The organism is Bradyrhizobium sp. LVM 105 (assembly GCF_003957705.1).
Classification (GTDB): Bacteria; Pseudomonadota; Alphaproteobacteria; order Rhizobiales; family Xanthobacteraceae; genus Bradyrhizobium; species Bradyrhizobium frederickii.
In genome coordinates this window covers 1-55586 of record NZ_QZMV01000008.1, presented here as the reverse complement: position 1 = coordinate 55586, position 55586 = coordinate 1, and the positions used below count along the sequence as shown (strand labels likewise).

55 protein-coding genes and 1 riboswitch (1 of these 56 running past the window's edge) are annotated in these 55586 nt (G+C 65.2%); of the genes, 35 read left to right on the top strand and 20 right to left on the bottom strand.

Going from position 1 to position 55586, the window contains the following annotated elements; all coding sequences use genetic code 11:
• The 3 genes from pgeF to D6B98_RS22315 all read left to right on the top strand — a co-directional run.
• Positions 1 to 286, top strand: partial view of a peptidoglycan editing factor PgeF gene (gene pgeF, locus D6B98_RS22325; RefSeq protein WP_126259073.1) — the 3' portion only. 482 nt of this gene lie to the left of the window's left edge; 286 of the gene's 768 nt are visible here — the last part of the coding sequence; its start codon lies off the left edge, out of view; the stop codon is at positions 284 to 286.
• A 185-nt stretch (positions 287 to 471) separates the two neighbouring features.
• The gene (locus D6B98_RS22320) at positions 472 to 1089 is read left to right on the top strand and encodes a hypothetical protein (RefSeq protein ID WP_126259072.1); all 618 of its coding nucleotides are present in this window, start codon (positions 472 to 474) and stop codon (positions 1087 to 1089) included.
• 192 nt (positions 1090 to 1281) lie between these two features.
• Entirely contained in the window at positions 1282 to 2235 is a 954-nt protein-coding gene (locus D6B98_RS22315; RefSeq protein ID WP_164718785.1) for a ribose-phosphate pyrophosphokinase, read from the top strand.
• Between the two features lie 155 nt (positions 2236 to 2390).
• Here D6B98_RS22315 and D6B98_RS22310 read toward each other — a convergent pair whose 3' ends face one another.
• On the bottom strand, positions 2391 to 2978 hold the full coding sequence (locus D6B98_RS22310; protein ID WP_126259070.1) for a 6,7-dimethyl-8-ribityllumazine synthase: 588 nt from the start codon (positions 2976 to 2978) through the stop codon (positions 2391 to 2393).
• Between the two features lie 77 nt (positions 2979 to 3055).
• Positions 3056 to 3214, bottom strand: a riboswitch (FMN riboswitch).
• A gap of 432 nt (positions 3215 to 3646) precedes the next feature.
• Between D6B98_RS22310 and D6B98_RS22305 the strand changes: the two genes are divergently transcribed.
• Together D6B98_RS22305 and proC are read left to right on the top strand one after the other, a co-directional pair.
• Positions 3647 to 4147 (top strand): type III secretion system chaperone family protein, encoded by a 501-nt coding sequence (locus D6B98_RS22305; RefSeq protein ID WP_028134393.1) that lies wholly within the window; start codon positions 3647 to 3649, stop codon positions 4145 to 4147.
• A 173-nt stretch (positions 4148 to 4320) separates the two neighbouring features.
• Positions 4321 to 5145, top strand: a complete 825-nt coding sequence (proC, locus tag D6B98_RS22300; protein ID WP_126259069.1) for a pyrroline-5-carboxylate reductase — start codon at positions 4321 to 4323, stop codon at positions 5143 to 5145.
• 124 nt (positions 5146 to 5269) lie between these two features.
• Here proC and D6B98_RS22295 read toward each other — a convergent pair whose 3' ends face one another.
• From D6B98_RS22295 to D6B98_RS22275, 5 genes are all read right to left on the bottom strand, one after another.
• Positions 5270 to 5662 (bottom strand): thioesterase family protein, encoded by a 393-nt coding sequence (locus tag D6B98_RS22295; RefSeq protein WP_126259068.1) that lies wholly within the window; start codon positions 5660 to 5662, stop codon positions 5270 to 5272.
• Between the two features lie 113 nt (positions 5663 to 5775).
• Positions 5776 to 6024: a tautomerase family protein gene (locus D6B98_RS22290; protein ID WP_257176504.1), complete on the bottom strand. Its 249-nt coding sequence runs from the start codon at positions 6022 to 6024 to the stop codon at positions 5776 to 5778.
• 55 nt (positions 6025 to 6079) lie between these two features.
• The gene (gene hisS / locus D6B98_RS22285; RefSeq protein WP_126259067.1) at positions 6080 to 7600 is read right to left on the bottom strand and encodes a histidine--tRNA ligase; all 1521 of its coding nucleotides are present in this window, start codon (positions 7598 to 7600) and stop codon (positions 6080 to 6082) included.
• A 40-nt stretch (positions 7601 to 7640) separates the two neighbouring features.
• On the bottom strand, positions 7641 to 8165 hold the full coding sequence (locus D6B98_RS22280; protein ID WP_126259066.1) for a YegJ family protein: 525 nt from the start codon (positions 8163 to 8165) through the stop codon (positions 7641 to 7643).
• A 250-nt stretch (positions 8166 to 8415) separates the two neighbouring features.
• Positions 8416 to 9498: a branched-chain amino acid aminotransferase gene (locus D6B98_RS22275; protein WP_126259065.1), complete on the bottom strand. Its 1083-nt coding sequence runs from the start codon at positions 9496 to 9498 to the stop codon at positions 8416 to 8418.
• Positions 9499 to 9836: 338 nt separating this feature from the next.
• Between D6B98_RS22275 and D6B98_RS22270 the strand changes: the two genes are divergently transcribed.
• The 3 genes from D6B98_RS22270 to D6B98_RS22260 are packed head-to-tail and all read left to right on the top strand — an operon-like array spanning position 9837 to position 12515.
• Positions 9837 to 10379 (top strand): MarR family winged helix-turn-helix transcriptional regulator, encoded by a 543-nt coding sequence (locus D6B98_RS22270; protein ID WP_205680515.1) that lies wholly within the window; start codon positions 9837 to 9839, stop codon positions 10377 to 10379.
• On the top strand, positions 10376 to 11107 hold the full coding sequence (locus D6B98_RS22265; protein WP_126259063.1) for a response regulator: 732 nt from the start codon (positions 10376 to 10378) through the stop codon (positions 11105 to 11107). The genes D6B98_RS22270 and D6B98_RS22265 overlap by 4 nt, the downstream gene beginning before the upstream one ends.
• A 19-nt stretch (positions 11108 to 11126) precedes the next feature.
• Positions 11127 to 12515 carry an ATP-binding protein gene (locus D6B98_RS22260; protein WP_126259062.1) on the top strand — a complete coding sequence of 463 codons (1389 nt, stop codon included), beginning with the start codon at positions 11127 to 11129 and terminating at the stop codon, positions 12513 to 12515.
• Positions 12516 to 12550: 35 nt separating this feature from the next.
• On the opposite strand, the gene D6B98_RS22255 is transcribed toward D6B98_RS22260, so the two are convergent.
• Together D6B98_RS22255 and D6B98_RS22250 are read right to left on the bottom strand one after the other, a co-directional pair.
• Positions 12551 to 13081 (bottom strand): DUF3617 domain-containing protein, encoded by a 531-nt coding sequence (locus D6B98_RS22255; protein WP_126259061.1) that lies wholly within the window; start codon positions 13079 to 13081, stop codon positions 12551 to 12553.
• Positions 13082 to 13125: 44 nt separating this feature from the next.
• Positions 13126 to 13425, bottom strand: coding sequence for a hypothetical protein (locus D6B98_RS22250; protein WP_028134381.1), 300 nt, complete (start codon positions 13423 to 13425; stop codon positions 13126 to 13128).
• Positions 13426 to 13609: 184 nt separating this feature from the next.
• On the opposite strand from D6B98_RS22250, the gene D6B98_RS22245 reads away from it, so the two are divergent.
• The 4 genes from D6B98_RS22245 (at position 13610) to D6B98_RS22230 (ending at position 16393) form a co-directional block, all read left to right on the top strand.
• On the top strand, positions 13610 to 14071 hold the full coding sequence (locus D6B98_RS22245; RefSeq protein ID WP_126259060.1) for a hypothetical protein: 462 nt from the start codon (positions 13610 to 13612) through the stop codon (positions 14069 to 14071).
• A 121-nt stretch (positions 14072 to 14192) separates the two neighbouring features.
• Positions 14193 to 14897, top strand: coding sequence for a ribonuclease T2 family protein (locus D6B98_RS22240; RefSeq protein WP_126259059.1), 705 nt, complete (start codon positions 14193 to 14195; stop codon positions 14895 to 14897).
• A gap of 155 nt (positions 14898 to 15052) precedes the next feature.
• On the top strand, positions 15053 to 15913 hold the full coding sequence (locus tag D6B98_RS22235) for a 23S rRNA (adenine(2030)-N(6))-methyltransferase RlmJ (protein WP_126259058.1): 861 nt from the start codon (positions 15053 to 15055) through the stop codon (positions 15911 to 15913).
• Positions 15914 to 16177: 264 nt separating this feature from the next.
• The gene (locus D6B98_RS22230) at positions 16178 to 16393 is read left to right on the top strand and encodes a cold-shock protein (RefSeq protein ID WP_008544396.1); all 216 of its coding nucleotides are present in this window, start codon (positions 16178 to 16180) and stop codon (positions 16391 to 16393) included.
• Between the two features lie 168 nt (positions 16394 to 16561).
• On the opposite strand, the gene D6B98_RS22225 is transcribed toward D6B98_RS22230, so the two are convergent.
• Entirely contained in the window at positions 16562 to 17185 is a 624-nt protein-coding gene (locus tag D6B98_RS22225; RefSeq protein WP_164718784.1) for an outer membrane protein, read from the bottom strand.
• Positions 17186 to 17434: 249 nt separating this feature from the next.
• Here D6B98_RS22225 and uvrC point away from each other — a divergent pair, with 249 nt between their 5' ends.
• The 7 genes from uvrC (at position 17435) to D6B98_RS22190 (ending at position 23710) form a co-directional block, all read left to right on the top strand.
• Complete coding sequence (gene uvrC / locus D6B98_RS22220) at positions 17435 to 19495, top strand: excinuclease ABC subunit UvrC (RefSeq protein WP_126259056.1); 2061 nt, start codon at positions 17435 to 17437, stop codon at positions 19493 to 19495.
• A gap of 95 nt (positions 19496 to 19590) precedes the next feature.
• Complete coding sequence (pgsA, locus tag D6B98_RS22215; RefSeq protein ID WP_126259055.1) at positions 19591 to 20208, top strand: CDP-diacylglycerol--glycerol-3-phosphate 3-phosphatidyltransferase; 618 nt, start codon at positions 19591 to 19593, stop codon at positions 20206 to 20208.
• Positions 20205 to 20456, top strand: a complete 252-nt coding sequence (gene moaD, locus D6B98_RS22210; RefSeq protein WP_007596861.1) for a molybdopterin converting factor subunit 1 — start codon at positions 20205 to 20207, stop codon at positions 20454 to 20456. Before pgsA ends, moaD begins: the two co-directional genes overlap by 4 nt.
• A gap of 3 nt (positions 20457 to 20459) precedes the next feature.
• A complete protein-coding gene (locus D6B98_RS22205; protein ID WP_126259054.1) occupies positions 20460 to 20942 on the top strand; it encodes a molybdenum cofactor biosynthesis protein MoaE in 483 nt (160 codons plus the stop codon).
• Positions 20942 to 21901: a 50S ribosomal protein L3 N(5)-glutamine methyltransferase gene (gene prmB / locus D6B98_RS22200; RefSeq protein WP_126259053.1), complete on the top strand. Its 960-nt coding sequence runs from the start codon at positions 20942 to 20944 to the stop codon at positions 21899 to 21901. Before D6B98_RS22205 ends, prmB begins: the two co-directional genes overlap by 1 nt.
• 91 nt (positions 21902 to 21992) lie before the next feature.
• A complete protein-coding gene (locus D6B98_RS22195) occupies positions 21993 to 22580 on the top strand; it encodes a phage holin family protein (protein WP_126259052.1) in 588 nt (195 codons plus the stop codon).
• Positions 22580 to 23710, top strand: a complete 1131-nt coding sequence (locus D6B98_RS22190; RefSeq protein WP_126259051.1) for a YihY/virulence factor BrkB family protein — start codon at positions 22580 to 22582, stop codon at positions 23708 to 23710. The genes D6B98_RS22195 and D6B98_RS22190 overlap by 1 nt, the downstream gene beginning before the upstream one ends.
• Positions 23711 to 23760: 50 nt before the next feature.
• Here D6B98_RS22190 and D6B98_RS22185 read toward each other — a convergent pair whose 3' ends face one another.
• Complete coding sequence (locus D6B98_RS22185; RefSeq protein ID WP_126259050.1) at positions 23761 to 24600, bottom strand: class I SAM-dependent methyltransferase; 840 nt, start codon at positions 24598 to 24600, stop codon at positions 23761 to 23763.
• Positions 24601 to 24719: 119 nt separating this feature from the next.
• Between D6B98_RS22185 and D6B98_RS22180 the strand changes: the two genes are divergently transcribed.
• From D6B98_RS22180 to D6B98_RS22170, 3 genes are all read left to right on the top strand, one after another.
• A complete protein-coding gene (locus D6B98_RS22180; protein WP_164718783.1) occupies positions 24720 to 26276 on the top strand; it encodes a winged helix-turn-helix domain-containing protein in 1557 nt (518 codons plus the stop codon).
• Between the two features lie 141 nt (positions 26277 to 26417).
• Positions 26418 to 27923 (top strand): EAL domain-containing protein, encoded by a 1506-nt coding sequence (locus tag D6B98_RS22175; RefSeq protein WP_126259049.1) that lies wholly within the window; start codon positions 26418 to 26420, stop codon positions 27921 to 27923.
• Between the two features lie 15 nt (positions 27924 to 27938).
• Positions 27939 to 28793, top strand: coding sequence for a TIGR01459 family HAD-type hydrolase (locus tag D6B98_RS22170; RefSeq protein WP_126259048.1), 855 nt, complete (start codon positions 27939 to 27941; stop codon positions 28791 to 28793).
• A 179-nt stretch (positions 28794 to 28972) separates the two neighbouring features.
• Here the strand turns inward: D6B98_RS22170 and D6B98_RS22165 are convergent, their stop codons facing one another.
• Positions 28973 to 29368, bottom strand: coding sequence for a response regulator (locus tag D6B98_RS22165; protein WP_008567674.1), 396 nt, complete (start codon positions 29366 to 29368; stop codon positions 28973 to 28975).
• A gap of 229 nt (positions 29369 to 29597) precedes the next feature.
• On the opposite strand from D6B98_RS22165, the gene D6B98_RS22160 reads away from it, so the two are divergent.
• The 7 genes from D6B98_RS22160 to arfB all read left to right on the top strand — a co-directional run bounded on the left by D6B98_RS22160 (position 29598) and on the right by arfB (position 38630).
• Positions 29598 to 30569: a bifunctional riboflavin kinase/FAD synthetase gene (locus tag D6B98_RS22160; protein ID WP_126259047.1), complete on the top strand. Its 972-nt coding sequence runs from the start codon at positions 29598 to 29600 to the stop codon at positions 30567 to 30569.
• Between the two features lie 204 nt (positions 30570 to 30773).
• The gene (gene ileS, locus D6B98_RS22155) at positions 30774 to 33782 is read left to right on the top strand and encodes an isoleucine--tRNA ligase (RefSeq protein WP_126259046.1); all 3009 of its coding nucleotides are present in this window, start codon (positions 30774 to 30776) and stop codon (positions 33780 to 33782) included.
• 8 nt (positions 33783 to 33790) lie between these two features.
• Positions 33791 to 34285 (top strand): signal peptidase II, encoded by a 495-nt coding sequence (gene lspA / locus D6B98_RS22150; RefSeq protein ID WP_126259045.1) that lies wholly within the window; start codon positions 33791 to 33793, stop codon positions 34283 to 34285.
• A gap of 96 nt (positions 34286 to 34381) precedes the next feature.
• Positions 34382 to 35110, top strand: coding sequence for a hypothetical protein (locus D6B98_RS22145; protein WP_126259044.1), 729 nt, complete (start codon positions 34382 to 34384; stop codon positions 35108 to 35110).
• A gap of 184 nt (positions 35111 to 35294) precedes the next feature.
• Complete coding sequence (locus D6B98_RS22140; protein ID WP_205680514.1) at positions 35295 to 36689, top strand: M16 family metallopeptidase; 1395 nt, start codon at positions 35295 to 35297, stop codon at positions 36687 to 36689.
• A complete protein-coding gene (locus D6B98_RS22135) occupies positions 36686 to 38053 on the top strand; it encodes a M16 family metallopeptidase (protein WP_164718782.1) in 1368 nt (455 codons plus the stop codon). The genes D6B98_RS22140 and D6B98_RS22135 overlap by 4 nt, the downstream gene beginning before the upstream one ends.
• 160 nt (positions 38054 to 38213) lie before the next feature.
• On the top strand, positions 38214 to 38630 hold the full coding sequence (gene arfB, locus D6B98_RS22130; RefSeq protein ID WP_126259041.1) for an alternative ribosome rescue aminoacyl-tRNA hydrolase ArfB: 417 nt from the start codon (positions 38214 to 38216) through the stop codon (positions 38628 to 38630).
• 56 nt (positions 38631 to 38686) lie between these two features.
• Here the strand turns inward: arfB and D6B98_RS22125 are convergent, their stop codons facing one another.
• Complete coding sequence (locus D6B98_RS22125) at positions 38687 to 39109, bottom strand: hypothetical protein (RefSeq protein WP_245481441.1); 423 nt, start codon at positions 39107 to 39109, stop codon at positions 38687 to 38689.
• Positions 39110 to 39305: 196 nt separating this feature from the next.
• Between D6B98_RS22125 and mutL the strand changes: the two genes are divergently transcribed.
• Positions 39306 to 41120 carry a DNA mismatch repair endonuclease MutL gene (gene mutL, locus D6B98_RS22120; RefSeq protein ID WP_126259040.1) on the top strand — a complete coding sequence of 605 codons (1815 nt, stop codon included), beginning with the start codon at positions 39306 to 39308 and terminating at the stop codon, positions 41118 to 41120.
• Positions 41121 to 41210: 90 nt separating this feature from the next.
• On the opposite strand, the gene rsmD is transcribed toward mutL, so the two are convergent.
• Together rsmD and D6B98_RS22105 are read right to left on the bottom strand one after the other, a co-directional pair.
• Positions 41211 to 41765 carry a 16S rRNA (guanine(966)-N(2))-methyltransferase RsmD gene (gene rsmD / locus D6B98_RS22115; protein ID WP_126259039.1) on the bottom strand — a complete coding sequence of 185 codons (555 nt, stop codon included), beginning with the start codon at positions 41763 to 41765 and terminating at the stop codon, positions 41211 to 41213.
• 140 nt (positions 41766 to 41905) lie between these two features.
• Entirely contained in the window at positions 41906 to 43993 is a 2088-nt protein-coding gene (locus tag D6B98_RS22105) for a pseudouridine synthase (protein ID WP_164718781.1), read from the bottom strand.
• Positions 43994 to 44114: 121 nt separating this feature from the next.
• On the opposite strand from D6B98_RS22105, the gene D6B98_RS22100 reads away from it, so the two are divergent.
• Positions 44115 to 44573 (top strand): nucleoside deaminase, encoded by a 459-nt coding sequence (locus tag D6B98_RS22100; RefSeq protein WP_126259036.1) that lies wholly within the window; start codon positions 44115 to 44117, stop codon positions 44571 to 44573.
• Between the two features lie 150 nt (positions 44574 to 44723).
• On the opposite strand, the gene D6B98_RS22095 is transcribed toward D6B98_RS22100, so the two are convergent.
• Positions 44724 to 45629, bottom strand: a complete 906-nt coding sequence (locus D6B98_RS22095) for an alpha/beta fold hydrolase (protein WP_126259035.1) — start codon at positions 45627 to 45629, stop codon at positions 44724 to 44726.
• 234 nt (positions 45630 to 45863) lie between these two features.
• Complete coding sequence (gene purD / locus D6B98_RS22090; protein ID WP_126259034.1) at positions 45864 to 47147, bottom strand: phosphoribosylamine--glycine ligase; 1284 nt, start codon at positions 47145 to 47147, stop codon at positions 45864 to 45866.
• A 330-nt stretch (positions 47148 to 47477) separates the two neighbouring features.
• Here purD and D6B98_RS22085 point away from each other — a divergent pair, with 330 nt between their 5' ends.
• The 3 genes from D6B98_RS22085 to D6B98_RS22075 all read left to right on the top strand — a co-directional run bounded on the left by D6B98_RS22085 (position 47478) and on the right by D6B98_RS22075 (position 50565).
• Complete coding sequence (locus tag D6B98_RS22085; protein WP_205680513.1) at positions 47478 to 48332, top strand: HNH endonuclease; 855 nt, start codon at positions 47478 to 47480, stop codon at positions 48330 to 48332.
• Positions 48333 to 48559: 227 nt separating this feature from the next.
• Positions 48560 to 49900, top strand: a complete 1341-nt coding sequence (mauJ, locus tag D6B98_RS22080) for a methylamine utilization protein MauJ (protein ID WP_126259033.1) — start codon at positions 48560 to 48562, stop codon at positions 49898 to 49900.
• A 131-nt stretch (positions 49901 to 50031) separates the two neighbouring features.
• Positions 50032 to 50565, top strand: coding sequence for an REP-associated tyrosine transposase (locus D6B98_RS22075; RefSeq protein WP_126259032.1), 534 nt, complete (start codon positions 50032 to 50034; stop codon positions 50563 to 50565).
• A gap of 307 nt (positions 50566 to 50872) precedes the next feature.
• On the opposite strand, the gene D6B98_RS22070 is transcribed toward D6B98_RS22075, so the two are convergent.
• From D6B98_RS22070 to D6B98_RS22055, 4 genes are all read right to left on the bottom strand, one after another.
• Positions 50873 to 51061, bottom strand: coding sequence for a hypothetical protein (locus tag D6B98_RS22070; protein WP_126259031.1), 189 nt, complete (start codon positions 51059 to 51061; stop codon positions 50873 to 50875).
• A 422-nt stretch (positions 51062 to 51483) separates the two neighbouring features.
• The gene (locus tag D6B98_RS22065) at positions 51484 to 51783 is read right to left on the bottom strand and encodes a winged helix-turn-helix domain-containing protein (protein ID WP_126259030.1); all 300 of its coding nucleotides are present in this window, start codon (positions 51781 to 51783) and stop codon (positions 51484 to 51486) included.
• A gap of 3 nt (positions 51784 to 51786) precedes the next feature.
• Complete coding sequence (locus tag D6B98_RS22060; protein WP_164718780.1) at positions 51787 to 52341, bottom strand: hypothetical protein; 555 nt, start codon at positions 52339 to 52341, stop codon at positions 51787 to 51789.
• A gap of 289 nt (positions 52342 to 52630) precedes the next feature.
• Positions 52631 to 53641 (bottom strand): alpha/beta hydrolase, encoded by a 1011-nt coding sequence (locus D6B98_RS22055; protein ID WP_164718779.1) that lies wholly within the window; start codon positions 53639 to 53641, stop codon positions 52631 to 52633.
• Positions 53642 to 53778: 137 nt separating this feature from the next.
• Between D6B98_RS22055 and xseA the strand changes: the two genes are divergently transcribed.
• Positions 53779 to 55395 carry an exodeoxyribonuclease VII large subunit gene (xseA, locus tag D6B98_RS22050; RefSeq protein WP_164718804.1) on the top strand — a complete coding sequence of 539 codons (1617 nt, stop codon included), beginning with the start codon at positions 53779 to 53781 and terminating at the stop codon, positions 55393 to 55395.
• The last annotated feature ends 191 nt before the right edge of the window (positions 55396 to 55586 follow it).

Sequence of the window (55586 nt, the reverse complement as noted above, 5' to 3'; positions counted from 1 at the left end):
GATCCGCCAGGACAGCTACGAGGTCGGCAACGAGTTCGTGGCGCGCTTCATCGAGGCCGATGCGGACAATGCAATGTTCTTCATCCCGTCGGTGCGCGAGGGACATGCGATGTTCGATCTCGCCGGCTTCATCCGCCAGCGGCTCGAGGCCGCCGGCATCCTGATGATCGACGATCTCGGTCTCGACACCTATGCCGACGAGCGCTTCTTCAGCTATCGCCGCTCGGTGCATCGCAAGGAGCCGGATTACGGCCGCCACGTCCACGCGATTGCGCTCGAAGCGTGAACACAAGGGCAACATCCCGTCATTCCGGGGCGCGCGAAGCGAGAACCCGGAATCCATCGTGCAGCAATATACGGGGAGAAATGGAGTCCGGGCTCGCGCCAGGTGGCGCGCCCCGGAATGACGGCAGCTTGTGTCGCCGCCGCCCTAGACCTTAACCGATTTTAACGATATCGCTGCCCTCCATAATGAGGGACGCGTCATTCATCCTGGGCCGCGCGGGTTCGCGCGTGCTGGCGGTCATGCTGCTGGCGGCTGCGACCGCGCTTGGCGGCTGCGCCGGCGGTGGTGGCAGCGCCGCCAATTCCTATGCGATGGCGCCGAGCACCGGCTCGGGCGCGACGGTCGCCTTCGAATCGATCGACGGCCCGCCGCCGCAGGTGTTCGACCGCATGGTCGGCGTGCTCGACAGCGAATCCAAGCTGCGCAGCCTGTCCGTGGTCTCCCGCGAGGGCTCGGCCGCCTACCGCGTGCGCAGCTACCTCTCCGCCCAGATCGTCCGCGGCAAGACCGTGATCGCCTGGGTCTGGGACGTCTACGACGCCAACCAGCAGCGCGCGCTGCGCCTGTCCGGCGAGGAACCGACCTCGGCCAAGGCCGGTCGCGACGCGTGGGCGGCTGCCGACGATCTGGTGCTGCGGAAGATCGCCCAGGCCGGATTCGGCGGACTTTCCAACATGATCAACGGCACGCCGGATGCGCCGAGCACGGCTCCGGGCCTGCGGGGTCCGGCGGTGGCGAGCGTCGCTCCGGTCCCGCCCGCGCCGGAGATGCCGGCCTCGGCGCTCGGCTATGCCGAGCAATAACCCCCGCTAAACCACGGCCTCAAGTTGCGGCCAAACCGTTGGCCCGACTCAGGATTTTCGAAGGGAAAACGTAGCCTTCCGGGTTGCCATTGCAGCCTCCCGCCTGATATTTCCTCGCCCGTCGTAACCGTGCTTCCAGTGGGATCTGAGATGTTGAACGTCGTATCCAGCAAAGCGCGGGAGGAAGCGTCTATGTCGGCCAAAAACGGCTCCATCAAGCTCGTCGCCGGCAACTCCAATCCGGCCCTCGCGCAGGCGATCGCGCAAGGCCTCGACCTGCCGCTGACCAAGGCGGTGGTGCGGCGCTTCGCCGACATGGAGATCTTCGTCGAGATTCAGGAGAACGTCCGCGGCTCGGATGCCTTCGTCATCCAGTCGACCTCGTTTCCCGCGAACGACCATCTGATGGAGCTCCTGATCATCACCGACGCGCTGCGCCGCTCCTCGGCGCGCCGCATCACCGCGGTGCTGCCCTATTTCGGCTATGCCCGGCAGGACCGCAAATCGGGCTCGCGCACGCCGATCTCGGCCAAGCTCGTCGCCAATCTGATCACGCAGGCCGGTGTCGACCGCGTCATGACCCTCGACCTGCATGCCGGCCAGATCCAGGGCTTCTTCGACATTCCGACCGACAATCTCTACGCCGCGCCGCTGATGGTGCGCGACATCAAGGACAAGTTCGACCTCTCCAAGGTGATGGTGATCTCGCCCGACGTCGGCGGCGTGGCCCGCGCGCGCGGCCTTGCCAAGCGCATCAACACCCCGCTCGCGATCGTCGACAAGCGCCGCGAGCGCCCGGGTGAATCCGAGGTCATGAACGTGATCGGTGACGTCGCCGGCTACACCTGTATCCTCGTCGACGACATCGTCGATTCCGGCGGCACGCTGGTGAATGCGGCCGACGCGCTGATCGCCAAGGGCGCCAAGGACGTCTACGCCTACATCACCCATGGCGTGCTCTCCGGCGGCGCGGCCGCCCGCATCTCCGGCTCCAAGCTGAAGGAGCTGGTAATCACCGACTCGATCCTGCCGACGGAGGCAGTGACCAAGGCGCCGAACATCCGCACGCTGCCGATCGGCAGCCTGATCTCGGACGCGATCGCGCGCACGGCGGCCGAAGAGTCGGTGTCGAGCCTGTTCGACTGATTTTTCTTTTGCTGGTCTCGTAGGGTGGGCAAAGGCGCGACGCGCCGTGCCCACCTTTTTTCTTTTGCGAGAGAAGGTGGGCACGCTTGCGCTTTGCCCACCCTACGACTGATCTTCTTCGCCTCTCCCCGCTTGCGGGGAGAGGGAGAGACATCCTACCCCACGATGCCCGCCGCGACCTGGCCGCGCAGACGTTCCAGGCCGAGCAGGGTCTCCGCACAGGCGGCGGCGACCTCGACACCCTTGATGGCAAAGTGCCTACGGAAGAAATCGTAGTGCACCTCGGTCTCGTGGAATTGCTGTGGCGTCAGCACCGCTGAGAACACCGGCACCTCGGTGCGGAGCTGCACGTCCATCAAGGCCTTGATCACGGTGTCGGCGACGAATTCGTGGCGATAGATGCCGCCATCGACGACGAGGCCGGCGGCGACGATCGCGGTGTAACGACGCGTCTTGGCGAGAACCTGCGCATGCAGCGGGATCTCGAACGAGCCCGGCACCTCGAACACGTCGACATGCGTGAGGTGCCGCGCCGCGGCCTCCCTCATGAAGGCGATACGGGCCTCCGCGACCACGTCGCGGTGCCAGCAGGCCTGCACGAAGGCCACCCGCTGCGGTTTGGCGAAGCGTGGATGCTCGGTCGCGGGTCCTTGCGGAACCGGCGGTTGATGGATTTCAGTTTCGGCTTGAAGAGTTTCGGCTTGGGGAGCTTCGAATTGGGGATCTTGCAGCATCTGATTCATGGCTTTCCTCGGTTTAAGGACCAGAATCAGGGCACACGGAACGACAAACAGCCGCACCTCGCGATGCGTCTGCCACCGACCGTTCTCTTTCATCCGGACTTTAACCGTCGGCTTCGGAGTTGCACCGAATCTGCTGACCCTTCCCTTCGGGATACCCCTTAGGCAAGGCGCTCGCGGGCTTGGGCCTTTCGGCCCTTACCGCCGGTGGGGACTTTCACCCCGCCCTGAGAACATCGGCCGCTCGGGATGAACGGCCTGGGCGGAAATATGCCGCCGGCGCGCCGGCGCGGCAAGCGTGTTCCGCATGGGCAAATCGCATGGTCCCATGCCGGCGCGGCGGCCCGGGCCTCGCGGGACGGAATTAACGATTGGCGCCCTCCGCCGAATCCGATTCCGGTTTGTTCTCCTCCATCGGGATCCGGGACTTCCGACGTTAAGAATTGTGGCGGAGATGAGCTGTGGACGAACGAGTCCTGGCTTGTGGACGGACTCGGGACCCGGTTGCGCAGATTCCGCAAATCACATCACTTGATCCGCGACAGGCCCGCGCTGATCCGAGGGGATCGCAACAGTGACCCCGAGGGGATCGCAACAGCGACGTTGAGGGAGCGTGCTGGGCCGACCGCGTGCGTATCAAAGACAACAAGAAGGCAAGAGGTCGAGACGGCATGTCCCTGCTCGAAGGCACTATCGATTCCAGAAGCCATCCGCTCGCGGTGGTCGAGGATATCGCTGCCAGCAACAACTGGCCGTTCGAACGCTCCGGCGAAGACGAACTCACGATTGTCTCAAAGGGACAATGGACCGACTACCAGCTCTCCTTCACCTGGATGGGCGAGATCGAGGCGCTGCATCTGGCCTGCGCCTTCGACATGAAGATTCCGCTCGCGCGCCGCGGCGAGGTGCAGCGGCTCGTCGCTGCCGTCAACGAGCAGCTGTGGGTCGGTCATTTCGATTTGTGGACCAACACCGGCATGGTGATGCACCGCCAGGCCCTGGTGCTGCCGGGCGGGCTGACCGCCTCGACCGCGCAATGCGAGGCCATGCTCGCCGGCGCTATCCACGCCTGCGAGCGCTATTTCCCGGCGTTCCAGTTCGTGGTGTGGGCGGGCAAGACCACGACCGAGGCCATGGACGCAGCGATGTTCGATACGGTCGGAGAGGCGTAGGGGATCGCCTCTCTCCAGCGTCGTCCCGGACGAGCGAAGCGAAGATCCGGGACCCATACCGCGTGATGCCCGTTGTGGCACAACGCTTGTTGCCACCATCTTCATCTACTAGAACCGCCTGTGGTTATGGATCCCCGCATTCGCGGGGACGACACCGAGTGTGTGGCACAGCAATGGCGAACAACCCCCTCCAAGACATCACCGGCACCATCCTGCTCGCCGGCGCCGGCAAGATGGGCGGCGCGATGCTGACCGGATGGCTCTCGGGCGGGCTCGACCCGCGCCGCGTCGCCGTGATCGATCCGCATCTCTCGCCCGAGATCACCGCGCTCGCCGCAAGGGGTGTCGCGCTCAATCCCGACGCGACGACGCTCGGCCCCGTCGAGACATTGGTCGTTGCGGTGAAGCCGCAGATGTTCCGCGAGGCCGGCGCACGATTGAAAGCGTTCGTCTCGGACCGGACCTCGGTGGTCTCGATCATGGCGGGAACCACGATCGCCTCGCTCCAGGAGGTCTGCGGCGGCGCCGTCGTGCGCGCGATGCCGAACACGCCGGCCGCGATCGGCCGCGGCATCACCGTAGCCGTCGCGGCCAACAACGTCAGCACCACGCAGCGCGCGGTGGCCGACGCGCTGCTGCGCGCCACCGGCTCGGTCGAATGGGTCGAGGACGAAGGCCTGATGGACGCGGTGACCGCCGTCTCCGGCTCAGGGCCAGCCTATGTGTTCCTGCTCGCCGAGGAGCTGGCACGCGCCGGCGTCGAGGCCGGCCTGCCCGAAGCGCTCGCGACGAAGCTTGCGCGCGAGACCGTCGCCGGATCCGGCGAGCTGCTGCACCGGTCGGAGCTGCCCTCGAGCACGCTGCGCCAGAACGTCACCTCGCCCGGCGGCACCACCGCCGCAGCGCTCGGCGTCCTGATGGGCGAGCCCGGCCTGCGCGATCTCATGATCCGCGCCATTGCCGCCGCGACCAAGCGATCGAAGGAATTGGCGAAGTAAACAGGTGCCGTACCTTCGTAGGGTGGGTTAGCCGTCGGCTGCGCGAAGCGCAGTCCGAAGGCGTAACCCACCATGTTTCAGCGATCGTCAAACGAGTTGGTGGATTACGCTTCGCTAATCCACCCTACTTACCCAGCCGCTTGTTGAACGTCTCGACATTCACAAGCCCGCGCGCGTGGCGGCCCTCGCCGAGCTTGCGCGTGCCCTCGAAAGCTTCGACCTCGAAGCGGATGACGCGGCGCTCGACCGCGATCACCCTTGCGGTGGTCCGCACCGTCGCGCCGACGAGCGCGGCGGCGAGATGGCGGATATCGACCTCGGTGCCGACAGTGACCCAGCCCGGCTGCAGCGCGGCGCGGATCGCATCGCCCGAAGTCATCTCCATCTCCAGGATCATCATCGGCGTCGCATAAACAAAAGGCATGCCGGGCACGAAATGCCCGACCGTGCGCTCGGCCGGCACCACCAGCGTGCGCTCGGCGCTCATGCCGATCGTGATGAAGTCGCGTGCGTCCATGGTGCTCGCTCGTCATTCCGGGGCGGCGCGTAGCGCCGAACCCGGAATCCAGAAGTTTGCTGCACGAGATTCCGGGTTCGCGCTTCGCGCGCCCCCGGAATGACGCTAACGCGTCACTTCTTCGCTGCCGCCGCGCGTTCCACGAAGGTCTTGCCGCCCTTCATCTTGTGGCGGAGCGGGGCTTCGTTGATCTGGATGACGACGGCATCGGCATCGACGCCGAGATTCTTCACCAGCGCCTGCGTGATGTCGCGCATCATGCCGGCCTTCTGCTCGTCGGTGCGGCCTTCGGCCATGCTGATGGTGATCTCAGGCATTGTTCTCTCCCTTGCGGCCGGACGCCGGCCATTGACGGTCGCCATCAAACAAGACGTGGATGGCCGCGACAAGCCCGGGCATGACGGCCTCTCGGAATGGCTAGCCCCACTTTACGTCATGGCGGGCCAGGACCTCGCGCACTTTCGCGACGAGATCGGCTTCGCTGCACGAGAACTGCGCCGGCCGGCTCTCGCGCCATTCCTGGTTGGACGCGATCGCGGCGGCCGCCTTGGCGCCTTCGATCAGATCCTTGATCTGCACTTCGCCGCGCGCCTTCTCGTCGGAGCCCTGGATGATCACGCACGGTGAGTTGCGGCGATCGGCATATTTGAGCTGGTTGCCCATGTTCTTGGGGTTGCCGAGATAGAGCTCTGCACGGATGCCGGCGGTGCGCAAGCTTGCCACCATCTTCTGGTAGTCGGCGACGCGGTCGCGGTCGAACACGGTGACGACGACGGGACCGAAGTCCGGCTTGGTGTCGAGCTTGCCGAGCAGCGTCAGCGCGGCCTGCAAGCGCGACACGCCGATCGAGAAACCGGTCGCCGGCACCGGCTCGCCGCGGAAGCGCGAGACGAGGCCGTCATAGCGCCCGCCGCCGCCGACCGAGCCGAAGCGCACCGGGCGGCCCTTCTCGTCCTTGGTCTCGAGCAGCAGTTCGACCTCGTAGACCGGGCCGGTGTAATATTCGAGACCGCGCACGACGGAGGGATCGATCTTGATGCGGTCGGCACCGTAACCCGACGCCGTAACCAGCTTGGCAATCTCCTCCAGTTCGCTCACGCCGGCCTGACCGACCGGGCTCTTGGCGAGGTAGGTTTCTGCGGCGGCAACGGCCTCTTTCCAATCCTCGCGCGGCTTGGTGATGGCGAGAACGACGTCGGCTTCGGCTTCGCTCAGATTGGCGCCCTTGGTGAAGTCGCCCTTGCTTTCTTCGCCGCCGTCCCAGCGTCCGGGACCGAGCAGCTTGCGCACTTCGTCGGAGGAAAACTTGTCGAGCTTGTCGATCGCACGCAGCACCGTCAGCCGGCGCGCCGCGTTCTCGTCACCCGCGAGCCCAATGGCTTCCAGCACGCCGTCGAGCACCTTTCGGTTGTTCACCTTCACCACATACTGGCCGCGCGCAATGCCGAGCGCCTCCATCGTGTCCGCAGCCATCATGCAGATCTCGGCGTCCGCCGCCGGCGTCGCCGAGCCGACCGTGTCGGCATCGAACTGCATGAACTGGCGGAAGCGGCCGGGGCCGGGCTTCTCGTTGCGGAAGACATAGCCGACGCGGTAGCTGCGGTAGGGCAGGACCAAAGCGTCGGTGCCGTAGCGCTCGCCGACATAGCGCGCGAGCGGCGCGGTCAAATCGTAGCGCAGGCTGATCCACTGCTCGTCGTCGTCCTGGAACGAGAACACGCCCTCGTTCGGACGGTCCTGGTCGGGCAGGAACTTGCCGAGCGCGTCGGTGTATTCCATCGCCGGCGTCTCCACCGGCTCGAAGCCGTAGAGCTCGTAGACGGCGCGGATCTTCTCGACCATCTCGCGCGTCGCCCGGATCGCGGCGGGATCGCGATCCTCGAGCCCGCGCGGCAGACGCGCCTTCAGCTTCTGGGGTTTTTTGGGTTTCTCGGCCATGCGCGGCGTTTACCAGCCGGGGCGCAAGGCGGCAACTGCCCTACGGCTGCTCCATCCGCGCCCGCAGCGCATCCGCGTCCGCCTTCGGCAGCGACTTCAGCGTCGGCTTGATGGTTTCGCCGCCGACGATCTTGCCGTTGCGCATGAACATCCAGTCCGAGATGTCGGCTTCTGCGAACGAAACTTTATCGCCGGCGTGCTTGCCCGGCAGGTCGCGGGGCTGGTTGGCAAACAGGCCGGCAAAGGTCCCGTCGGGCTGCTTCTTCACCTCACCGATCCAGATGTGCTCGCCGCCCTTGCGGGTCGAAAAACGCACCTTCAAGGCGTGTCCGGTCTCGGACGGCTTCTGCGCCTCATAGGAGGCCCAGAAGGTCGGCAGCGTGCCGCGGGCCCGCGCGATCGCCGCATTCATCTCGGGATCGCTGGTGCGCACGTCGACGATCGGCGAGCGGTCTTGCGCGACGACCTCGTGCGTCGGGCCGACGGTCAGGATGCCGAAGACGGAGACGGCGGTGATTGCGGTGAGAACGACCCATTTCATGGGTTGGGAGAGTCTAGTTGCCATGATCGCGATGCCCAGGATGCCTTGATGTGTCCTGGCTTTGTCGCGAGATCGTGGCGGGGCGTTCAGTGCACGAAAAGCCACAAACGATGCGCGTTTCCCCCTCTCCCCTTGTGGGAGAGGGTGGCTCGCCGCCTTGGCGGCGAGACGGGTGAGGGGTTCTTTCCGCGACCGCGGATTTAACGATGCGGACAGAGACCCCTCATCCGGCGCTTCGCGCCACCTTCTCCCCAAGGGGAGAAGGAAGAAGCACTCAAAACACCTTGCGGATCCAGTTGTGCGGATCGTTGGTGCGGCCGTACTGGATGTCGACGAGCTGCTTGCGCAGGCCCATGGCGACGGGGCCGGCGGCGCCGCCCGAAATCTCGAAATCGCCGCTGACCGAACGCACCTTGCCGATCGGTGAGATCACGGCGGCGGTGCCGCAGGCAAAGGCTTCCTTCAACCTGCCGCTGGCCGCATCCTTGCGCCACTGGTCGAGCGAGTACGGCTCCTCGCGCACGGTCTTGCCGGCATCGCGGGCGAGCGTGATGATGGAATCGCGGGTGATGCCGGGCAGGATGGTGCCGAGCGGCGGCGTCGAGAGCGAGCCGTCGTCGAACACGAAGAAGACGTTCATGCCGCCGAGCTCCTCGATGTAGCGACGCTCGATCGCATCCAGGAAGACGACCTGATCGCAGCCGTGCTGGATGGCTTCGGCCTGGGCGCGCAGGCTCGCGGCGTAATTGCCGCCGCATTTGACGGCTCCGGTGCCGCCGACGGCGGCGCGCGTATAGTTCTCCGACACCCAGATCGAGACCGGCGCGGGTCCGCCCTTGAAATAGGAGCCGACCGGGGAGGCAATGACCGAGAAGATGTACTCCGACGACGGCTTGACGCCGAGGAAGGTCTCGCTCGCGATCATGAAAGGACGCAGGTAGAGGCTACCCTCGCCGCCCGGCATCCAGGCGCGGTCGATGCGCACGACCTGCTCGACCGCCTCGATGAAGACGTCCTCCGGCAGCTGCGCCATCGCCATGCGGTCGGCGGAGTCCCTGAAACGCCGCGCATTGGCGTCGGGCCGGAACAGATTCACGCCGCCATCGTCGCGCTTGTAGGCCTTCAGACCCTCGAAGATCTCCTGCGCGTAATGCAGAACGGCCCCGGCCGGATCCATCTGGAAGTTGGCGCGGGCCTCGATCTTCGCCTCGTACCAGCCGCCCTTGGCCTGGTTGTAGCGGACGATCGCCATGTGATCGGTGAAGATCCGCCCGAAGCCGGGGTCCACCAGCTTGGCCACGCGGTCCTTCTCGGGGGTCGGATTGGTTGCGGGCTGGATGTCGAATGTCATGCTCATGTCCTTGGCTCCCGCTGCCGGTAACGGCGCTGTTCTGGCGCCCGCCGGCCCCGTTTGGGGGCCGGCCGGCTTGATTGGTTTCTGGCCGGACCGTCGCCAGCCTTGTTACGGCCGGTTTCCCGTGGCCAGCATGTCGCTGAGGACATGCTTTTGCGGGAGGCGGAAGTCCAGTATGTTTTGCCGAAATGCCGCTCGACAATCGCACGGTAGATCTGATCCGGCCGTCGTCGCCTGTCCGGCTCTTTCCGCCGTCCTGCTTCGATGCCGCCCGCCACGAAACGATCTAAAATTTCGTGCGGATCGATCGTTTTGTAACATTGAACCCAAGATACGTCAATATGCCTGACATAAATTTCGCGAATCCTTCTGAAAGCGCCGCCGAGCCTCGGCCGGCCGCAGGCGATGGAAGCAATTTGCGCTGGGATATCATCGAGCTGCTGTTCTTCGCCTATCGCGATTTCGTCGGCGATCCCGACCAGGAGCTGGAGGCTTTCGGCTTCGGCCGAGCCCATCACCGGGTCATGCACTTCGTCTACCGTTATCCCGGCCTCAAGGTCGCCGATCTGCTCGACGTCCTGCGCATCACCAAACAATCGCTCGGCCGCGTGCTCAAGCAGCTTCTGGACGAGGGCTATATCGTGCAGAAGACCGGTGACAACGACCGCCGCCAGCGCCTGCTCTACGCGACGCCGAAGGGCGAGGCGCTGGTGCAGAAGCTCGCCGGGCTGCAGACCACGCGGATCACCAAGGCACTCGCCGAGATCGGTCCGCAGGACGCCGAGACGGTCAAGCGCTTCCTGCGCGCGATGATCGATCGGGACGATCCGGACAAGGTGCTCGAGACCATCTTCGCTTCCGTCAATCAAACCACCAAGGAGTGACCGTGCCGCTCGCTGCCACTCTCGCCCGCCCGCCGGCGCGCCCTGCCGACGACGCGCCGCATCTGCTGCTGGTCGACGACGACCGCCGCATCCGCGATCTGCTATCGCGCTTCCTTGCCAGCGAGGGCTACCGCGTCACCACCGCCGCAAGCGCCGGCGATGCACGATCGAAATTGCTGGGTCTGCATTTCGACCTCTTGATCCTCGACGTGATGATGCCCGGCGAGACCGGCTTCGATCTCGCCCGCTTCATCCGCACATCCTCCTCCGTGCCGATCGTGATGCTCACCGCACGCCATGAAGCCGAGGCCCGCATCGAGGGCCTGCAGATCGGCGCCGACGATTACGTGGCAAAACCGTTCGAGCCGCGCGAGCTGGCGCTGCGCATCAACAACATTCTCAAGCGCGCCGCCCCGCCGCCGCAGGCCACGACGATCGAGAAGATCGCCTTCGGTCCCTACATCTACCACCTCGAGCGCGGCGAGCTGCGCCAGGGCGAGGAGGTCATCCACCTCACCGACCGCGAGCGCGAGATGCTGCGCATTCTCTCGGAGACGCCGGGCGAGACCGTGCCGCGCAGCGCGCTGACCGGCAATGGCAGCGTCAACGAGCGCGCCGTCGACGTGCAGATCAACCGCCTCCGGCGCAAGATCGAGACCGATCCCGCCAATCCGCTGTTCCTCCAGGCGGTGCGCGGCATCGGCTACCGGCTGGTGGCCTCGCCATAAATCAAGTGAAGCGCGCCAGATGAGCACGATCGATACCGGCCTGACGCTTCTGAAGAGCGCCGCCGGCCGCGTCTCCGCGGCCAATGGCTGGATGGGCCACGCGTTCAAGGGCTGGATGCCGACCGGCCTCTACGCCCGCGCGCTCCTCATCATGATCGTGCCGATGGTGGTGCTGCAATCGGTGGTCGCCTTCGTGTTCATGGAGCGGCACTGGAACACGGTGACGCGCCGCCTGTCGGCCGCGGTGGTGCAGGATATCGCCGCACTGATCGACGTCTACAAGGGCTATCCGCAGGACAAGGACCGTGACCAGATCCGCCGCATCGCGCAGCAGCGCCTCGGCCTCGTCGTCGATTTCCTGCCCGCCGGCGACATGCCGCCGCCGGGACCGAAGCCGTTCTTCTCGCTGCTCGACCAGACCCTGTCGGTGCAGCTCGGCCGCCAGATCGGGCGCTCGTTCTGGATCGACACGGTCGGCCGCTCCAACCTAGTCGAGATCCGCATCCAGCTCGACGATGCCGTGATGCGCGTGTTCGCGCAGCGCAGCGCCGCCTATGCCTCGAACTCGGAGATCTTCCTGTTCTGGATGGTCGGCACCTCCTCGATCCTGCTCATCGTCGCGGTGCTGTTCCTGCGCAACCAGATCAGGCCGATCCTGCGCCTTGCCGACGCTGCGGAAAGCTTCGGCAAGGGCCGCGAGGCGCCGAACTTCAGACCGCGCGGCGCGCGCGAGGTGCGTCGCGCGGCGGTCGCCTTCCTCGAGATGAAATCGCGCATCGAGCGCACGATGGAGCAGCGCACCGCGATGCTCGCCGGCGTCAGCCACGACCTGCGCACCATCCTGACCCGCTTCAAGCTCGAGCTGGCGCTGATCGGCGACAGCCCCGAGCTCGAGGGGATGCGCAAGGACGTCGACGAGATGTCGATGATGCTGGAGGATTACCTCGCCTTTGCGCGCGGCGATTCCGGCGAGCAGTCGCAGCCGACCGACATGGCGCAGGCGCTCGAGGAGCTGCGCGGCGACGCCGAGCGCCACGGCCATACCGCGACCGTCGCCTTCCACGGCCTGCCCGTCGTGACGGTGAAGCCGGCCTCGTTCAAGCGCTGCCTCGCCAACCTCGTCACCAACGCGGCGCGCTACGGCAAGAGCATCGCCATCACCGGCCAGCGCGATCACCGTTATTTGACCGTCACGATCGACGACGACGGGCCCGGCATTCCGACGCATTTGCGCGAAGAAGTGTTCAAGCCGTTCCTGCGGCTGGACAACGCCCGCAACCAGGACGAGGGCGGCACCGGCCTTGGCCTCGCCATCGCCCGCGACATCGCCCGCTCCCACGGCGGCGACATCACGCTGGGCGACAGCCCGATGGGGGGATTGCGGGCGAGCGTGAGGATTCCGGTGTAGGCTGCGACTACCTTCTCCCGCGAGGGAAAGACCGCCTACTTCGGCAGCAGCGCCTTCAGCTTGTCCATGTCGCGCACGTTCATCTTGAAGCCGCCGGGCATCACGATGTCGCCGGGCTTCTGGTCCGGCTTGCAGGCCCCGAGCCATTTGGCTTGCAGCGTCATGGTCGTATCGCGCCCCGCGGTGCCGGCGACGCCGCCTTGCGCGTGCGAGGAGGTCTTCACCGTGTAGGCCGAGTTGAAATCGCCCGTGATCTCGGCATGCGACGTCGTGTTCACGCCGGCAACGCTGCACTCGGAATCGCTGACATAGCCGGTCGCGGTCTTCTTGATGTCCTGCTTGGTGCAGATCTGCTTGGCCATCGGGGAGACGTTGTTGTTCATCTCCTTGTCGACGATCTCGTTGGTGCAGTGCTGCATGGTCATCTCGGGCATGGGTGAGCCTGATGTGACCAGCTTCATTTCCCAAAGACCCGCCTTGCGCACCGGCAGATCATCGGCACTGGCGCTGCCCGCCGACACCACGAGGCAAAGCGTCGAGCCGAGCAAAGCAAGTTTGCGCGTCATGCGAGAAGCTCCCGGCTGAGAGAGTGCGGCGCTACAATAGCGCCTTAGTAGAGCGTGCGGATCGGCTGCTCGGCGGCGCCATAGGGCACCCAACGGCAGGAGAATGAGATATAACCGCCTTCATAGGCCTGCACGCCGAGGAATTTGACCACTTTGCCGTAACGCGCGCAGTGATCGACCGCGACCTGACGTGCATCGACCTGGGTGGCCATCGAATAGGCGATGATGCCGCCGGTGTCATTGCCCTTGAACGGCGGCACATAGTCGGCACGCGCCGACTGGCTCGCCGTCATACCCGAGGCAACCAGGCTGGCGAGAAGACCCGCGGCCGCAATGATTCGCATTCCCGTCACTCCAATTGGCTGGCCGCCAGTCTACGGTGCCGGGATGGAAGTGGAAAGAACCGAAGCCGTGCCGACCGCATCGTTGGGGTCAAGTCCTGGCGAAGTGTTGCCGCGCTGCACTTGACCTCCCCTGCCCTTCGCGGCACCGTCCCCCTTCGCAAGACCTTAGCTGTCCGGATTGACCATGCGCGCCCCCTCCCTGAAATCGCTCCGCTTTGCCGCCATGCTCGGCCTCCTGTTCGGAGCGGTGTCGCTCGGCGAGGCCAGGGCCGCCAACCCGCTGGAGATGAATTTCTGGCTGAGCGGACCGCGCTATGACGGCGCCGTCGCCAGTTGCGATAGGGCGCTGCCGACAATCGCGACCCAGTTCTGGGAGAAGGAAAGCACGTTCTGGAATTCCTCGTTGAAGATCACCGGCTTTGCCGCCGTTCACGAGACCGCGTTCCGACCCTGGCAGTCCGACAACATTCCGCGCCGCTATTGCACCGCTGACGCCATGCTCACCGACGGCAAGGTGCGCAAAGTGCACTTCTCGCTCATCGAGGATGGCGGGTTCTCCGGCTACGGCAATGGCGTCGAATGGTGCGTGGTCGGGCTCGACCGCAACTGGGCCTACAATCCGGCCTGCCGCGCCGCCAGGCCTTAAGTCCGAGTCGCCCTGCTTGGGGGCCCGTCAGCGGCCAAACGGCGACCGCCGGAATTTTGTTCTTGAAATGTTCTTATCGCCTGCTAGGCTTTCTTTCACAGTCTAGTTGAGGGGCGTTGCCATGTTTCATTCCAGATTGCATTCCTTCTCTCGCCTGGTGATCTCGCTGACCCTTTCCCTGATCCTTGCGGCTAGCCTGGCCTCGTTCGCCGGTGACGCCAGGGCCCAGGACAAGCGGCAGAACGCCCCTGGCGAGTTCGATTTCTATGTGCTGTCGCTGTCATGGTCGCCCTCGTTCTGCGAGGAGGCGGCCGAGCGTGGCGGCCGCTCCCAGCTCCAGTGCAGCGGACGGCCCTACGCCTTCGTGGTGCATGGGCTGTGGCCGCAATACGAGAACGGCTTCCCGGAATATTGCCAGCGGCCCGCGCCACGGCTGAACCGCAGCATCGTCTCCTCGATGCTCGATCTGATGCCGGCGCCGGGGCTGATCTTCAACGAATGGGACAAGCACGGCACCTGCTCGGGCCTCGCCGATCGCAGCTATTTCGAGACGATCCGCAAAGCGCGCGCCGCGATCAAGATTCCGGCCGAATATCTCGATTTGTCGCAGTCCAGGACCGTGGCGCCGGCGGAGGTCGAGGAGGCCTTCATCAAGGCCAATCCGGGGCTGAGCAATGCCGCCGTCTCGGTCACCTGCAACCGCACCCGGCTCTCCGAGGTCCGCATCTGCCTCAGCAAGGACCTGCAATTCCGCGCCTGCGAGGAAACCGATCGCCGCGCCTGCCGGCGCGATCAGGTGACGATGCCGCCGATCAGGGGTGGGTAGGATCGGTTCGCCGTCATTCCGGGGCGCGCGGAGCGCGAACCCGGAATCCATCTCTCGGCGTTACCGGTAGCAAAATGGATTCCGGGTTCGGTGCTGGCGCACCGCCCCGGAATGACGGCCGTTACTTTCGGCGCGCGATGTCGTAACTCTCCGCCATGAACTACCGCCACGCCTTCCACGCCGGCAACTTCGCCGATGTCATCAAGCACATCGTGCTGGCCCGCATCATCACCTATCTGCAGGACAAGCCGGGGCCGTTCCGCGTCATCGATACCCACGCCGGAGCCGGCCTCTACGATCTCGACAGCGACGAGGCGCGCCGGAGCGGCGAATGGCTGACCGGCATCGCGCGGCTGATGCAGGCCCGCCTCTCGAACGAGAGCGCGGCGCTGACCAAGCCCTATCTCGACATCGTCCGCGCCTTCAACCCGAAGGGGGAGCTCAAGGCCTATCCGGGCTCGCCGCTGATCGCGCGCGGCCTGCTCCGGCCGCAGGACCGGCTCGTCGCCTGCGAGCTCGAGCCGAAGGCGCGGAAAGCGCTGATCGGCGTGCTGCGCCGCGACGAACAGGCCCGCGTGGTCGACCTCGACGGCTGGGTGGCGCTGCCGGCCTTCGTGCCGCCAAAGGAGCGGCGCGGCCTCGTGCTGATCGATCCGCCGTTCGAGGCCAAGGACGAGTTCGAGCGGCTGGGCGAAGCCTTCGCCACCGCCTTCGCGAAATGGCCGACCGGTATCTATGTCATCTGGTATCCGGCCAAGAACCGGCGCGCCACCGACACGCTGGCGCAAACGGTCGCGCGGCTCGCAGCTGCAGCAAAACCACCGGGAAAATGCCTGCGCCTCGAATTCAGCGTCGCGCCCCAGCTCGATGGCGGGGCGCTGGCCTCCGCCGGGCTGCTGATCGTCAATCCGCCCTACACGCTGCAGGGCGAGCTGAAGACCATCCTGCCCGAGCTGGAAATGCCGCTCGGCCAGGGCGGCGCTGCCAGATTCCGATTGGAGGTACCCAAGTCTTAAAGCAAGCCGTAACACTCCGGCATTCTTGGGAAAAATATGCAGGAGCGGTAGTCAATCCGCAGAGAACCGTATTATGCTGTTTCTGTGACTGGCTTTACGTTCCGCTTCCGCGAATGGTTGCGGCGGAGTGAAGGCCTAAGAAAGATCCGGCCGGACCGTTAGGTCCGCCCAAGGATGGCCAGCTCTCCCGGGCTTCGTAATGCCCGGTCATGTCGCGACGTGAGTCTGCGTCGCGACGGAGGAGCAATGAGGGGGAGTTTCCCGATGGCCATGACGGGAACAGTCAAGTTTTTCAACGGTGAACGCGGCTACGGTTTCATCAAGCCTGACGACGGCGGCCGCGACGTCTTCGTGCACATTACTGCTGTGGAGCGGGCCGGACTGAAGGACCTTGCGGAAGGACAGCGCATTACTTTCGAAGTCGAACCGGACAAGAAGGGGAAGGGACCGAAGGCGGTCAACCTGGTCATCCTCTCCTAGCGGGCCTGACGCAAGACACGCGGCGCAATATTGCGCCGCAAGACTCGGCGCCAGTACTTGGCGAAGTACTTGGCGATAGGAGTCCTTGGCAAAGAAATACTTAGCGCGAAAAAAATCCCGGCCGCGAGCGGCCGGGAAGGTGTTGTCCGGTATTTTCTTCTTCAGCTGTCAGAAGCGATAGTTCACGCCGGCGCGAACAACGCTGGCGCTGTAGCCGTTTGACACCCCCGTGATTGCGAACTGACTCGTCGACAGATCGATGTAGAGATATTCGAGCTTGGCGCTCCAGTTCGGAGCGAGGCCGACTTCCGCGCCGCCGCCAATGGTCCAGCCGGCGGTGGTATGCGATTCCGCCCAGCCGAAGGTCTGTCCACGCAGCTCGCCGAACGCAAGGCCCGCGGTGCCGTAGAACAGCACGTTGTTGAAGGCATAGCCGGCGCGGCCGCGCAGGGTGCCGAACCACGGATTGGAGAACTTCCACGGTGCGAAAGTATCGTCGGCACCGCTGACCTGGATATCGCCCTCGACGCCGAACACCCAAGGGCCGTTCTGGAAATTGTAGCCGGCCTGCACGCCGCCGACGAAGCCCGACGGCTTCGAGGGATTGTTGTCGACCGAGCCCCATTCGTAGCCGATGTTGCCGCCGAGATAGGGACCCGCCCAGCTATAGGCATTGAGCGGCTGGTTGACGGTATAGGGGGCGCGCTGCCCGTAATTGAGATCGGCGGCCTCTGCCGAAGCTGTCCAGCCGGCTGCAACCAACGCGGCCGCGCCCACAACGAGCCTCTTCATCACACACTCCAACGCAACTGCCGTCGCCACTGCGGCGCCTGCGCCGCCGCGCGAGGCACAACCGCATGGTTACGGAACCACCACTTTTTCGCGTAAGATTTATCGAGAGTTTTAGCTTAAAGGGCTGTTAAGCCGGGTTACCGCGCTGTTAACAGACTTAAGGAAGCGTTACCGGAACTGTGCCGCCGTCCTGTGCGTGCCGCACGGCCGGAACTTCAAATCGGCACCCCGAGCGCCTAAATTCGCCCCATGGTTCACGATTCCACCGACAATCCGGACGAACGCGCGCGCAAATTGCCGCGGGCCGCCGCGAGCGACGTGCCCCCCGAGACGTTGATAGCGCCGGACGTCGATCCCGCCGCCCCGGGCGGCGAGGACGAGGATGATTCGCGGCTGCCCGATATCCTGGAGGAGAGCGGCGCGGTCGGCGAGGAGCCGCTGGCGACCGGCCACGAGGCGATCGAGCGCGCCGTCCGCCTCGCCCCGACCTCGCCCGGCGTCTATCGCATGCTCAACGCGAATGCCGACGTGCTCTATGTCGGCAAGGCCAAGAACGTCAAAAAGCGCCTGTCGAACTATGCGCGCCAGAGCGCGCCGCAGCCGGCGCGCATCCTGCGCATGATCGCCGCCACCGTGACGGTGGAGATCGTCTCGACCAACACCGAGACCGAAGCGCTGCTGCTGGAAGCCAACCTCATCAAGCAGCTGCGGCCGCGTTTCAACGTGCAACTGCGCGACGACAAGTCGTTTCCCTACATTCTGATCACCGGCGACCATTGGGCGCCGCAGATCCTGAAACATCGCGGCGCGCAGAGCCGGCCCGGGCGCTATTTCGGCCCGTTCGCCTCGGCCGGCGCGGTCAACCGCACCATCACGGCGCTGCAGCGCGCGTTCCTGATCCGCTCCTGCACCGATTCCTTCTTCGAGAGCCGGACCCGGCCCTGCCTGCTCTACCAGATCCGCCGCTGCGCCGGCCCCTGCACCCGCGAGATCGACTTCGGCGGCTATACGACGCTGGTGCGCGAGGCGAGCGACTTCCTGTCCGGCAAGAGCCACGCGGTGAAGCAGGAGCTCGCCGGCGAGATGGAGAAGGCGGCGGGTGAGCTCGAGTTCGAGCGCGCGGCGCTCTACCGCGACCGCCTCGCCGCGCTCTCGGCGATCCAGTCGCAGCAGGGCATCAATCCGCGCACGGTCGAGGAAGCCGACGTGTTCGCCATCCACCAGGAGGGCGGGTTCTCCTGCGTCGAGGTGTTCTTCTTCCGCACCGGCCAGAACTGGGGCAACCGCGCCTATTTCCCGCGCGCGGAGAAGTCATTCACCCCGGAAGAGGTGCTCGGCTCCTTCCTCGCGCAGTTCTACGACGACAAGCCGCCGCCCAGAAACATCCTGCTCTCGCACGAGATCGAGGAGAGCGAGCTGCTCGCCAATGCGCTGGCGATCAAGGCCGGCCATAAGGTCGAGGTCACCGCTCCCAAGCGCGGCGAGAAGAAGGAGCTGGTCATCCACGCCCTGACCAATGCGCGCGAGGCGCTTGGCCGCAAGCTCGCCGACACCGCCACGCAAAGCCGGCTGCTGGAGGCCATGGCCGCGACGCTGAGCCTGCCGCATCCGCCCAAGCGCATCGAGGTCTACGACAACAGCCATATCCAGGGCACCAATGCGGTCGGCGCCATGATCGTCGCCGGCCCCGACGGCTTCGTGAAGAACCAATACCGCAAGTTCAACATCAAGTCGGAAGGGATCACGCCCGGCGACGACTTCGCCATGATGCGCGAGGTCCTCGAGCGGCGCTTCAAGCGCCTGATCAATCCGCCCGAGGACGCCGGCACCAAGGCCAAGGACGACGATTTTCCGCAATGGCCCGACCTTGTCATCATCGACGGCGGCCGCGGCCAGCTCAACGCCGTCCGCGAGATCTTCACCACTCTCGGCCTGAACCAGGTGTCGCTGATGTCGGTGGCCAAGGGGCCGGACCGGGATGCCGGGCGCGAGACTCTGTTCATGCCGGAGCGCGAGGCCATCAAGCTGGAGCCGCGCGACCCCGTGCTCTATTTCATCCAGCGCCTGCGCGACGAGGCCCACCGCTTCGTCATCGGCTCGCACCGCAAGCTGCGCAAGAAGGACATCCGCGAGGCCGGTTTGCAGGAGATTCCGGGCATCGGCCCGTCCCGCAAGCGTGCCTTGCTACATCATTTCGGGACCTTGAAGGAGATCGAACGCGCTTCGATCGCCGATCTCGGCAAGGTTCCAGGGGTGAGCGCCGAGAGCGCCCGCAGGATTTTCGACTATTTCCATCCCCAGCCGGGATGAACTAAAGGGGACGCGGTCATATGGTCGTCGCATCCCGCACCCATCTGGGAAGCGGAACGGTTGACCTTCAGGCCCGAGCGGTATTGGTAGGACGGATGAACATCGCCACGACACGAGGGACGACGAGGCGCGCGATGTCCCTCCCGAACATCCTGACCTATGGCCGGATCGCCGCGATTCCGGTCGTGGTCGGATGCATTTACGCGCAGTCCATCCTGGATCAGCCGCTGTGGCTGCGCTGGGTCGCGGTCGCCATTTTCATCGCGGCCGCGGTCACCGATTACCTCGACGGCTATTATGCGCGAATCTGGAATCAGCAATCGGCCTTCGGCCGGATGCTTGATCCGATCGCCGACAAGCTGCTGGTCGCCTCCTGCCTTTTGATGCTGGCCGCCGACGGCATCATCCATGGCTGGTCGCTGTGGGCCGCCATCGTGATCCTGTGCCGCGAGATCCTGGTCTCGGGCCTGCGCGAATATCTGGCCGCGCTCCGCGTCAGCGTGCCCGTGACCAAGCTTGCGAAGTGGAAGACCACGGTCCAGCTCGTCGCGATCGGCTTCCTGCTCGCGGGACCTGCCGGCGACGAGGTGGTGCCCGTGGTCTCGATGATCGGCCTCGCGCTGCTGTGGGCCTCGGCGATCGTGACCATCTACACCGGCTACGATTACTTCCGCGCCGGCATCCATCACCTCATCAAGGAGGACGAGGGATGAAGGTGAAGTATTTTGCCTGGGTGCGTGAGCGCGTCGGCAAGGCGGAGGAGACCATCGAGCCGCCGGCGACCGTGCGCACCGTCGAGGAGCTGATCGCCTGGCTGTCCGGCCAAAGCGAGGCCTATGCCTACGCATTCGAGAAGCCGAAGGTGATCCGCGCCGCCATCGACCACGCCCACGTCAAATCGGACGCCGCGATCGCCGGCGCCCGCGAGATCGCGTTCTTCCCGCCGATGACCGGCGGCTAGGCCATGACTACCCCTGTCGCCACCTGCCCCGTCACCATCCGGATTCAGGAAGACGATTTCGACATCGCCCGCGAGATCGCGGTCCTGACCCAGAGCCGGACCGATATCGGTGCGGTCGTGAGCTTCTCCGGCATCTGCCGCGCCGACGACGACAGCGCGAAGGTCGCGGCGCTGACGCTCGAGCATTATCCCGGCATGGCCGAGGAAGAGATCAGGCGTCATGCCGACGAGGCCGTTTCGCGCTGGCCGCTCAACGGCGTCACGGTGATCCACCGTGTCGGCCGCTTCATGCCGGGCCAGAACATCGTGCTGGTGCTGACCGCCTCGCAGCATCGCCAGGCCGCGTTCCAGGCGGCCGAGTTCCTGATGGATTACCTCAAGACCAACGCGCCGTTCTGGAAGAAGGAAGAGAGCGCCACCGGCACCGGCTGGGTCGAAGCCCAGGCCCGTGACGACGAAGCCGCCGCACGCTGGACCAAATCCTGATGGCAAGAGCAACCAAGAAGACTGCGCGCAGCCGCGCCGCGCTAAAGCTCGCGAAAGTCGGACGCGGCGAGCTCCTCACGCTGCTCGATTTCGTCCGCTATGCGGTGAGCCGCTTCAATGAAGCCAAGCTCGCTTTTGCCCACGGCACGACCGATCCGGTCGCCGAAGCCGCCTTTCTGGTCTGCGAGGCGCTGCATCTGCATCCCGAACAGGTCGAGAGCTTCGCCAACGCGCGCGTCACGGCCGCGGAAGGCAAGACCGTCCTCGATCTGATCCACCAACGCGTGACCACGCGCAAACCGGCCGCCTATCTCGTCAACAAGATCTACATGCGCGGCCTGCCCTTCTATGTCGACGAGCGCGTCATTGTTCCGCGCTCCTTCATCGGCGAGCTCCTGGATTCGCATTTCGGCGGCGACGGCGAGGCCGGCTCGCTGATCGACGATCCCACCGCCGTCGGGCGCGTGCTCGATCTCTGCACGGGGTCGGGGTGCCTCGCCATCCTCGCCGCGCATCATTTCCCGAATGCCATTGTTGATGCCGTCGACATCTCCAAGGGCGCGCTCGAAGTCGCCGCACGGAACGTCGGCGAGTTCGGGCTGGAGGACCGCATCAGCCTGTATCGCGGCGACCTGTTCACCCCGCTCGGCGACAACAGATACGATCTGATCATCACCAACCCGCCTTACGTCGATGCCGAAGGCATGGCCGCGCTGCCGCCGGAATGCCGGGCCGAGCCCAAGCTCGCCTTCGATGGCGGCGCCGATGGCCTCGATGTGGTGCGCCGCATCCTGCGCGAGGCGCCAGATCACCTGACGCCGGCCGGCGGGCTGATCTGCGAGATCGGCCGCGGCCGGGACTTGGTCGACGAGGCCTTTCCGGACCTGCCGCTGCTCTGGCTCGACACCGAGGAGTCCGAAGGCGAGGTATTCTGGATCGCGGCCGCCGATCTCGCCTGATTCATCAGACGGACCGAGCTCCGTCGGAACAAGTCAAATTCGGCCACGTTCATCCTCCGAACGAATTTTCTCGCTCCCGGAGGATCTCCAGATGCTCGCGCCATCGGGCGAATTGCTGCGCGCCGGCATGGCGCTGAAGCTCAATCACGTCAAACGCGCCGCGCAATCCTATCTGCGCGACCAGACCAGCCAGGCCACCGGCAAGGTAACGTCTTACGCCGTGGCCGGCGGGCTGTTCGCGGCCGCGGGGCTGTTCGTCGTGGCGACATTTTTCGTCGGCCTGATCGCCCTGTACCGCTGGGTCGCCATCAGCTACGGGCAGTTCTGGGGCTTCGGTGTCGTCGCGGGCGTGCTGCTGGTGCTGGCGGCGGTCTGCGCCGGGGTGGCGATGGCGCAGATGAGGCGCAAAGCCAAGCCGATCGTGCCGCTTGCCAGCCGGTTGCGCGTTGCCATTGCGACCCCGCGGATTCCCCGCGGAACGGTCAAGGAGGCCGTCAAGGAGGTCGCGACCACGATTCCCCTTGCGCCGCTGGCGCCGGGCGAGCGCCGCCAAGGCGCAAGAGCCTGGCCGGTTCGCACCAACCGATCCGTGCAGCTTGGCCTGATGCTCGCGGCGATTGGACTGGCAGGGTATACGGCGGCGCGCCGCAGGCGCCACGGTCATCGATTGGACGCTTGATGTTGGTGCGGCGCTCCGAACAGATCGACTCCTGGCTGCTGGTGGCGGCGACAGCCGTGTTCGTACTGACGGCGGAGCGCTACTTTCAGGACTCTGGCCTGGCCGGGTCGGGGCCTCCGCAAGACCACCGCAAAGGCGAGGCGAATTCACCGGAAACACACCCGGCGCGCGCGGCCGTGCAGCCCGGCCGCGGCCGCCATGCCAAGAGCCCGTTCTCAATCCCGTGGGCCGGCTGGAAGGATATCTTCTGGCGGACCTATCAGCGCATCGACGAGGACCGCCTGCTCGCGACCGCGGGCGGTGTCGTGTTCTTCGGGCTGCTCGCGATCTTTCCGGCGGTCACGGCGCTGGTTTCCTCTTACGGCCTGTTCGCTGATCCCGCGACGATCAGCGCCAATCTGCAGACGCTGGCGACCATGCTGCCCGAGGGCTCGTTCCAGATCGTCGAGGACCAGGTGGCGCGCGTGGTCTCGAACGGCAATACCACGCTGGGTGCCGCCTTCCTGTTCGGCCTCCTGCTGGCGATCTGGAGCGCCAATGCCGGGGTCAAGGCGATCTTCGATGCCCTCAACGTGGCCTATGAGGAGCGTGAGAAGCGCAGCTTCATCAAGCTCAACATGGTGTCGCTCGCCTTCACAATCGGCGGCATCGTGGCCCTATTGGTGATGGTAGGGGTTGTCGTCGCCTTCCCGCTGGCACTCAATCACATCGGCATGTCGCCCGAAGGCAAGCTGATCGTGGCGCTGGCACGATGGCCGCTCATGTTCCTCATCCTGCTGGTGGCGCTCGCGATCCTCTACCGCTTCGCGCCCAGTCGCGATGCACCGCGCTGGCAATGGCTGAGCCTCGGCGCTGTGACGGCCGCCCTCCTCTGGATCGCCGGTTCGGCGCTGCTGTCCTGGTATCTCTCTGAGTTCGCCAACTACAACGCGACCTATGGTTCTCTTGGCGCCGCGATCGGCCTGATGACGTGGATGTGGATGTCGGCGATCGTCATCATGTTCGGCGCCGAGCTGAATTCGGAGATCGAGCGGCAGACGCTGAAGGACACGACCGAGGGGCAGCCCAAGCCGCTCGGCACCCGCGATGCGGTCTCGGCCGACACCGTCGGCGCCGCCGCGCCATTTTAGCCCATGACGACGATCGGGCCGGAGCTCATCCGGCCCGATCGAACGGCATCTCAGCGCTTGGTAATCACGGCTTCCAGATATTCGCTGTGCACGACGATGGTGCCGTCATCGGCATGGTTGAACTCGCCGAGCAGCGCCAGGAGATCGCGTCGCAGCGCGGCCTGCCCGCTCTCGTCGAGCGCGGCAAACGCCTTCAGCGTCGGCCCGTAGAAGGTCTTGAAGACATCGAGCCAGTGCTCGGGCGAGCGATAGCGGAACACGAACATGCGCGGCTCAGCCGTTATATCCGAGGCCTGGCTTGCGAACATCTCCTCGAGCCGCGCCGGCGTGCCCCACAGCGCCGGCGACTTCACGCCGGCTGGCGGCGGCAGATGCTTGCCGATGGTCTTGAACAGCTGGCCGATGAAACCCTGCGGGGTCCAGTTGGCGAGCCCGATCTTGCCGCCGGATTTGCAGACGCGTGCAAGCTCGGAGGCCGCCTTTTCCTGGTCCGGTGTGAACATCACGCCGAAGGTCGAGAGCACGACGTCGTAACTCGCGTCCGCAAACGGCAGCGCTTCGGCGTCAGCCTCGCGAAATTCGACCGTCAGATGGTCCGCCGCCGCACGTTCCTGGCCGCGCTTGAGCAGCGCCGGCACATAGTCGGTGGATGTGACGTCACACCAGCGCCGCGCCGCGGCCAGCGTCGCGTTGCCGTTGCCGGCGGCGACGTCCAGCACCTTGCTGCCGGCGCGCAAGTCCAAGGCTTCACAGAGTTGCTCGCCGACGATCTGCAGTGTGGTGCCGACGACGGCATAGTCGCCCGAAGACCAGGCGCCATGCTGGCGCTGCTTGATGGCGGCAAGATCGGGCTGGGTGGGAACCTGGTTGAGCGCGGCGGATGTCGACATGGCAATTCTCCGGGGTTGAAAACGCCGGGACGATAGGGCGCATGCGGCGCGCTGGCCTTGAGAGCGGCATTATTTTACGCTGAGAGGACCTTGATTTCCGAGCCCGAACCGAGGTTGGCGTGGCGTTTCATTTCGAGAATTTCGTGCTCGATGCCGGGCGGCGCGAATTGCGTCGCGCGAAGACGCTGATAGCGCTCGAGCCCCAGGTGTTCGATCTTCTGCTCTATCTCCTTCGCAACCGCGAACGCGTGGTGACGCGGGACGATCTGCTCGACGCGGTCTGGAACGGCCGCGTCGTCTCGGAATCGACTCTCACCAGCCGGATCAACGCCGCGCGGCGCGCCATCGACGACAATGGTGAGGAGCAGCGGCTGATCCGCACCATTGCGCGCAAGGGCGTCCGGTTTGTCGGTGAAGTCACCGAACTCTCCGAGGCGGCGACGCCGGCAGCGACGAGCCGGCCGGCAGCCGCTACAGGCTTGCCGCTGCCCGACCGGCCTGCCATCGCGGTCCTGCCATTCATCAATATGAGCGGCGAGGCCGAGCAGGACTATTTCTCCGACGGCATCAGCGAGGACATCATCACCGCGCTATCGAAGCTGCGCTGGTTCTTCGTGATCGCGCGTAACTCCTCATTCATCTACAAGGGCCGCGCGGTTCATCTGCGTGAGGTCGCCCAAGAACTCGGTGTTCGCTACGTCGTCGAAGGCAGCGTCCGCAAGGACGGTGACCGCGTCCGCATCAGCGCGCAGCTCAACGATGTCGCCACCGGCAGTCATCTCTGGGCCGAACGCTACGATCGCGAGCTTGCCGACGTCTTTGCCGTGCAGGACGAGATCACCGAAGCTATCGTCGCGGCGATCGAGCCGCAGCTCTATGCAGCGGAAAGCTTTCGCGCCCAACGCAAGCCGCCGGATAGCATGGATGCCTGGGATCTCGTGATGCGCGCGCTGTCGCATTACTGGCGTGTGACACGGCAGGATCACGTCGTCGCGCAGGCCCTGCTCGAAAAAGCCATCGCGCTCGACCCGAACTATGGCAAGGCGCTCGGGCTGCTCGGGACGAGCTACATGTTCACGGCTCATATGGGCTGGATGGACATGGACAGCGCAATCACCGGTGCCGAACGTGCCGCACGGGCCGCCATCCGTGCCGACAGCGAGGATGCCTGGGCGCACAACGCGCTCGGCCACGTCAATTTGTTTGCACGCCGGTTCCAGGATGCTCTGGCCGAATTCGAGACGGCACTGCGGCTCAATCCGAATTTCGCCCTGGCGCAGGGTTATTATGGTTTGGCGCTCGGCTATTGCGGCCGCTGGCGGGATGCCGACGAGGCCGCGCGGCGGGCGATCCGCCTCAGCCCGCGCGATCCCTATGCCCCCGTCTATTACGGTATAGCCGCCTATGCCCGCTTCCTCGGCGGCGATGACGCTGAGGCGATCCGCCTCGCTCAGGAGGCCCTGCGCCAGCGCAGCGATTTCGTCGGCGCGCATCGGGTACTGACGGCGGCGGCCGGCATGGCCGGGCAGAGGGATCTCGCCCACGCGGCGCTGAAGGAACTCCGCCGTGCCCAGCCGAACATCTCGCTCGCCTGGCTCGCCGAGTTCATGCCGGTCAAGCTTGCCAGCGACCGCGAACGCTACCTCGAAGGCTTTCGCCGGGCCGGATTGACTTGAGCCTCAGTGGGGCTGCTATCCCCTCGAATCAACAATGGTGTTAAGCTCATGCTGCTTTGGGGGCACGAGGCAGGACGGAATCGCATCGCGACCCGTGTTTTCCCGGGTGAGGCAGTCAGCTCTTGAGGCGTAACGCGCGGCATGATTCGCATTTCGACGATTTTCATCGCCATCTGCATGGTTCTGGTCGCAGCCTCGCTCGGGCTTGCGCTCTACGCCGTCGCCGGCATCAGCGGGACCGAGTCCGCGATCGTGGCGCTCACCGCGCTGACCTTCCTGATCCTCTACAACGCCGTGTCGATGCGGCTGCGTGACCGCAGCGACGTCGGCGGCCAGATCGCGGATCTGTCGCGCGGCACTGCCGACCTCGCCCGCCAGGTGGCCGAGTTCGGCCGCCGGCTGGCTGCGATCGAGGGACGCATCGCCTCGTCCAATTCCACCAACTCCGACCGCATCCAGTCGGTGGTCGGCGAGATCAACGAGCTCGGCGGACTGGTCAGGCAGCTCGCCACCACCGTGTCGGCCCACGAGGACATGCTGGCCGGCAGCGCAGCGGCTCCCGCCCCGGTCGCCACGGCCGAGCCGGAGGCGCCGATCGACCTGGTTGCGCCGTTCGAGGAGCGGCCAGCCGCCCCTCCCGCGCTTCCCGCAGCACCCTCGCCTCCACCTCCATCGGCGCAGCCGCGGCCGGCGCCGGCGGTCCAGGCCGCGACCTCCAACCCGATTCAGGCCGCCACCGGGCGCAACCAGACTCAATTGCTGGCGACGCTACGCAACGCCATCGACGAGAACCGCATCGACATCTTCCTCCAGCCGATGGTGACGTTGCCGCAGCGCAAGGTGCGGTTCTACGAGGCGGTGACGCGCCTGCGCGACGAACGCGACCAGCTGGTCGCAGCCGAGGAGTTCATCAGCATCGCGGAGGCTTCCGGGCTGATCGGGCGCATCGACAACATGGTGATGCTGCGCTGTGTGCAGGTGCTGCGGCGCCTGATGGTGCGCAACAAGGACGTCGGCGTGTTCTGCAACGTCGCGGCGTCCACGCTCGGCAATTCCACCACCTTCGCGCAATGCCTCGACTTCCTCGAAGCCAACCGGGCGCTGGCGCCCTCGCTGGTGCTGGAGTTCAAGCAATCGACGTTCCGCAATCTCGGCCCGGCCGAGACCGAGAATCTCGCGGCACTCGCCCAGCGCGGCTTCCGTTTCTCGATCGACCACGTCACGGATCTGCGCATCGAGCCGCGCGAGCTGGCCGATCGAGGGGTGCGCTTCATCAAGGTGCCGGCCGCGCTGCTGCTCGACCCCAGGCGGGCATCGACCTCGGACATCCATCCGTCCGACCTCTCCGACCTGCTCGGCCGTTTCGGCATCGACCTGATCGCCGAAAGGATCGAAGGCGAGCGCGCGGTCGTGGACCTGCTCGACTATGACGTGCGGTTCGGCCAGGGCTTCCTGTTTGCGCCGCCCCGGCCATTGCGGCCGGAAGGGGCATCTGCTACCGGCGGGGCCGCGCCGAACCAGGCGCAGGACACGCAAGGATCCAATGGCTCCGCTCCCCCCAGCCAAGGCGCGACATCTGGCGCGACGTCAGCCGCTGCTCCGGCACAACGCATCACCGGCAACGCGGCGCTGGCGCGCCGCATCTGATCGGCCGCGCGTATCATGACCACGCTGCATTTCGCCGAAGGCCTGCGCGAGCTCGTGGGCGGTGTGGAGGTCGTTCTCAGCGACATCTGGGGCGTCGTCCATAACGGCCTCGAATCATTCCCCGAAGCCTGCGAGGCGTTGCACACCTATCGCAGCCGCGGCGGTACGGTGATCCTGATCACCAACGCGCCGCGGCCGGCGGACTCCGTGCAGCGGCAATTGCGCAAGCTCGGCGTCGCCGACGAGACCTACGACGCCATCGTGTCTTCGGGCGACCTGACCCGGCTCTATGTCGCCGAGCATCCCGGCCGCAAGATGTTCTGGCTCGGGCCCGAGCGCGACAACTCGATCTATCGCGGCCTCGATGCGAAGGCCGCGCCGCTGGAGGAAGCCGACTACATCGTCTGCACCGGCCTCTATGACGACGAGACCGAGACGGCGGAGGACTATCGCGGCATGATGCTGAAGGCGCGCGAGCGCAAGCTGACGCTGGTCTGCGCCAACCCCGACATCGTGGTGGAGCGCGGCGACCGGCTGATCTACTGCGCCGGCGCCATCGCGGAGCTCTACCGCGAGCTCGGCGGCGAAGTGATCTTCTACGGCAAGCCGCACCGGCCGATCTACGAGCGCGCCATGGCGCTCGCCGGTGAACGCCAGGGCCACCAGATCGACCGGAAGAAGGTGCTGGCGATCGGCGATTCCGTCCGCACCGACCTGACCGGCGCGCGCGAATTCGGCATCGACTGCCTGTTCGTGACCCGCGGCATCCATGCCGAGGAGTTCGAGGGCCTTGACCAGCTCGACCCGGCATCGGTGATGGAATTGTTCGGCCACCCGCCGAAGGCGCTGATGCGCGAATTGAAGTGGTGACGGCGAAGTCCGCGCAGGTGGCGCGGGCTTAGACCAATGACTGTGCCCTCGGCGCCGCCATGGCCGGGCTTGACCCGGCCATCCACGACTTACTTTGCAGATCCAAGAACGTGGATGCCCGGGACAAGCCCGGGCATGACGATCTCGATAGACAGTTATTTTGCGGTCAGGTGCGCGCCTTACGCGCTTGCCATGTCCGGGAACACCGCCTCGATCTTGGTCTTCAGCGTCGCCGCGTTGAACGGCTTGACGATGTAATTGTTCACGCCGGCCTTCTTGGCCGCGATCACGTTCTCGGTCTTGGATTCCGCCGTGATCATGATGAAGGGCGTGGTGGCGAGGTTCGGATCCGCGCGCACTTCGCGCAGGAGGTCGTACCCCGTCATCGGCTCCATGTTCCAGTCGGAGATCACGAGCCCGTACTTCTTGCCGCGCATCTTGTTCAGCGCTGCCGAACCGTCGCTGGCATCATCGATGTTCTCGAAGCCAAGCTGCTTCAGCAGATTCCTGATGATACGGATCATGGTGCTGTAGTCATCCACCACCAGAACCGGCATCGACAAATCAACCGCCATCTCGACTCCCCCAACGCATACCCAGGAATATTACGATCGGACCTGCCGGGCCGGAGCCCGCCTGTTCCAGATGCAAGGACTAGCACCAAGGCGTTAAACAGCGCGTTAATTGGGGGCGTCCCGAACGAACTGAAATTGCGTGGGATTCGGCGCTCCCCCTGCCGCTTGACTTCATCGGGCCGGTCGCGCCACGGTCCCGGCCGGTCCCGCCGGTTCGAGAATTCCCCTGATGGCCCCGCATTTTAACGTTATCCGCGACACCACGCCCGTTTCCGCGATTCCAAGGGGCGCCGTGGTCGCCATGGGCAATTTCGACGGGGTTCATCTCGGTCACCGCGCGGTGATCGCCGCCGCCCTGGAAATGGGCCGGACGCATGGCCGCCCCGCGCTGGCGCTGACCTTCGAGCCGCATCCGCGGCGGTTCTTCAGCCCCAATACCCCGCAATTCCGCCTGACGGACGAGCAGGCCAAGCTGCGGCTTCTGGCCGGCACCGGGCTTGCCGGCGCCGTGGTCATGACCTTCGACAAGGCACGCGCCGGAACCAGCGCGCAAGATTTCATTCACCATGAGCTGATCGGACGGCTCGGCGTCAGCGGGATCGCGGTGGGGTACGACTTCCATTTCGGCAAGGGACGGGTCGGCTCGCCGAGCCTGCTGGTCAACGAGGCGCCCCGGCTCGGCATCGAGGTCGACGTGCAGCCGCATGTCGATATCGACGAGCGGCCGGTGTCCTCCAGCGCGATCCGCATCGCCCTCGCCGAAGGCCAGCTCGACGAGGCCACCACCATGCTGGGCGCGCCCTGGTTCGTCACCGGCGAGGTGATCCACGGCGAGAAGCGTGGCCGCGATCTTGGCTATCCCACCGCCAACATCCGCCTCGATGCCAATTGCGGCCTGAAGCACGGCATCTATGCGGTGCGGGTCGGCCGCGGCACTGAGCGGCTGGACGGGGTTGCAAGCTTCGGGCGCCGCCCGACCTTCGACAATGGCGCCCCGCTGCTGGAAATCTTCCTGTTCGACTTCAAGGGCGATCTCTACGGGCAGGCGCTGGATTGCGCCTTCATCGGCTTCATTCGCGAGGAGCTGAAGTTCGAGGGGATCGAAGCCCTGATCCGGCAGATGGACGACGATTCCGCCCGCGCCCGCGCCATCCTGGCCGCCGCCCCGGACGCGTTTCCACGGCTCGGCGCCGTCGATTGACCCCAAACCCGGCCTTCCCGAACCTTTGCGCTTCCTCCGCCCCCCTGCTATGGAGAGCCCATGTTTGCGCGGCGCATCATAGGGATTAGCAGCCCGGCTTCCGCCTGAGCCCAGGGGCTCGGCGCAAGACCGGGATTTGGTCGTTTCACCCCCGCGATTCCGCATCGCCATCCGTTCCCGCGCCATTCCGAGCCAGTCAGCCTCATGTCCGAAAAGCCGCAAAAGTCCCAAAAATCTGAAGCCAAAGACTATTCGAAGACCCTGTTCCTGCCGCAGACCGAATTCCCGATGCGCGCCGGCCTGCCGCAGCGCGAGCCGGAGATCCTCAAGCGCTGGTACGAGATCGGCCTCTACGAGAAGCTGCGCGAGGCTGCCCGTGGCCGCGCCAAGTTCGTGCTGCATGACGGCCCTCCCTACGCCAACGGCAACATCCATATCGGCACGGCGCTGAACAAGATTCTCAAGGACCTCGTCACCAAGAGCCAGCAGATGCTCGGCTTCGATTCCAACTACGTGCCGGGCTGGGACTGCCACGGCCTGCCGATCGAGTGGAAGGTCGAGGAAGAGCACTATCGCAAGAAGGGCAAGCAGAAGCCCGACTTCCGCGACTCTGCCGCGATGATCGACTTCCGCCGGGAATGCCGCGCCTACGCCACGCAATGGCTCGGCGTGCAACGCGAGGAGTTCAAGCGCCTCGGCGTCATCGGCGACTGGGACCATCCCTACGCCACCATGAGCTTCCCGGCCGAGGCCCAGATCGCGCGCGAGCTGATGAAGTTCGCCGCCAACGGCACGCTCTATCGCGGCTCCAAGCCGGTGATGTGGAGCGTGGTCGAGAAGACAGCGCTGGCCGAGGCCGAGGTGGAGTACGAGGACCACACCTCCGATACGGTGTGGGTGAAATTCCCGGTTACCTCGCCCGCGCACGGTGCGCTCGCCTCCGCAAGCGTCGTGATCTGGACCACCACGCCCTGGACGCTGCCCGGCAACCGCGCCATCTCGTTCTCCCCGAAGATCGCCTACGGCCTTTACAAGGTGACGGATGCGCCCGCCGACAATTGGACCAGGACGGGCGATCTCCTGATCCTCGCCGACGCGCTCGCTGAAGAGGTCTTCAAGCAGGCGCGCGTGACCGCTTACGAGAAGCTCCGCGACGTCCCCGGCGACACCATGGACGCGATCGAATGCGCCCATCCGCTCAAAGGCCTCGCCGGCGGCTACGACTTCATCGTGCCGCTATTGCCCGGCGACCACGTCACCGACGACACCGGCACCGGCTTCGTGCACACCGCGCCCGGCCATGGCCGCGAGGACTTCGATGCCTGGATGGCGCAGGCGCGCGATCTCGACGCGCGCGGCATCAACACGGCGATCCCCTACACCGTCGACGAGAACGGCGCCTACACCGATCATGCGCCGGGCTTTACCGGCAAGCGCGTCATCAACGACAAGGGCGAGAAGGGCGATGCCAACGAGGCCGTGATCAAGGCGCTGGTCGAACGAGGCATGCTGCTCGCGCGCGGCCGGCTGAAGCATCAATATCCGCACTCCTGGCGCTCCAAGAAGCCGGTGATCTTCCGCAACACGCCGCAATGGTTCATCGCGATGGACAAGGATGTTGCGCAAGGCGGCAAGACGAAGAGCGGCGACACGCTGCGCGCCCGCGCGCTGCACGCGATCTCGGTGACGCAATGGGTGCCGCCGTCGGGCGAGAACCGCATCAACGGCATGATCGAAGCCCGGCCCGACTGGGTGATCTCGCGCCAGCGCGCCTGGGGCGTGCCGATCGCCGTGTTCGTGCGCGAGAAGGGCGACGGCTCCGCCGAGATCCTGCAGGACGAGGCGGTGAACGCGCGCATCGGCGAGGCCTTCGAGCAGGAAGGCGCCGACGCCTGGTACGCAACCGGCGCGCGCGAGCGCTTCCTGGGCGCGCGCGCGAGCGAGGATTGGCAGAAGGTCGACGACATTCTCGACGTCTGGTTCGATTCCGGCTCGACCCACGCTTTCGTGCTCGAAGACCCCGTGCAGTTTCCCGGGCTCGCCGGCATCAAGCGCAAGGTCGACGGCGGCACCGACACGGTGATGTATCTGGAAGGCTCGGACCAGCATCGCGGCTGGTTCCACTCCTCGCTGCTGGAAAGCTGCGGCACCCGCGGCCGCGCGCCTTACGACATCGTGCTGACCCACGGCTTCACCCAGGCCGAGGACGGCCGCAAGATGTCGAAGTCGCTCGGCAACACCATCGAGCCGCAGGCCGTCATCAAGGAATCCGGCGCCGACATCCTCCGGCTCTGGGTCGCGTCCTGCGACTACACCGACGATCAGCGCATCGGCGCGGAGATCCTGAAGAACACCGTCGAGACCTATCGCAAGCTGCGCAACACCGTGCGCTGGATGCTCGGCACGCTGCATCATTACAAGCCGGCCGACGCAGTTCCGCCGGCCGAGATGCCTGAGCTCGAGCGCCTGATGCTGCACGAGTTGGCGGTGCGCGCCGCCGCCGTCGACAAGGCCTATCGGGAGTTCGACTACAAGACCGTGGTCGCGACCCTCTCCGCCTTCCTCAACAGCGAGCTCTCGGCGTTCTATTTCGACATCCGCAAGGACACGCTGTATTGCGATCCGCCATCCTCGCTGACGCGCAAGGCCGCGCTGACGACGATCGACCTGTTGTGCACCTCGATCCTGAAATGGCTGGCGCCGATCCTCAGCTTCACCGCGGAGGAAGCCTGGCGCATGTATCGCCCCGGCGCCGAAGCGTCGGTGCATCTGACGCTGTTCCCGACCGATCTCGAAGACTTCCGCGACGACAAGCTCGCCGCGAGGTGGGAGACGATCCGCAACGTCCGCCGCGTCGTCACCGGGGCGCTCGAGCTCGAACGCGCCGCCAAGAACATCGGCTCCTCGCTGGAGGCCTCGCCGGTGATCTATGTCGCCGACCGCGACATGCTGATGACGCTGTTCGACATCGATCTGGCTGAAGTCTGCATCACCTCGAATTACGAGGTGCGGGAGGGCGAGGCGCCGGCTTCGGCGTTCCGTCTCGATGCGGTGCCCGGTGTCGCGGTCGTGGTGGAGAAGGCGGTCGGCACCAAATGCGCCCGCTCCTGGAAGATCTCCCCGATGGTCGGCGAAGACGCCGAATATCCCGACGTCACCCCGCGCGACGCCAAGGCGCTGCGCGAATGGAAGGCGTTGGGAGTGGCGGTCTGATTCCCCGCATGACCCCGCTTGGCGCCGGCATCCTCGCGGCAATGGTCACGCTCGCGGCCGACCAGGCCTCGAAGCTCTGGCTGCTGAACGGGTTCGACCTTGCCCGGCGCGGCGTCGTCAAGGTGACGCCGTTCTTCGACCTGGTGCTGGCCTGGAATATCGGCATCAGCTTCGGCTGGCTCCAGACCGACAACCAGGCGGCGCAGCTTGCGCTGATGGCGGTCAAGGTCCTCGCCGTGGTCGCGCTGGCGATCTGGATGGCCCGCTCGCACACCAGGCTCGCCACGATTGCGCTAGGCCTGATCATCGGCGGCGCCATCGGCAACGGCATCGACCGCCTGGCCTATGGCGCGGTGGTCGATTTCGCCCTGTTCCACATCGAGATCGCCGGAAATACCTATAATTGGTACGTGTTTAACCTCGCGGACGTGGCGATCGTTGCTGGGGTGGCGGCGCTATTGTATGATTCCTTCCTGGGGATACCCGCCGCAAAAGCGCCCTGATCCCGGCCGATACGGACCGGCAGGCGGAACCCGGTTTTTACGAGGGACTGGCCGCATTTGAGCGGCGATCTGCCACAATATGGAACAGGTATCGTAATGCGCAGCTCGAAGACCAGCGGGTCAATGGTTCGAGACCCCCGATGGGGGTTCTGGCGGGCTTTGAAATTATCCGCTGTCGCGCTCGGCATTGGCCTCGTGATGTCGACCGGCGCCGCGCGCGCTGGTGACGACGAGGACGACGACATGACCTTCGAAGAGAAGCTCATCGACAATCTGATGTCGGGCCTCGGCGCCAAGAGCATGTCGAAGCCCGGCATCGAATACCGTGAGCGTTCGCCGCTGGTCGTGCCGCCCAAGCTCGACCTGCCGCCGCCGGCCGCGACGGAGGCCGCGGTTGCGCCAAACTGGCCGAAGGACCCCGACGAGAAGCGCCGCAAGGACGCCATTGCCGCGCGGAAGAAGGGGGGCGACAACAAGGCGACTGAGTATTGGAAGAATGCCCGGCCGCTCTCGCCCGCCGAGATCAACGCCCACAAGACGGCCGCGGCCGAAAAGAGCGGCAATGATCCGGTTCAGCCGGGCAGCAACACCGCCAATCCGACTCTCAGCCCCGCCCAGCTCGGATACACCGGCGGGCTATGGAATCTGTTCAAAGGAAACGGGCCCGAGTCGAAGCAGTTTACGTCGGAGCCCCCACGCCAATCGCTGGTGGAGCCGCCGCCCGGATATCAGACGCCCTCGCCGAACTACGCCTACGGCTCCGGGCCGGATAACTCGAAGCGGACCTATTTCGACGTCCGGTCCGGCAAGGAGAAGGAGCAATAGCGCTCCTGCTCCGACGCGAACATGTCGGACCGCGGAGCTGGCCGCCGGCCCTTGTATGGCTTCGGCCGCTGGCTTGCTCCCGAGTTGATGGCGTTCTCTGCTTCGTGACGCGAAGCCTCAGCCGCACGGTGTAGCATGCCGTGCCTCCGAGCCGGAGATCCGGACTCGGCGTTCCAAAAGGATCATGATGTCCTCTTACCGATCGGCTGCCCGCCTCCTTGCCGCGCTGCTTTCGACCAGTGTCCTGACGGCCGGTGCGGCCCTCGCCCAGACCACGGTCACATCGGCCCCACCCGCCAGCTTCACGCTCAGCAACGGCATGCAGGTGGTGGTGATCCCGGATCACCGCACGCCCGTGGTCACGGAGATGATCTGGTACAAGGTCGGCTCGGCCGACGAGACGCCGGGAAAATCCGGGCTCGCGCACTTCCTCGAGCACCTGATGTTCAAGGGCACCTCGAAGCATCCCGTCGGCGAATTCTCCCAGACCGTGCTCCGCGTCGGCGGCAACGAGAACGCCTCGACCTCGGTCGACTACACCAATTACTACCAGCGTGTGCCGAAGGAGCAGCTGCCGACCATGATGGAGTTCGAGGCCGACCGCATGACCGGCCTGATCCTCAAGGACGAGAACGTGCTGCCCGAGCGCGACGTCGTGCTCGAAGAATACAACATGCGCGTCGCCAACAATCCCGACGCGCGGCTGAACGAGCAGATCATGGCTGCGCTCTACCTCAATCATCCCTACGGCCGGCCGGTGATCGGCTGGCATCAGGAGATCGAGAAGCTCGATCGCGAGGACGCGCTCGCCTTCTATCGCCGCTTCTATGCGCCGAACAACGCGATCCTGGTGATCGCCGGCGACGTCGACGCCGCCGAAATTCGCCCGCTGGTCGAGCGCAATTTCGGCTCGATCCCGGCGCAATCAGCGATCCCGGCGCGGCGCGTCCGTCCGCAGGAGCCTGAGCCCGCCGCCCCGCGCACCGTCACGCTGGCCGATCCGCGCGTCGAGCAGCCGAACATGCGGCGCTATTATCTCGTACCGTCGGCAACCACGGCCGCGGCCGGCGAGAGCGCGGCCCTCGACGTGCTGGCGCAGCTGATGGGCAGCGGCAGCAATTCCTATCTTTACCGCGCCCTCGTCGTCGACAAGCCGCTCGCGGTCTCCGCCAACGCCAGCTATTCGAGCATCTCGCTCGATCCGACCCAGTTCGCGATCTCGGCCGCGCCGAAAGCCGGCGTCAGCTTCGCAGAGGTCGAGCAGGCGGTCGACGGCGTCATCGCCAACGTGGCGCAGAACCCGATCCGCGCCGAGGATCTGGAGCGCGTGAAGACCCAGCTCATCGCGGAAGCGATCTACGCCCAGGACAACCAGGCGGTGCTGGCACGCTGGTACGGCGGCGCGCTGACCACCGGCCTGTCGATCGAGGACATCAGGAGCTGGCCCGACCGCATCCGCGCGGTCACCGCCGAGCAGGTCCGCGCCGTCGCGCAGAAATGGCTCGAGAAGAAGCGTTCGGTCACGGGCTATCTGATCAAGGACACCAGTGCTGCCAAGCGCGAGGAGAAGCGGTCGTGACCTATCCCTTCCTTCGACACGTTGCATTCTCTTTCGTCACCGGCGCCGCGCTCGCGCTCGCTGCGGTGTCGCCGTCGCTCGCCGCCGCAAAGATTCAGCGCCTGGTCTCGCCCGGCGGCATCGAGGCCTGGTTCGTGCAGGACGCGACCGTGCCCCTGATCGCGATGGAATATTCCTTTGCCGGCGGCTCGGCCCAGGATCCCAAGGACAAGTCCGGCGTCGCCAATCTGGTCGGCGACCTGCTCGACGAAGGCTCCGGCGATCTCGATTCCAAGACCTTCCACGAGCGGCTCGACCGCCGCGCCATCGAGCTGTCCTTCAGCGCCACCCGCGACGCCTTCCGCGGCAGCCTGCGCATGCTGCGCGACAACAAGGACGAGGCCTTCGATCTCTTGCGGAGCGCGCTGACCTCGCCGCATTTCGACACCGCCGATGTCGAGCGCATCCGCTCGCAGGTCATCTCGGGCCTGCGCCGCGAGACCACCAACCCGACCTCGCTGGCGAGCCGCAAATTCCTGGAAGTCGCCTTCGGCGATCATCCCTACGGCCGGCAGACCAACGGCAACCTCGACAGCGTGCCGACCATCACGGTCTCCGACATGAAGGACTATGTCGGCCGCGTGCTGGCCAGGGATGGGCTGAAGGTCGCGGTCGTCGGCGACGTCGATCCGGCGACGCTCGGCAAGCTGCTCGACCACACCTTCGGCAGCCTGCCCGCCAAGGGCAACCTCACGCCGGTCCCTGACGTCGAGGCCGCAAGGCCGCCGCAACGCGCCTTCGTGACCCTCGACGTGCCGCAGACCGTGATCACCTTCGGCGGGCCCGGGGTGAAGCGCAGCGATCCCAATTTCATGGCGGCCTATGTCGTCAACCACATCCTCGGCGGCGGCGGATTGTCCTCGCGTCTCTATCGCGAGGTCCGCGAGAAGCGCGGCCTCGCCTATTCGGTGTTCGAATCGCTGCTCTGGATGGAGCATTCGGCGATCTTCATCGGCAATACCGGCACGCGCGCCGACCGCTCCGGCGACACCATCGATGCCATCGAGAAGGAAGTGCGCCGGATCGCCGAGGAAGGCCCGACGCAGAAGGAGCTCGACGAGGCCAAGTCGTACCTCAAGGGCTCGCAGATGCTGGCGCTCGACACCTCCTCCAAGCTGGCGCAAGCGCTGCTGCAGTACCAGCAGGACAAGTTGCCGATCGACTATATCGAGAAGCGCAACGCCATCGTCGATGCCGTGACGCTGGACGACGCCAAGGCGGCCGCCAAGCGGCTCTGGGGCCAGGGCCTACTGACCGTCGTCGTCGGCCGCGCCCCGCAGGCCGCGGCGCAGCCGACCGCGGCTCCGGCGACGAAGTCGAACTGATCTTTATTGCAAGCAGCAGCGTTCCCTGGCTGCCGCACGGGCGCCCATGGCTACCCCCTCCCCTGCCCCTTCCCCACAAGGGGGAGGGAACGGATAGAGCGCGGCAAACTTCCATCAAAGCAGCTATGGTGCGCGCGCGAATCCTTTTCCTGGTGCCATCATGCTGCGGATATCCCGCGATCTCGTCATCGACGAGGACGACATCGAGATCGGCTTTGTCCGCGCCTCCGGCCCGGGCGGGCAGAACGTCAACAAGGTCGCGACCTCGGCGCAACTGCGCTTCGACACGCGCAAGCTGACCTTGCCGGAGGATGCGGCGCTACGCCTCGCCCGCCTCGCCGGCCAGCGCATGACCAAGGATGGCGTCATCGTGATCCAGGCGCAGCGCTTCCGCACCCAGGAGCGCAATCGCCAGGATGCCATCGACCGGCTGGTCGAAATCCTGAGCGAGGCGATGGTGCGGCCAAAGCCGCGGCGCGCGACAAAACCGACTTTCGGCTCAAAGCAGCGCCGGCTCGAGGGCAAGAAGCGCCGCAGCGATGTCAAGGCAAAGCGCGGCCGCGACTTCGACGATTGATCGAGCAAGACCTCCGGCCGCGGTGCGACCGGAGGTTTGCGCTTCGCAAGCTGACTTCAGTAGCGCTTGCCGGTCGCAGCCGAATCGTCGGCCGTGCCCTTGTGTGTCGCACTGCCCGTGGTTGCAGCGTTACCCTTGGTCCCCCTGCCCGACTTCATGCCAACCTTCTCGCCGGCACTCCCCTGCTGAGCGCCGACGTCGTCATCCTCACTGCCCATGGTCGCGCCGCCCTGCATCGGTTTGCTTTGCACGGTGCCGCCGGACTTGACGCCGGACGATGTGCCTTGCGCGAGAACGGGCGTCGCAATGAGAGCCGAGAGAGCGCATGCGATTGCAGAGGTCTTCACCAACTTCATCCATTTCTCCTGGATTTGCTCGCGATGAACGGTTCGGCGATTCTCCACGCCGTTCCTTTCGGACCGGACCATCACATCGCGCAAAGAGTGCGAACGGCGCACCCGTGATGCAAACGGTCTCATGTGTTGATCGTTTAGGGATTTCGCGGCGGTTTCGCGGAATTACGCTCCTCATATGCGGCACCCGCGCACGAACGCCGCATTTCATCGGAACTGCCCGAGGCGCGGGATTTCCCACATCTGGTATGTGGGAAGTGCGACCTTACCCATGCATTTGTTGCCGGGCGGCGTTACACTGGGACATTCACCGAGTGAACCTATGCCTGTCCGCCAACTTCCCGAACAGATCGTCAACCGCATCGCCGCCGGCGAGGTGGTCGAGCGGCCTGCGAGCGTGGTCAAGGAACTGGTCGAGAACGCGATCGATGCCGGTGCGAGCCGGATCGACGTCTTCACCGACGGCGGCGGGCGGCGGCGAATCGGCATCACCGATGACGGCGGCGGCATGACCGCGAAAGACCTCGCGCTCGCGGTCGAGCGCCATGCCACCTCCAAGCTCGACGACGAGGACCTGCTCCAGATTCGGACCCTCGGCTTCCGCGGCGAGGCGCTGCCCTCGATCGGCTCCGTCGCGCGGCTCTCCATCACCACACGCCATGCCAGCGAGCCGCATGCCTGGGCGCTGACGGTCGAAGGTGGCGAGAAATCCGAGATCATGCCGGCGGCGCTGGCGCACGGCACGCGCGTCGAGGTCGGCGACCTCTTCTATGCGACCCCGGCGCGGTTGAAGTTCCTGAAGACCGACCGCACCGAAGCCGAAGCGATCCGCGAGGTGGTGCGGCGGCTCGCCATGGCGCGGCCCGACATTGCCTTCACGCTTGCCGGTGAGGAGCGCGCGCCGGTGACCTGGGCGGCGGCGCTGCCCGGCGCCGCCGGCCGGCTGACCCGGCTCGGCGACATCCTGGGCGCGGAGTTTCGCAGCCACGCCATCGAGATCCATGCCGAGCGCGAGGGCGTCGTCGTCGCCGGCTATGCGGCGGCACCGGCGCTGACCAAGGCCAACGCACTCGGGCAATATCTCTTCGTCAACGGCCGCCCGGTGCGGGACAAGCTGATTCTCGGCGCGGTGCGCGCGGCCTATTCCGACTATCTGCCGCGCGACCGCCATCCGGTGCTGGCGCTGTTCGTCACGCTCGATCCGCGCGAGGTCGACGCCAACGTGCATCCGGCCAAGACCGAGGTGCGGTTCCGCAATGCCGGCCTTGTTCGCGCGCTGATCGTGCACGGATTGAAGGAAGGTCTCGCGCGCGAGGGACGCCGCACCGCCGCCAACAGCGGCGAGAGCGCCTTGTCCGCGTTCCGGCCCGCTTTCACGCCGCAGCGCCCGGCGAGCTGGGACTGGCGCGCCTCGCCCGCCGCCCCCGTCGCGCCGATGCCGTCTTTCGAGGGCGCCGCGACATCCGCTTTTGCAGAGCGCGCGCAGGCCGCGTTCGACGTCGGTGCCCCCAGCGCGGACGTGCGGATCGAGACGCAGCCGGTGGCGGACCTCGTCGACCGCCCGCTCGGCGCGCCGCGCACGCAGATCCACGAGACCTATATCGTCTCGCAGACCCGCGACGGGCTGATCATCGTCGACCAGCATGCCGCGCATGAGCGCATCGTCTACGAGCGGCTGAAGGCCTCGCTGGCCGCGAACGGCGTGCAGCGGCAGATCCTGCTCATTCCCGAGATCGTCGAGATGGACGAGGCGACGGTCGAGCGCCTCCTGGAGCGCAGCGACGAGCTCGCCTCGTTCGGTCTCGCCATCGAATCCTTCGGCCCCGGCGCAGTCGCGGTGCGCGAGACGCCCTCGCTGCTCGGCAAGACCAATGCCGGCGGCCTGTTGCGCGATCTCTCCGAGCACATGGCCGAGTGGGACGAGGCGCTGCCGCTCGAACGCCGCCTGATGCACGTCGCCGCCACCATGGCCTGCCACGGCTCGGTGCGCGCCGGCCGCAGGCTGCGGCCGGAGGAAATGAACGCGCTGCTCCGCGAGATGGAGGACACCCCGAACTCCGGCCAGTGCAATCACGGCCGGCCGACCTATGTCGAGCTGAAGCTGAGCGATGTAGAGAAGCTGTTCGGGCGAAGGTAGCGCCGGCCTTGTAGGATGGGTAGAGCGAAGCGAAACCCATCAATTCCACTCACGCGGTGAGACGATGGGTTTCGCTTCGCTCTACCCATCCTACAGCTTCCGCAAGAACACGAACTCCGTATCGTCATACGTCCGTCGCTCCAGCTCCTCAAAGCCGTCCGGCGTCACGAACTGCGCGGCCTTCGCTTCCTCCACCACCAGCAGCGCGCCCGGCGTCAGCCAGCCGCCGTCACGCAAGGACGCCAGCGCCTTCTCCGCGAAGCCCTTGCCATAGGGTGGATCGAGGAACACCAGCGAAAACGGCTCGACGGGATGCGCAGGCCCGAGATCGGTCGCGTCGCGGCGATAGACCTTGGTGACGCCACCCAGGCCCAGCGTCTCGACATTGTTGCGCAGCAGTGCCCGCGCTTCCGCGCCATTGTCGACGAACAGCGTGAACTTCGCCCCGCGCGAGACCGCTTCGATGCCGAGCGCGCCGGTGCCGGCGAAGAGATCGAGCACGCGCGCATCGGCAATCGGATCGTCATAGGCGTGCACGAGGATGTTGAACACCGACTCGCGCAAGCGGTCCGCCGTCGGGCGGATGTCGCGCGAGGACGGCGAGGCGAGATTGCGCCCCTTCAAGCGACCGCCGACGACGCGCATTACACGACTCCGTCATGCCCGGGCTTGTCCCGGGCATCCACGTTCTTCAGCAGTAGACGCAAGCAAGACGTGGATGGCCGGGTCAAGCCCGGCCATGACGACCTGTTGCGCAATGTCGGCATCGCTCCAAGCATTGAAGCTTACTCGCCATCCCGCGGCGTCAGGTCGCGCTTGCCGTGATAGCCGCGCTTGGGACGGCGCGGCGGGCCGTAGCCGCTGGCCTGTTCCTCGTTGCGCTCGCGCGCCTCCTCGCTGCCGGTGCGCTGCACCAGCACGCGGCGGCCCTTGCGGTCGTTGATCACGGCGCGCTTGCTGGCGGGCTTCTTCTCGCTCGGTGCGTCGTCGACACGCGCGGCCGACTTCGCGGGCACGTCGAACTGCGCCCCCGACTTCTCGATCACCTTGTCGCCGAGCTGCTCGCGCAGCACCCGCGACTTGATCTCCTCGACCTGGCCTTCGGGAACCTCGCCGAGCTGGAACGGGCCATAGGAGACGCGGATCAGCCGGTTCACCTCGAGCCCGAGATGGGCGCAGACGTTGCGCACCTCGCGGTTCTTGCCTTCGCGGATCGCGAACACCAGCCAGACATTGGCGCCCTGATCGCGCTCCAGCGTCGCCTCGATCGGACCGTATTTGACGCCCTCGATCTCGATGCCATTCTTGAGCTCGTCGAGCTGCACCTGGGTGACGTCGCCGTGGGCGCGAACGCGGTAGCGGCGTAGCCAGCCGGTATCGGGCAGCTCGAGCGTGCGCGCGAGCCCGCCGTCGTTGGTGAGCAGCAAGAGGCCTTCGGTATTGAAATCGAGCCGGCCGACACTGATCAGCCGCGGCAGACCTTCCGGCAGATTGTCGAACACGGTCGGACGCCCCTCGGGGTCGTCATGCGTGGTCATCAGTCCGCGCGGCTTGTGATAGAGGAATAGCCGCGTGCGCTCGCGCTCCGGCAACGGCTTACCGTCGACCATGACGACGTCGTTCTTCGTGATGTCCAGCGCGGGCGAGTTGATGACGCGGCCATTGACGGTGACACGGCCCTGCGTGACCATCTCCTCGGCATCGCGGCGCGAGGCGAGGCCCGCACGCGCCAGCACCTTGGCGATGCGCTCGCCGGCCTTCTTCGGCTTCGGCTCTTCTTCCCGGCGCGGCCGCCGGTCGACATCACGATCGCGCTCGCGATAGGCACCACGGCCGCCGAAGGCGGGACGCTTCTCGAAGATCCTGGCTTCATTCTCGTTTTCACGGCGCGGGCGATCGCCGAAACGGCCTTCGCTGCGCGGATGCTCGTGCCAATCGGAACGGCCTTCCGACCGCTCGCGCGGACGATTGAATTTCGGCCGGTCGCCACCACGTCCGCCGCGGTCGCCATCGCCGTCACGACGGGGCCGATCGAATTTTGGACGATCCTCGCGCGGCCGGTCGAATTTGGGCCGCTCGCGGAACGGGCGATCACCCGATGCGCGATCGTCGCGTGAGCGCGAGAACCGCGGACGATCCTCGCCGCGGCCGCCTTCGCGGCGGTCGTCGCGCTTTTGCCAGGGCTTGTCCTCGCTGCGGTCACGGCTGCCGAAATCCTTGCGCGGACCCTTGCCGAAATCCTTGCGCGGCGGCCGATCGCCGCGCGGAGCCGCGTCGCGCTTCTGCCAGGGCTTTGAATCGCCGCGATCGCCACGGTCGCGATCCGGACCGCCCCGCGAAAACTTTCGCTCGCCGTCGAACGGACGCTCCGGACGGTCGCCGCGCGGCGAATACGGCCGCTTGTCGCCGAACTTCTTGTCGCCGAACCGGCCGGCGGGACGGGACTCGTCGCGATCGCGGCTGCGCGGCGGACGATCGTCGCGGCCATGGGACGGGCGGTCACCGCGCGGCTTGAAGGAGCGCTTGTCGCCATCGCGCGATCCACGATCGGAAAAAGGACGGTCGCCACGCGGCTTGAAGCTGCGCTCGCCGCGGCCTTCATTGCCGCGATCGTCGCGCTTGAAGCGCGGACGGTCGGAAGAATCTCGGCGCGGGGCATCGCCCTCCTCGCGGCGGCGAAACGGACGGTCCTCGCGACCCTCGCGGGGAGGGCGGCTGTCGCCCTTCCTCTCGCTCTTGCCCTCGAAACCGCGCTTGGCGAACTTCTTCTCGGGGCCGCGCGCCTTGCCGGAGCGGCCCTTTGCTGCTCCCTTGGCCGGGCCTCGATCACGCCGGCCGCGGGAATCGTTGTCTTTGTCGCTGTCGCGAGGCATGAATGATCTCACTTACGGGGGTAGTGCGATGAGCATTGTGCGCGCTCGTTCCGAGCCGCATGCTCAGGCAAAATCGGTATCCACTCTTGCTGAAGGCGGAGCTACTAGCAGGTTTCTGGCGATGATACGAGGCATGAAAGCCCCTTCTTTCATGGATTTGGCGCTTGTGACGGCCGAAAATGCCGGAAAATCGGGCGAAGTTCCGATCGGATGCGTGGTGGTCCGCGATTACGAGGTCATCGCCACCGCCGCCAATCGGACGCTGACCGACCATGATCCGACCGCCCACGCCGAGATCATCGCGCTGCGCGAGGCCGCCGCGAAGATCGGCAGCGAGCGCCTCGTCGACTGCGACCTCTACGTGACGCTGGAGCCCTGCACCATGTGTGCGGGCGCGATCTCCTTTGCAAGGATCAGGCGGCTCTATTACGGCGCCGCCGACCCCAAGGGCGGCGCGGTGGAATCAGGGGTGCGGTTCTTTGCCTCCCCAACCTGCCATCACGCGCCGGACGTCTATTCCGGCGTCGGCGAGAGCGAGGCGGCGCGGCTGCTCAAGGAGTTCTTCCGGGAGCGGCGCTGACGGCTCCACCCTGCGCTGTCATGCCCCGGCTTGACCGGGGCATCCAGTACGCCGTGGCTTCTCGGATCAACCATTGCCGTCTCGGCGTGCTGGATCGCCCGGTCAAGCCGGGCGATGACAGCTTGAGTGTGTGGCGTGCAGCGTCACAGCTCAACCTGCCGCGAAAAACTCGCGCAGCGCGCTCGCGGTGACCTCGGGATTCTCCTCGGTGAGGAAGTGGCCGGAATCCACCGGCATGCCCTCCACGTTCGTCGCCCATTGCCGCCAGGTATCGAGCGGCGTCGCCGCGGCTTGCGCCACGCCGGCATTGCCCCACAGCGCCAGCATGGGAATGGTGATCTTCTTGCCGGCCTCGAAATCCGCCTTGTCGAGGTCGTAGTCGAAATAGGCGCCGGCGCGATAGTCCTCGCACATCGCATGCACGCGGGCGGGATCGCGGAACGGGGCGAGGTAATGTTCGAGCGCCCGCTCATCGATCGCATCGAGCGTCCTCGACTTGGTCTGGCTCGCCATCTTGAAGCGCAGGAAGAACTCGCCATTGCTCGCGATCAGCGTCTCCGGCAGCGGATAGGGCTGCGCTAGGAAGGTCCAGTGATAGATCTTCAGCGCGTAGGCGCGGTTGATCCGCTCCCAGTAATTATAGGTCGGCAGGATATCGAGCACCGCGAGCTTCGACAGCCGGCCGGGATGGTCGAGCGCGAGGCGGTAGGAGACGCGGCCGCCGCGGTCGTGACCGGCGAGCGCGAAGTGCACGTGGCCGAGCCGCTCCATGACCTCGACCATGGCCTTCGCCATCGCGCGCTTGCTGTAGGGGATGTGCAGCGCATCGCTCTCGGGCATGTCGGACCAGCCGTAGCCCGGCAGATCGGCGATGATCAACGTGAAGTGCTCGGCCAGCTCAGGCGCCACCTGATGCCACATCACATGGGTTTCGGAGAAGCCGTGCAGGAGCAACAGCGGCGGGCCGCTGCCGCCGACGCGGGCGAAGACGCGGCCGAACGAGGTATTGATCCATTCGGCGGCAAAACCCGGGTAGAGGTCGGCGAGATCGGACATCTTGTTGCATCCTTATCTGGTCAGTCGTGGGGGCCGCCCGACCAATAAATGTCGAAAACAACCCCATGCACAGTAGCGGTATGATCTGCGGGGTCACTAACCCCAACAGCTTATTGCACATTTCTGGAGTGCGGATGTGGCGGCGCGGTGACCAAAACCGCGGGAGTGCCGGCCCGGCGTACCTTTCCGGCCCATCCGGAAGCTCGGCCGAAGCCGTGTCAGCCCGAAGCCGTGTCAGATCTTGGCCTTCTCCGCCTCCACCGCCTGCCAGCCGATGTCGCGGCGGCAGAAGCCTTCTGGCCAGCGGATGCGGTCGACGGCCTGGTAGGCCCGGGCCTGCGCTTCCGTCACGGTCGCCCCGAGCGCGCAGACATTGAGCACGCGGCCGCCATTGGCGAGGATCGCACCGTCGTTCGCCACCGTGCCGGCGTGGAAGATCTCGACATTGTCCAGCTTGGCGGCGTCGTCGAGCCCCTCGATGCGCGTGCCCTTCTGGTAGTCGCCGGGATAGCCCTTCGCCGCCATCACCACGGTGAGCGCGGATTCCTTGTGCCAGCGCAGATCGAAATGCTTCAGCTGCCCGTCGCAGGCGACCAGCAGCGCCGGCACGATATCCGACATCATGCGCAGCATCAGCACCTGGCACTCGGGATCGCCGAAACGGACGTTGAACTCGAACAGTTTCGGGCCCTGCGTCGTCAGCATGATGCCGGCATAGAGCACGCCGCGGAACGGCGTGCCGCGCTGCTTCATGCCTGATACTGTCGGCAGGATGATCTTGGCCATGATCGCGTCGTGGACGGCAGGCGTCACCAGCGGCGTCGGCGAATAGGCGCCCATGCCGCCGGTGTTCGGGCCGACGTCGTGGTCGAACACGCGCTTGTGGTCCTGCGCGGAGGCCAGCGGGATCGCGGTCTCGCCGTCGCACAGCGCGAAGAAGCTGATCTCGCGGCCGGGCAAGAATTCCTCGATCACGACTTCAGCACCGGCTTCGCCGAAGGCGCCCTCGAACATCATGGCGATGGCGTCCTCGGCCTCACGCACGGTCTTGGCGACGACGACGCCCTTGCCGGCGGCGAGCCCGTCGGCCTTCACGACGATCGGCGCGCCCTGGCTGCCAACGTAGTCGCGCGCATCCCTGGCATTCGTGAAGCGCTTGTAGGCACCGGTCGGAATGCCGAATTCGGTGCAGAGCGCCTTGGTGAACCCCTTGGAGCTTTCGAGCTGCGCGGCCGCCTTGCTCGGGCCGAACGCCTTGATGCCGGCGGCGGTGAGATCATCGACGATGCCGGCCGCCAGCGGCGTTTCCGGCCCGACCACCACGAGCGCGACCTTGTTCTGCTTGCAGAAGTCGATCACCGCGGCATGGTCGGCGACGTCGAGCGCCACGCATTCCGCCTCCTTCGCGATCCCGGCATTGCCGGGCGCGCACCAGAATTTGGTCACCAGGGGGGACGCCGCGATCTTCCACGCCAGGGCATGTTCGCGGCCGCCGGAACCGAGCAGGAGAATATGCATCGAGGGCTCGAAATGAGGGGTTTGCTTGGGCGGAGGTCGCACGAATCGGGGTGGGGCTCAAGGGGGGCTGGGCCTGAAGTCCCCGCCATCCCGGCGCGCGGCGCTCATCTTGCTTCTCCCATTGTGGGAAAGTCAGTAGGGCGAATAGCACAGTGGTTTCAAGGGATCGACGCGCAAGTGTATGGCTGGTCCATAAATTGATTTGGCGTCAGCTCGACGTTGTCATGACCGCATGGTCGAAGAAACCGCAGGAGGCGTCGGATGCCCGCTTATTGGCTCACCTACAAACCTCTCGGCCCAGGGTCCCCCAGGGGGTGGCCCGCAGAGGAATTGAGCGAATTGGTCCGTCGCTTTGAAAGTGATTCAACTAACACAAAGGCCTTGTGGCGGATCGCTTCTCACCAATCAGCCCAAATCGGCGACCGCGTCTATTTGTTCAAACAGGGCTCCGATCCGAGAGGCGTTTTCGGAATCGGAGAGATTATTGAGCGACCGCGTCTGCAGATCGATTCTGCGGATCTAGATGAAGTTCCGCGACACCGAGCAATGATACGGTTTGATCGACTGGTCGATCCCAGTCGGGAATTCCTCATCAAGTTAGACGCCATCCAAGATATTTTGCCCGATACGCTTGTCACCACTCAGTCCAGCGGAGTTGGAGTGCCGGAGAACGTGGCGCTCGAACTGGAAAAGCGTCTACTCGCGTTCATTACTGCTCTTCCCTCAATCAGCAACGAGCAAGCAGATGATCCGGGCTTCGATCCGGATAGTATCAAGGACGAGCGCGAGCGCGCCCTTAGGGCCATACGACTCCGCAGGGGGCAACCGGCGTTCAGAGCGGCCCTTCTTGATGCCTACGATAGGCGATGCGCCATTACAGGCTGCGCGGTGGAGGACGTTCTCGAAGCTGCGCATATTACGCCATATCTCGGCGGCCTTACGAATCATGTTTCTAATGGCCTATTATTGCGGACCGACCTACACACACTTTTCGATTGCGGACTCCTTGGCATCGATCCCAAGAACCGCACCGTCGTCGTCGCAGAAGCCCTGAAGTCTTCGTCCTACGCCAAACTCGCTGGCAAGACGCTTCGCCGTCCCAAGGAGGCGACCAGCGCACCGAGCACACGAAATTTAGAAAAACGACACATTCTGTTCGAACCTAAGCTCAAGCCGCGGCGCTAGAATCACTGTGTCAGTGCTTTAGTTTCCGAAGCAAAGCATCAGTTTACATAGTTGAGTGCACTATCACCGTCATCCCAGCGGCAAGGTGAGCGGCACCACACCACGACCGACAGCCAAGGCACCACGACGACTTACGACGCGAGCGGCAAGGTGGTCGGCCACGACAGCTGTAGGAGCAATGCAATGCCCTTTTACGATGTAAGCGGGCGCATCATCGGAAGACGACAATGAGAACACCATACATACCACACACTTTCGGTGAGGCCGTAGATCGCAAGCTACGGGGTCGTGTAGGTTGGCTGACGGCAGGGGTTGCCTCGTCCATTCCATGGCCATCACTCGATGTATGTGTCAAATATGCTGGAGACGAGTACTTTCTGCGCGGAAGTGAACGCAGTGGCAAACCGTCTCCGCCCGGCATCACCATTGCTTGCGATCCCGGCACTGGCGGAGCCGATGCGGCGATAGCAAAAATCTATAGATTTACCTCTGTACTAAGCTGGTTCGAGGGCGGCTACGTTGACGTCTCGGGCTACATACATGGCAGCCATCCAATTCTGTACGGCAATCCGCGGACCGTTTATTCGTCAATAGGCATTGCCGGCATCAAAGCCTTCAACTGTAACCACATGCCGATTGTTGATGACGATCATGTCCGCAAAGCACTTGCATTTTGGCGTGAAGGAAATCGCCTCAATGACGTCCATGATAGCTATGCCTTCCTGAGCTTTTATAAAGTAATTGAATCGCAGTTTCGAGATGGAAGGGAGCGAGGCAGATGGATTGCCGCGAATCTCGACAAGCTCTCGGATAGGGCGGCCAATCGAGTTGTGGAATTGCGCGCTGCGGGCATCGATGTATCCAGCCACTTGTTCGATAGCGGACGCTGCGCGGTAGCTCATGCATCGCTCGAAGGTGAAATTATCGATCCCGATATTCCCGCTGATAGAAAACGCCTGTCTGCAGACCTCGTCATCATGGAAGAGCTTGCTCGAATCTATATCCGCGATGAACTGGGAGTTCCGACCGCACGTACTCTGCATCGGACACGAGATCGATTAGCGCCATGGGACCCACTGTTACCCACTGAAACCTTGGAAGCTCTTAGAGCAGGACATCATCCACCTCCTGATGTGTCTGCCCTTGAGGGCCGAATTGTTTCCGTCGGCTTGTGGCCGGACGGACCGATACCCGGTCTAGAGCACATGACCATGCACATCGATGCTGTCGATAGAGGCGTCGTGAAAGCTGTTCTAATCAATGAGCGAAGAACAATCCTGTTGGTGTTTTTTCTGGACTACAACAACGGGCGCATACACACAAACCTCGAAGATGGTGGGCTTGTCCGGGGCGAGAACGATGCTGACGAAAATGATGTGAGGGCCTACGCGACCTTCTTCTACAAAGTCATCGGTAATGGTATCGCAGAACTGACGTGCGACGCTATTGAACCAATCGATTGCGAGGTCGTGATTCCGGTAAACATGATGATGACAATGTCTCCCGACGAGGCCATTGCCGACACAGTGGAGCGGTTCAAAAGCGAGCGCGCCAAGAAGAGCGAATAGCGATCAGCCTGCGCTTTAGCTTTCCTTCGCTCCAGCGCCTGCAGTGGGGGTCCTGAGTTACGGTGGCAGCCCGTAGGATGGGTTGAGCCCTTGCGAAACCCATCGCACTTGTTTCGTGGTAACGTCGCGCCATGACCGCGTACCGCCGCAACTTCGTTTCGGGTGGGTGTTTCTTCTTCACCGTCAATCTGGCGGAGCGGAAGCTATCATTGCTGACGGATCATGTCGGGTTGTTGCGCACGGCGTTTCGCGAAACGCACCGACGCCATCCGTTCACGATCGATGCCATCGTGGTGCTGCCTGATCACCTTCACACCGTGTGGACGTTGCCGGAAGGCGATGCCGATTTTGCAATGCGCTGGCAGTTGATCAAATCCACCTTTTCGCGCGGTCTGGCGCGCAACGAAAGGATATCCCAAAGCCGCTCAGCCAAAGGTGAGCGGGGCATCTGGCAGCGCAGATATTGGGAGCATACCATTCGCGACGAAGGCGATTTCGCGCGGCATGTGGACTATGTTCATATCAATCCGGTCAAGCACGGGCTCGTCAACCGAGTACGTGACTGGGCTCCCTCCTCGTTTCATCGCCACGTGAAGCTCGGCAATTACCCGGCCGATTGGGCCGGCGATCAGTCGGATGACGACCGCGATTACGGAGAACGGTGATAGAGAAGCGATGGGTTTCGCAAGGGCTCAACCCATCCTAGGAGCTGATTTCCAATCAGCGCGCTGCGCAACGCGGCCAGGATCGTCTCCGAGAAGATCGGCGGCGTTTCCTAAAGCGTGATGAGATCAGGTTTGATCGCTGCAACATAAGTGCACTCCCTCTCCCGCTTGCGGGAGAGGGCTGGGGAGAGGGTATTTCCGCAATGGGATACTCCCCCAGAGGAGAAAGCCCTCACCCGCGCCTTGCGCGACCTCTCCCGCACGCGGGAGAGGTTGCACCGAGCCCGCAGAAACGGGTCTGCTGCTTTCACCCTTTTTGTTTCTCTTCTGCGCTTTTTCCATCGGAGCTTTTCGAGCGCTCTTCGAAACGATCAGACCCCTTGGCCAGATCGTGCCCCATCTTGCTCTCGTTCTTCGCTTCTTCCTTGGACGTCGCTTCACGCAAGCCTTCAGCGGCCTGTTCCCCCGCCTTTGATGATTTTCGTTCGTCATCCATTGGTGGCTCCTCCCTGATAAAGACGCCTCCCAGGAAGCTCGCTGGTTGATCCCGGATTGGACGTACCAACGTTCCAATCAGATCACCCGGACATTGTTCCCGGTCCCGTCGAGGCTCTTAGTCGAGCCCGTAGGATGGGTTGAGCCCTTGCGAAACCCATCACGCTTGTTTTTCGAAGCGTCCGTAAAGCTAAACGATCGGGCGCCGTCCGCTTCGTCCTCACCTGCAGTCGGATGACAGCCGCGATGATCGAGAGCTGGAAGAGGAAAGCGATGGGTTTCGCAAGGGCTCAACCCATCCTACGAACCGTCATTCCGGGGCGCGCGCAGCGCGAACCCGGAATCCATTGAGAGGCAGCGTCGGCGGTGGGATGGATTCCGGGCTCGCGCCCAAGAGGGCGCGCCCCGGAATGACGGCGGAGGCTACACCTGCTTCCCCGCAATGATCTCCTGCAGCGTCGCGACATGCCGCGCGAACGCGCCGCGGCCGGCGGCGGTGGCGGTCACCGTGGTCTGCGGTTTCTTGCCGACGAAGGCCTTCTCCACTGAAACATACCCCGCCTTGGCCAGGGTCTCGATATGGGCGCCGAGATTGCCGTCGGTGGCGCCGGTGAGCTTCTTCAGGCGGGCGAACTCCAGACCGGCCGACACGGGCAGCGCGTTCAGCGCCGCCATGATCTTCAGCCGCAATGGCTGGTGGATGATGTCGTCGAGCTCGGCCATGCGCTAGATCCGCCGCATCCAGAGCCCGCCGAGGATCAGGCCGCCGCCATTGACGAAGGCCATCCACAGCGGGAATGCCTCGCCGATGTAGAAGAAGCCGAACAGCGTCAGCGCCGTGATGCCGAGACCGATCGCAACGAAGGCGTAGCCGAACCAGAGCCCGGCGAGGGTGTAGAACAGCATGAAATAGATCGGCCAGAACGTTCCCAGCTGGCGTGGACCGAAATGACCGACGACGTTGGTCACGAGATAGCCGAACGCGAAGAACAGGGCGAATATCAGGAACAGCCTGATGCCAACGCCGGCCCCAAAGGGGTGGTTCTTCGGATTGAACACGCGAAGGGCAATCAGACCTCCGACGCCCAGAACGTCCACCGCAACCCAGGCGTAGACCGCGCAGATCGGCCAGAGCCAGGTCACGAGATTGGCTGCGAACACCAGCACGCCCCACCACACCGCAGCGAGACTCGCGAGCTCATAGAGCTGCGATCGCTTCACGCGCTGGACGATATCGTCGATATCGGCCAGCGCTGCGGATGCCTCCTTGCTGTCGATCATGTCGTCCCTTTCTGTCCCTGGGCTATCTCGTATGACGCTCGGTGACACCTGAGCGCGCGCGCCTCGTCCTTCGAGACGACCGCTACGCGGTCTCCTCAGGATGAGGCTTCGAGACGACCGCTTCCAGCGGTCTCCTCAGGATGAGGCTCAGCTGCACCAGGACCCGTTGAAGCGGCTGCCGCAGACTCCACCCCCCTCATCCTGAGGGCCCGCCGCAGGCGGGCGTCTCGAAGGATGGCCGCGGGGAAACCGCTCCTGTCTGCGATTGCCTTGCCGTCGACGGGGCGCATCATGACTGCCCTACCCCGCGCCTCGCCACGTCCTCGGCGATCATCGAGACCGCCTTCGGATTGGTCACGATGCCCATGTGATTGATGCCGGCGATGATCTTGACGTCGACCGAAGGTTTGATCGCCTGCACCACTTCCGCATATTTATCCGAGATCATCATCTCGTCCTCGCCGCCGCCGAAGATCGTGATCGGACGCGTGGTTGCCGGCAGATCGAGCCGATAGCCGCGCGTGGCAAAGTTGCGCATCAGGCGGTCCGAATAGGTGGAGGTGAGGTACTTCGCCGAGGTCGCGGGCACCGCGAAAGCGAGCACGGGAAGCTGCGAGCAGCAGTCGATGCCGAGCTTGCGCAGCGCGGTCAGGCCCAGCAAGCGTGGAATGTCGGCCTTGGCCCAGCCGCCGGAGTCCGGCCGGTTGGTCGGTGCGTCGTAGCCGAGATAGGGCGCGAGCAGCACGGTGCGCACGAACATGTCCTGCATGATCGGCGTCGCGGCGACGCGCAGCGAGAAGCCGGCGCCGGCGGAATGGCCGATCAAAGTGAGCGGCAGGTCCGGCGCGCCCTTGCGCAGATGGGCGACGAAATCGATCAGGTCGTCCTCGAGCTGGCCGACATAGCCGATGTCGCCGCGGGTGCCGGAGCCGCCGTGGCCGCGGATGTCGAGCGCCCAGGTCTCCACGCCGCGCGCGGCGATCGCATGGGTCAGCGCATGGTTGACCGTGCCGCTGGAGCCGGAGGAGCCGTGAATGAAGATCGCCCCGCCGCCCGTCGCCGGGCCGTTCGGCGGGTAATGGCGATAGCCGATCCAGGTCCCGTCACGCGCCTGGAAGCGCTCGAGCGAAGGCAGCGTGGTCCAGTCGATCCCCTTGCTGGAGTCGGAGACGGAGCGCATCTCAGGCGGCCGCTCCAGTGGCGTTGCGATCATGGCGGCCAAGGTCAGCGCCACCGCGCCAGCCGCACAAAGAGCCCATTTCAGGCCGTTCAAAACGCCGCGCAGCAGACGGACCGCCATGGCCTGCCTCCCTCAAATCGATCAACAATAGAGAACTCTATAACGCAGAGTACTCTTGGAATCAATCCCCGGATTGGCGCCGCGCCATGAAAATCCTTAACGTCGAGTCCGACCCCAAAATGCCGAATCGTTTGCCGATGCCGCCTGCGGAACAACTCAACAACGCGTTCGAATTCACCGTCTCCGAGCTCTCCCAGTCCCTGAAGCGGACTGTGGAGGATACCTTCGGCCATGTCCGGGTCCGCGGCGAGATCTCGGGATTCCGCGGCGCCCACTCCTCCGGCCATTGCTATTTCGCGCTCAAGGACGAGAGCGCCAAGATCGAGGCGGTGATCTGGAAGGGCGTGCACGGCCGCATGCGCTTCAAGCCCCAGGAGGGGCTCGAGGTCATCGCCACCGGCAAGCTCACGACCTATCCGGGCTCCTCGAAATACCAGATCGTGATCGAGGCGCTGGAGCCGGCCGGCATCGGCGCGCTGATGGCGCTGATGGAGGAGCGCAAGAAGAAGCTCGCCGCCGAGGGCCTGTTCGACGAGGCACGCAAGCAGCTGCTGCCCTGGCTGCCGGAAGTGATCGGCGTCGTCACCTCGCCGACCGGCGCCGTGATCCGCGACATCCTGCACCGGCTGGAGGACCGCTTCCCCCGCCGCGTGCTGGTGTGGCCGGTCAAGGTGCAGGGCGACGGCTCGGCCGAGCAGGTCGCGGCCGCGATCCGCGGCTTCAACGCGCTCCCTGAGGGAGGCAAGATTCCGCGGCCCGACGTGCTGATCGTGGCGCGCGGCGGCGGCTCGCTGGAGGATCTCTGGTCGTTCAACGAGGAGATCGTGGTGCGGGCGGCAGCCGAAAGCATGATCCCGCTGATCTCCGCGGTCGGGCACGAGACCGACATCACGCTGATCGATTTCGTCGCCGACAAGCGCGCGCCGACGCCGACGGCGGCGGCGGAGATGGCGGTGCCGGTGCGCAGCGAATTGTTCGTCGAGGTCGCCGATCTCGGCCGTCGCACCCGCGCCTATTGGCAACGCGCCCAGGAAAGCCGCCGCAGCGAACTGCGCGCCGCCGCGCGCGCGCTGCCGGCGGCCGGCGATCTGCTCGCCATTCCCAGGCAGCGGCTGGATTCGGCGGGCGCCTCCCTGCCCCGCTGCCTCAAGGCCAACACGCACGCGCATTTCCGAAGGTTCACCGCGGCCAGCTCAAAACTGACGCTGCGGGTGCTGCACGGCCAGATCGCACAGGCCGACCACCGGCTCACCGTGTGCGGCGAGCGGCTCGGCCTGTCGACGCGTTCGCTGCTGCGGCAGCGGCGCGACCGCTTCGCCGGGCTCCAGATTCGCCTGCGCGCCTCGAAGCTCTCCAATGCGCAGGCGCAGCGCAACGCGATTGCCCGCCAGCGCGAGCGCACCCATCGCCTGGCGGAGCGGGCGCAACGCGCGCTCGCGACGCTGCTGCACCGGTTAGAGACCCGCGTCGAGAACAGCAGCAAGCTGCTGTCGGCTTTATCCTATCGCAGCGTGCTCGCGCGCGGCTTCGCATTGGTGCGGGACGAGGCCGGCCATCCCCTGCATGCGGCCGACGCGATTGGTCCTGGCGCGCGCGTCGAGATCGAGTTCGCCGACGGCCGCGTCGGCGCGACCGCGGATGCGGATCGACCGGCGCCCAAGCGCGCGCCGGCGCAGCCAAAGCAAGCCGCGGCCGACGCAAAGCCCGCACCGAAGCGCGTGGCGAAGCCGGTGGATCAGGGCAGTCTGTTCTGAGGCGACGAGCGAGCGCTCCCACCATCGGTGTCATTCCTCGCGAAGGCGGGGAATCCAGTACGCCGCAGCCTCTTTGTGACTCACAGCCGTCTCGGCGTACTGGATCGCCCGGTCAAGTGTTTAGCCCGGACAGATCACTGACGGGTGTTCGGAGACATAGCTGACACATCAAAATGGGCTGGATTGGTCGA

Bases quoted from the DNA above. Each gene is read 5' to 3' on its own strand.
- D6B98_RS22205 (WP_126259054.1), top strand. From the start codon at position 20,460: ATGACTACCCCTGTCGCCACCTGCCCCGTCACCATCCGGATTCAGGAA.
- D6B98_RS22235 (WP_126259058.1), top strand. From the start codon at position 15,053: ATGAACTACCGCCACGCCTTCCACGCCGGCAACTTCGCCGATGTCATC.
- D6B98_RS22315 (WP_164718785.1), top strand. From the start codon at position 1,282: ATGTCGGCCAAAAACGGCTCCATCAAGCTCGTCGCCGGCAACTCCAAT.
- D6B98_RS22105 (WP_164718781.1), bottom strand. From the start codon at position 43,993: ATGCCTCGCGACAGCGACAAAGACAACGATTCCCGCGGCCGGCGTGAT.
- ileS (WP_126259046.1), top strand. From the start codon at position 30,774: ATGTCCGAAAAGCCGCAAAAGTCCCAAAAATCTGAAGCCAAAGACTAT.
- arfB (WP_126259041.1), top strand. From the start codon at position 38,214: ATGCTGCGGATATCCCGCGATCTCGTCATCGACGAGGACGACATCGAG.
- D6B98_RS22175 (WP_126259049.1), top strand. From the start codon at position 26,418: ATGATTCGCATTTCGACGATTTTCATCGCCATCTGCATGGTTCTGGTC.
- D6B98_RS22280 (WP_126259066.1), bottom strand. From the start codon at position 8,165: ATGGCAACTAGACTCTCCCAACCCATGAAATGGGTCGTTCTCACCGCA.
- D6B98_RS22310 (WP_126259070.1), bottom strand. From the start codon at position 2,978: ATGAATCAGATGCTGCAAGATCCCCAATTCGAAGCTCCCCAAGCCGAA.
- D6B98_RS22195 (WP_126259052.1), top strand. From the start codon at position 21,993: ATGCTCGCGCCATCGGGCGAATTGCTGCGCGCCGGCATGGCGCTGAAG.
- prmB (WP_126259053.1), top strand. From the start codon at position 20,942: ATGGCAAGAGCAACCAAGAAGACTGCGCGCAGCCGCGCCGCGCTAAAG.
- D6B98_RS22145 (WP_126259044.1), top strand. From the start codon at position 34,382: ATGCGCAGCTCGAAGACCAGCGGGTCAATGGTTCGAGACCCCCGATGG.
- D6B98_RS22070 (WP_126259031.1), bottom strand. From the start codon at position 51,061: ATGGATGACGAACGAAAATCATCAAAGGCGGGGGAACAGGCCGCTGAA.
- D6B98_RS22225 (WP_164718784.1), bottom strand. From the start codon at position 17,185: ATGAAGAGGCTCGTTGTGGGCGCGGCCGCGTTGGTTGCAGCCGGCTGG.
- proC (WP_126259069.1), top strand. From the start codon at position 4,321: ATGGCGAACAACCCCCTCCAAGACATCACCGGCACCATCCTGCTCGCC.
- D6B98_RS22320 (WP_126259072.1), top strand. From the start codon at position 472: ATGAGGGACGCGTCATTCATCCTGGGCCGCGCGGGTTCGCGCGTGCTG.
- D6B98_RS22290 (WP_257176504.1), bottom strand. From the start codon at position 6,024: ATGGCGACCGTCAATGGCCGGCGTCCGGCCGCAAGGGAGAGAACAATG.
- D6B98_RS22240 (WP_126259059.1), top strand. From the start codon at position 14,193: ATGTTTCATTCCAGATTGCATTCCTTCTCTCGCCTGGTGATCTCGCTG.
- D6B98_RS22055 (WP_164718779.1), bottom strand. From the start codon at position 53,641: ATGGCGGTCCGTCTGCTGCGCGGCGTTTTGAACGGCCTGAAATGGGCT.
- moaD (WP_007596861.1), top strand. From the start codon at position 20,205: ATGAAGGTGAAGTATTTTGCCTGGGTGCGTGAGCGCGTCGGCAAGGCG.
- D6B98_RS22125 (WP_245481441.1), bottom strand. From the start codon at position 39,109: ATGAGACCGTTTGCATCACGGGTGCGCCGTTCGCACTCTTTGCGCGAT.
- D6B98_RS22140 (WP_205680514.1), top strand. From the start codon at position 35,295: ATGATGTCCTCTTACCGATCGGCTGCCCGCCTCCTTGCCGCGCTGCTT.
- D6B98_RS22275 (WP_126259065.1), bottom strand. From the start codon at position 9,498: ATGAGCATGACATTCGACATCCAGCCCGCAACCAATCCGACCCCCGAG.
- uvrC (WP_126259056.1), top strand. From the start codon at position 17,435: ATGGTTCACGATTCCACCGACAATCCGGACGAACGCGCGCGCAAATTG.
- D6B98_RS22185 (WP_126259050.1), bottom strand. From the start codon at position 24,600: ATGTCGACATCCGCCGCGCTCAACCAGGTTCCCACCCAGCCCGATCTT.
- mutL (WP_126259040.1), top strand. From the start codon at position 39,306: ATGCCTGTCCGCCAACTTCCCGAACAGATCGTCAACCGCATCGCCGCC.
- D6B98_RS22255 (WP_126259061.1), bottom strand. From the start codon at position 13,081: ATGACGCGCAAACTTGCTTTGCTCGGCTCGACGCTTTGCCTCGTGGTG.
- D6B98_RS22305 (WP_028134393.1), top strand. From the start codon at position 3,647: ATGTCCCTGCTCGAAGGCACTATCGATTCCAGAAGCCATCCGCTCGCG.
- D6B98_RS22170 (WP_126259048.1), top strand. From the start codon at position 27,939: ATGACCACGCTGCATTTCGCCGAAGGCCTGCGCGAGCTCGTGGGCGGT.
- D6B98_RS22100 (WP_126259036.1), top strand. From the start codon at position 44,115: ATGATACGAGGCATGAAAGCCCCTTCTTTCATGGATTTGGCGCTTGTG.
- D6B98_RS22095 (WP_126259035.1), bottom strand. From the start codon at position 45,629: ATGTCCGATCTCGCCGACCTCTACCCGGGTTTTGCCGCCGAATGGATC.
- D6B98_RS22160 (WP_126259047.1), top strand. From the start codon at position 29,598: ATGGCCCCGCATTTTAACGTTATCCGCGACACCACGCCCGTTTCCGCG.
- D6B98_RS22250 (WP_028134381.1), bottom strand. From the start codon at position 13,425: ATGCGAATCATTGCGGCCGCGGGTCTTCTCGCCAGCCTGGTTGCCTCG.
- pgsA (WP_126259055.1), top strand. From the start codon at position 19,591: ATGAACATCGCCACGACACGAGGGACGACGAGGCGCGCGATGTCCCTC.
- hisS (WP_126259067.1), bottom strand. From the start codon at position 7,600: ATGGCCGAGAAACCCAAAAAACCCCAGAAGCTGAAGGCGCGTCTGCCG.
- lspA (WP_126259045.1), top strand. From the start codon at position 33,791: ATGACCCCGCTTGGCGCCGGCATCCTCGCGGCAATGGTCACGCTCGCG.
- D6B98_RS22060 (WP_164718780.1), bottom strand. From the start codon at position 52,341: ATGATCGACAGCAAGGAGGCATCCGCAGCGCTGGCCGATATCGACGAT.
- mauJ (WP_126259033.1), top strand. From the start codon at position 48,560: ATGAGAACACCATACATACCACACACTTTCGGTGAGGCCGTAGATCGC.
- D6B98_RS22075 (WP_126259032.1), top strand. From the start codon at position 50,032: ATGACCGCGTACCGCCGCAACTTCGTTTCGGGTGGGTGTTTCTTCTTC.
- D6B98_RS22245 (WP_126259060.1), top strand. From the start codon at position 13,610: ATGCGCGCCCCCTCCCTGAAATCGCTCCGCTTTGCCGCCATGCTCGGC.
- D6B98_RS22190 (WP_126259051.1), top strand. From the start codon at position 22,580: ATGTTGGTGCGGCGCTCCGAACAGATCGACTCCTGGCTGCTGGTGGCG.
- xseA (WP_164718804.1), top strand. From the start codon at position 53,779: ATGCCGCCTGCGGAACAACTCAACAACGCGTTCGAATTCACCGTCTCC.
- D6B98_RS22270 (WP_205680515.1), top strand. From the start codon at position 9,837: ATGCCTGACATAAATTTCGCGAATCCTTCTGAAAGCGCCGCCGAGCCT.
- D6B98_RS22295 (WP_126259068.1), bottom strand. From the start codon at position 5,662: ATGGACGCACGCGACTTCATCACGATCGGCATGAGCGCCGAGCGCACG.
- D6B98_RS22165 (WP_008567674.1), bottom strand. From the start codon at position 29,368: ATGGCGGTTGATTTGTCGATGCCGGTTCTGGTGGTGGATGACTACAGC.
- D6B98_RS22230 (WP_008544396.1), top strand. From the start codon at position 16,178: ATGGCCATGACGGGAACAGTCAAGTTTTTCAACGGTGAACGCGGCTAC.
- D6B98_RS22260 (WP_126259062.1), top strand. From the start codon at position 11,127: ATGAGCACGATCGATACCGGCCTGACGCTTCTGAAGAGCGCCGCCGGC.
- rsmD (WP_126259039.1), bottom strand. From the start codon at position 41,765: ATGCGCGTCGTCGGCGGTCGCTTGAAGGGGCGCAATCTCGCCTCGCCG.
- purD (WP_126259034.1), bottom strand. From the start codon at position 47,147: ATGCATATTCTCCTGCTCGGTTCCGGCGGCCGCGAACATGCCCTGGCG.
- D6B98_RS22065 (WP_126259030.1), bottom strand. From the start codon at position 51,783: ATGGCCGAGCTCGACGACATCATCCACCAGCCATTGCGGCTGAAGATC.